The organism is uncultured Pontibacter sp. (assembly GCF_947495565.1).
Lineage (GTDB): Bacteria > Bacteroidota > Bacteroidia > Cytophagales > Hymenobacteraceae > Pontibacter.
The window spans coordinates 57,672-115,342 of sequence record NZ_CANLZM010000009.1 but is presented as its reverse complement, the minus strand read 5'-3'; the positions used below and the strand labels follow the sequence as shown (position 1 = coordinate 115,342).

Here is a 57,671-nt window from a genome sequence, read left to right as displayed (position 1 = left end):
CACACGCGTTATGTAATAGTTGGTTCGGGGCCGGCAGCCGCTTCGCTGCACCAGTCGCTGAGCAACAACGATGAGATCGGGACTAAATTTATGGGCTTTTTTGATGATGAAGCCGATATGAGTAGCCCGTACAGCAGCCAGGTGCGCGGCGGTATAGAAGAACTGAAAGACTACTGCCTGCAGCACAGCATCGACGAAATCTATTATACCAAACCTCTTACCGATGAAGCTCAGATTAACGAGCTGACAGAGTTTGCCAACGATAACTTTATTTACCTGCGCCTTGTGCCTGATTTCAGTGCCATTGTTAAAAAGGATGTAAGTGTATACTTCTACCACAACATTCCGATGCTGAGCGTGCGTAACGAGCCATTGGAGCTTGCCTCTAACCGTGTGATCAAGCGTATATTTGATGTGGCTTTTTCACTTGCAGTAATTCTGCTGATTTTCCCGATCCTGTTCCCAATTATCGCTCTGCTGATTAAGCTGGAATCCAAAGGACCGATTTTCTTCAAGCAGTTGCGCCCAGGCAAAAAGAACAGGCTGTTTGTTTGTTATAAATTCCGCACAATGCGTGTGAACAATAACACTGAGCTTCAGGCAACTAAGAACGACCCGCGTATCACCCGCTTCGGTGCCTTCATGCGCAAGACAAGTTTAGACGAACTGCCACAGTTTTTCAACGTACTGTTAGGAGACATGTCAGTTGTAGGGCCGCGCCCGAACCTGGTGTCGCAGTTGGACCAATACTCAAAAGTAATCTCTAAGTATAAAACGCGTCACTTTGTAACTCCTGGTATTACAGGTTATGCGCAAGTAAGCGGTTTCCGTGGTGAGACTAAAGAAATACACCTGATGGAGAAGCGTGTAGAGTACGATGTGATGTACATGGCCAAATGGAGTTTTATGATGGACATGAAAATTATCTTCCTTACTGTCTGGAACATGATTAAAGGCGAAAAGAATGCTTACTGATACTATACAAGTTAAATCTATTACTGCCGAGCCACCTATAAAAGAGAAGCGCCAGCTTCTCGGCTCCCTTATCTCGGCAGGCTCTTTTGAAGATTTTGTGAACCACGTATTCTGGCTCACCGACCATAAAGACTCCTCCTATGTATGTTTTGCCAATGTGCACATGCTGATGGAGGCAAAGCAGGACAAAGAGTTTCAGGACCTGCTGAACAACGCAGACATCGCCGCGCCAGATGGTGGGCCACTGTCTAAGCTTATGAAGCTACTGTATGGCAAGCACCAGGACCGCGTACCCGGAATGGACTTAATGCCACGGCTGTTAAAAGAGGCGGAGCAAAGAGGGAAATCAGTGTTTTTTTACGGCTCTACAGATCAGGTTTTGGAGGCCGTTGTAGCAAAAACAAATGCTGATGTGCCAAATCTGCGTGTAGCGGGGCACTATTCGCCGCCATTCCGGAAGCTAACTCAGATTGAGGATGCCGCTATCACTGACATGATCAATAACTCAGGTGCAGACTTAGTGTTTGTTGCCCTGGGCTGCCCTAAGCAGGAACGTTGGATGGCTGATCATAAAGGTCAGGTGAAAGCCTGTATGCTCGGAGTAGGACAGGCTTATATGACGTATGCCGGTTTGGAGAAGCGATTGCCTAAATGGGCTCGTGATTTAAGTTTGGAGTGGACGTATCGCTTATGGCAGGAGCCAGGCCGCCTCTGGAAACGCTATTTGGTAACCAACAGTAAGTTTTTATTAGAAGTAGCCAAAATGATGCTTTTAAAGCGCAGCCGCAAAATGCAGCTGACAAAGTAAAGTATAAGTTAAGTTAAAGTATGAGATGGAGGAGGTTTACAGAGCACCGATATCGTCATAAACAGGCTTATAGCCGCTACCGACGGGCAGTTGTACAATTCTACAGCATGATCGGGTGTGCCAGAAAACGATCCCGGTCACTTCACCTCCCATACAAACAAAATTGTTTCTCGCGCTACGCTGGTGTAAAAACAGCCCATCCTGCAGTAGCCAAAGTATAGACTCCCACACCCAGATTTCCTTTGCTTCGGAAAAGTACTTTTTTACTAAAACAAAATATATAGATCTCCGTATTTTCTACCAAACCTGTTGCAAAAGCGGTACAAAATTTCAGTGCCACGATAATCCTGAGTTATACCCTTAACCCTTTACAAAAATAGATGAAAGCAGTTATACTTGCCGGTGGCTACGGTACAAGAATAAGCGAAGAAAGTGGTGTGCGCCCAAAACCCATGGTAGAAGTAGGCGGAAAGCCGATCCTGTGGCACATCATGAAAATATACTCCCACTATAACATTAACGAGTTCGTGATTTGCTGTGGTTACAAAGGCCACATGATCAAAGAATACTTTGCCAATTACTTTCTATACAACTCCGATGTTACCTTCGATATGCGCAAAAACAGCATGGAGGTGCATAAAAACAATACAGAATCTTGGAAGGTAACGCTGGTGGATACCGGCGAGGGCACCATGACAGGTGGCCGTTTAAAGCGCGTGAAAGATTACGTGGGCGACGAGACCTTCTGCCTGACTTATGGCGACGGTGTAAGCGATGTAAATATTGCAGAAGCCGTAGAATATCATAAAGCGCAGGGTACAAAAGCTACCCTTACTGCAGTGCAGCAACCAGGCCGATTCGGAGCCTTTACACTTTCCGGCGAGGCTACCAAAGTGCCTCAGTTTAAAGAGAAGCCTACTGGAGGCGACATGCCTTGGATTAACGGCGGTTTCTTTGTGCTGGAGCCAAGCGTGTTTGATTACATAGAGAATGACAGTACTATTTTTGAACGCGGCCCATTAGAGTCTTTAGCTGAAGAAGGAGAGTTGTCTGCTTACCGCCACCGTGGTTTCTGGCAGCCAATGGATACCCTGCGCGACAAGCATGTGCTGGAAGAGTTATGGCAAGGCGGAAACGCTCCCTGGAATGTATGGCATAAAATGCTTTCCGGGGTTGTGAACTAAGCTCCTCTTTCTCATCAGAACCCAACTCCCTTTACTTACTATATACATATCATCCCAATGAAAATATTAATAACCGGAAATATGGGCTATGTAGGGCCCGGTGTGGTGGAACAACTGCGTGCTGCATACCCAGAGGCAACCTTGGTAGGCTATGACATGGCTTATTTTGCATCTTGCCTAACCAACGCTCCTATACTTCCTGAAAGCCGCCTTGATATGCAACTCTATGGTGATGTGCGCACGATGCCTGCCGAAGTGCTGCAAGGTGTGGACGCCGTAGTGCATCTGGCTGCTATTTCTAACGACCCAATGGGTAAGAAGTATGAAGACGTGACGATGGAGGTAAACTACAAGTCTAGCGTTAGAATAGCTGAGATGGCCAAAGCCGCCGGTGTAAAAAACTACGTTTTCGCCTCTAGCTGCAGCATGTATGGTGCTGCTTCGGAACTGGCTAAAACAGAAGATTCTGAGCTGAACCCGCTTACAGCCTATGCCCGCTCTAAGGTGGCTACAGAAAAAGAGCTGATGCCTTTGGCCGGAGATGGCTTTACCATAACTTGTCTGCGTTTTGCTACCGCCTGCGGCATGAGCGACCGCCTGCGCCTGGACCTTGTACTGAACGACTTTGTGGCAGGAGCAGTGGCTACAGGTAAAATCAACATTTTAAGCGATGGAACTCCTTGGCGCCCGCTTATTCATGTAAGAGACATGGCACGCGCTATAGAATGGGCCGTAACCAGACAAGTATCCAACGGCGGTGAGTACCTGGCGGTAAACACCGGCACCAACGAGTGGAACTACCAGGTATATGAGTTGGCAAATGCTGTGGCAGAGCTGATTCCGGGTGTAGATGTATCTGTTAACAAAGATGCAGCTCCTGATAAGCGCTCTTACCGCGTAAATTTCGACCTTTTCAAACAACTTGCTCCTAACCACCAGCCGCAGTATACTTTAGTGCACGCCATCCAGGAGCTGCACGAAGGTTTAAAGGCTATGGAGTTCAGAGACGGAGACTTCCGCAACTCGTTGTTGATGCGCCTGATGGTGCTTAATAGCCTGCAGGAAACCCAGAAAATTAACGAGCAGCTGCAGTGGCAACGAAACAGCTCGAAGGTAGCCGAAACAGAATTAGAGACAGCTTAAGCAAAACGTATGATCTTTACAGAAACCAAACTCAAGGGAGCTTTCATAATTGATGTAAAGCGCATTGAGGATGAACGCGGCTTTTTCGGGCGCTCTTTTTGCCAGAACGAATTTAAGGAGTACGGTCTGACAAATGATATCAGGCAGACAAATGTATCCTACAATAAAAAGAAAGGTACCTTGCGTGGTATGCACATGCAGCTGGCACCTAACGAGGAAACTAAACTTGTGCGTTGTACCCGTGGTGCCATCTACGATGTGATCATCGACATGCGCCCGGACTCTGAAACCTATAAGCAGTGGATTGGTGTGGAACTTACAGCGGATAATTACCGCATGTTGTTCGTGCCGGAAGGCTTTGCGCATGGTTTCATTACGCTGGAGGATAATACAGACGTAACTTACCAGGTAACGGAATTTTATACGCCAGGGGCTGAAAAGGGCATCCGTTGGAACGACCCCGCTTTCAACATACAATGGCCTATTGAGCCGGAAGTAATATCAGAAAAAGATCAGGCTCACCCGGATTTCACGGCTGAGCAGGAAACAAACAAAGGAAAGCTGCTGGTGTAAGGCCGGCAGCTTTTGCTTATTCAACTTAAAATTTATACTTGTATATGATAATTGTAGATACAGCCTTGGCCAAGCGCCATGCTGAAGGCAACCCTGTTCGCGTGGCCATGGTAGGAGCCGGATTTATGGGCCGCGGCATTGCCTTGCAAATCTGTAAATATACCCAGGGGATGGAGCTTGTAGCCATCTCAAACCGCACCCTAGATAAAGCAAAGCTTGCTTATAGCCAGGCAGAGGTAGAGGGCGTGCAGGAGGTTTCGTCTTTGTCCGAGTTGGAAGAGAATATCCGCCAGGGCAAATATAGCGTTACAGAAGATGCGATGCTGCTTTGCCAGGCAGAGGGCATCGACGCTGTAATTGAGGTAACAGGCGCTGTGGAATTCGGTACGCATGTAGCTATCAAAGCCATTCAGAACGGCAAGCACATCATTATGATGAATGCCGAGGTGGATGGTACCATCGGGCCGATACTGAAAGTATACGCTGACAAAGCAGGTGTGGTATTCACCAATGCCGATGGCGACCAGCCGGGCGTAACCATGAACCTGTACCGCTTTGTGAAAGGCTTAGGCGTAAAACCGGTGCTGTGCGGCAACATCAAAGGTTTGCACGACCCATATCGCAACCCAACCACGCAGGAAGGTTTTGCTAAGAAATGGGGGCAGCAGCCGTCTATGGTTACTTCTTTTGCAGATGGAAGCAAAATTTCGTTTGAGCAGGCTATTATTGCCAACGGAACCGGTATGCGCGTGGCAAAGCGCGGCATGCATGGCCCAACCGTTTTAAGCGGCACTTCGCTCAAAGATTGTGTGCATGATCTGTATCCGCTCGAGGATCTGACAGATGGACCGGGAATTGTGGATTATGTGGTAGGCGCTGAGCCAGGGCCGGGCGTTTTTGTACTTGGTACCCATGATAACCCAATTCAGCAGCACTACCTTAACCTGTATAAGCTAGGCGAAGGGCCTCTATATCTGTTCTATACGCCTTACCACTTGTGCCATTTTGAGGTGCCAAACACAGTGGCTCGCGCGGTGCTGTTTAACGATGCTGCCCTTACACCAATGGGTGCACCGCAGGTAGCAGTGGTATCAGCCGCTAAAATTGACCTGAAGGCAGGTGAGGTAATAGACGGCATCGGACACTACATGACGTATGGCCTCTGCGAAAACGCAGACACCACGGCTGCTGAAAGGCTGCTGCCTATAGGCGTGGCGGAAGGCTGCGTGCTGAAGCGTGATATCCCGAAAGATCAGGTAATAACATATGATGATGTGGTGATGCCGGAAGGCCGTTTGGTAGACCAGCTGCTTCAGGAGCAGGCTGCCTACTTTGCAGCTACAGATGAAGAAAGCCGTAACAAAGCCCTCAAGCAACTATACAAGGCTGAAGCTTCAGTATAAAAGATAAATCTCAAGCTAAACCATTTTACCGCGCATCGCAAACCCTAGGTAGCGGTGCGCGGTTTTTTATATCATGAGCACAACCGACATAGTAGGCATTATACCAGCCGCCGGGTTAGGCTCCAGGCTAGACCCCATACCTTGCAGCAAAGAACTTTTCCCGATTGGGTTTGAGACCCACCCGGTGCACGGTAAACCACAGCCCAAGGTTATATCGCAATATTTGCTGGAGCATATGCGCAGAGCCGGGGCGCAGCAAGTATACTTTATACTTCGTAAAGGGAAATGGGATATACCGAACTACTATGGCGACGGTAGCCAGTTAAAGCTGCAGCTGGCTTACCTCATGATGCAAAAACCATACGGTAGCCCTTACTCTGCAGACCAAGCTTATACTTTTGTGAGGCAGCAGCGGGTTCTGTTTGGCTTCCCGGATATACTTTTTGAGCCTGATAACACATTCGAACGCCTGCTGCAGCGGCAGGAGCAGACCAAGGCCGATGTGGTGCTAGGTTGCTTTCAGGTGCCTTACCCAAATAAGTGGGATATGGTGGAGCTGGACCAGAACGGCGAGGTGAAAACCATACTTCCAAAACCAAAGGAATCGGACCTAACATACGGTTGGGCAGTAGCCTGCTGGGGGCCGCGCTTCACCGAGTTCATGCATACTTACCTGCAGCAGGTGGAGGAGCAAATACATACTTCCGGCCAGGAACTGAGTGTGGGGGAGGTGGTGCAAGCGGCCATTAGAGAGGGTTTGCTTGTACAGAGTGTTTGCTTCGAAAACGGCACCTGCCTTGATGTGGGCACGCCTGAAGACCTTCAGAAAGCTGTTCGTTCCTTATCCTGATTATTTCTACTATATGCGCGTACTTCAGATTCATAATTTTTATAAACAGGCCGGCGGCGAAGATACTGTGTTTGAGCAGGAAGCGCAGCTGCTGCAGGCAAATGGGCATACTGTAGAGCAGCTTACCTTTACGAACAACAATGTTAAAAGTATAAAAGACAAGCTGCAGGCGGCGCTTGGTGTAATATACAATATCCAGAGTGCAGATATCATCCGTAACCGGATTCTGACATTTAAGCCGGATGTGGTGCATGTGCATAACTTCTTTCCGCTGGTGTCGCCGGCTGTTTTTGAGGTATGCCATAAGTATAAAGTGCCCGTGGTGATGACGCTGCATAACTACCGACTGATCTGCCCAAGTGCTGTTTTATACTATGACGGGAAGGTGCAGCTGGAGAATTTACAGCAGGTTTTTCCTGTTAAAGCTATTTTAAAAGGCGTTTACCGTGGCTCTAAAATAGAAACAGCATCTGTGGTGCTTGCAACCGGCGTGCATAAGCTGCTGGGTACCTGGCGTAATAAGGTAAATAAATTTATTGCGCTTACACCAGGTGCGGCAGATCTCTTTCTGCAATCTTCTCTCAATCTAAAACCGGAGCAGCTAAGTATAAAACCAAACTTTACTGCAGACCCAGGAGTGGGGGCTGCCGTCCGGGAAAACTACTTTTTGTACCTAGGCAGGCTGACAGAGGAGAAAGGCATCAGAACCCTGCTGAAAGCACACGCAGCAAAACCTTTTCCGCTCCGGATAATTGGTACTGGGCCGCTGCAGGAGCTGGTGCAGGAGTACGCAGCTAACAACCCTTCAGTAGAATACTTAGGTTACCGCCAACGCGAAGAGGCTATGGAGCAGCTTAAAAAGGCGCGGGCACTTATTTTTCCGTCGGAGTGGATGGAGACGTTCGGGATGACAGCTGTAGAAGCCTTCGCGACAGGTACGTCGGTAATAGCTGCAAAAATAGGCGGTGGCGCGCACATTGTGCAGCATCAGCAAAACGGCCTGCATTACACCCCCGGAAATGCGCAGGAACTTTTAAAACAAGTAGACATGCTGCAAAAGCTGCCTGATCTGGCTCTCTCCTTAGGGTTACATGCGCGCAAATGCTATGAGCAGTTCTATACGCCAGAGGCAAACTGCAAAATGCTGCTACAGGTTTATGAACAGGCAATTGGAGCAAAACAAAAGCCTGCCTCTGCAACCATGGCAGCCGAGGCAGGCTTGTAAGCTTAGCGAGCGCTAGATATTTCTTTAGGCGACTTTAACCTTTTTCGATTTATCAGCTTTCATCTGTTCTAGTATATACAGCACTTTATCGGTTTCCACCTGCAGGTGCTCCCGCTGCCCCTGGTCGGCGTTGCGTACGTGTTTGTTGCCTTTACAGATGATATACTCATAATCCAGGTCAATTTTAGTGGCGATATCGTAAAAAGGCTCAATAACAAACCCTTCATTAAAGATCTCGATCATCTTGGTGCCTGGCTTACAGAAAAACATACTGATTAAACCCGCACCGGTGGCCCCAAGTACAACTTTGGCCTTAGAGAACAGTTTGATCTTCTCTTTTATACTTAACTCGCTTGATACAACAGTTTTGAAACCATAAGGCTGAAGTTCTTCTAGTAGTTCTTTTTCATTCAGTACATTTCTGATTTTAGAGTCGGAACGGCTGATATACAAGTATGGACTTTCAGGTGTAATCAAGTCTGATTCTTCCTCTGCATAAGGCATAAACGATTCCTGCACATAGTCACAGAGCCATTTCGGTATTAAAGTATGATTGCCTCGCGGTGCCGTGGATGCAATAATGCAGTCAGCCGCAATATGCGGGTGCTTGTCGCCTTCAATAATCTTATCCACTGGTATGCCTAGCAGCTCCAGCGTCTCAGTCTGAAAGCTATACCTTGTACTAGGCACATAAAACCAGTCTACTTTATCATAAAGGCCGCTTTCGCGAAGCAGGTGCAGGCGCGGCAGCACATCCAGAAACCAATGGCCGATGTTGTTTATACCTGCGCCGCCGGTAAGCATCGAGAATACAGTGCCCTTAAACCTAACCGGTGTGCTAAAGTATCGTTGCTCAAATATATTATTCAGATTTGGCTCAGAAACCTTGCCTCCTGAAAGGCTCAAAGAAACGTTCTCAACCAATTTATTGTACTGGGATACCACAGCCACGCTACTCTCGTTATCGGTGAAAATGCGCCCGTTAGGTACTTCTACCACCATATAATCCGTTTGGACCTTCTTCTTAGGTTTCCAGTATTCTGAACAAGCTTCAAACAGATCATCTGAAATATTCAGTTCGGTAGTCAGGTTAGGGTATATCGGATGTACTCTTATCTCACGGGAGTTATTGGCGCTTAGCTGCTCCAGGTTAATTCGGCAAACATCGCCCGGACGGTACTGCGTATTGTGAGGGATGATCCTTCCTAAAATCTTCTTCAGTCTTTTTGTCCCCTTGTTATAGTAAGCTTTCATGGGCGTGGGTGTATATAGGTATTACGGGTTTTAAATTTTAGCACTGGTTATTCTTCTTTTAAATTAACCAGTAGTTTTTCATCTTTATTTTGAGGCGTTGCCTGTAACTGTGCCACTGTAGAGTGCCTGGTTAGTAGTTGTGCGGCCACTTTTACCGCTACTGCGTTCCAGTGCGCGTCATCCACAGGGTATAGTTTAACCTGTTTCTGCTCATACAGCTCATTGAAAGCAGGTTGCAGGTCTACATACTCTACGCCTTTCTCATCGAGGCGGCGCAATAGGCGCGGCAAAAAAGTTGCTTCTTTTTGAGAGGGCAACAGTTTGTGATAAATATTTTCTTTATTGGGTATCGGCAGGAATACAAAATGTATGCCCCGCTCCTGTAAGGCATTACGGTAGCCAACAAGCACTTCAGCAATATAATCCAGCTCCTCTTCAGAGAAGTCGCGGTTAGCGATTTCACCTTCCATAAAAAACTCGTTATTGTAGCTGATATACTCTTTTCTACCTGCTGCGCGGTCCATTTCGGCCAGTGTACGGCGGTACAGCCCCAGCTTGGATATACGGTCGGCGGTAACGGCAACAGAGGTTAAAAAAGAGGAGGAGTTGATGAGGTTACCGGTAAAATTTCTGATTTTGGAGTTGAGGCCGTTATCGCCAACCGGAGGCAGCTCCGGTACGCGGCGCTCTATGCTCGACACAATGACTAGCTTAGGCGGATTCTCCTGAAAGCGATCTGTGGCCAGAAAGCGGTTCATGGTAGCCGGTGCAAATGAATACACATCGCGGCCCAGTTGCTGCTCCAGCACCTCGGCCAATGTTTCATCCTGCGATAATTTGGCACCAGTAATGTTGGAGTCCCCGATCAGCAGCACATCGTTTTTTGTGTCGCGGTTGCGGTAGCCGTAGGTGTCTGTGTACCATTCTACCTGCCGTTTCTGAGCATAGGGTGTGCGTGGCGCCAGTTCACCTTCTTCTTCCATCTGCATGTGCACATTCGGGTAAAACGGGCCGGACATTACCCGCATCGTGCTAACCGAGATTGTCTCCCAGATTCTGAAGGTGAAGAAATTCATGGGAAGAACGAATACCTCTATGAGCGGCCAAAGTATAAACGGAAGCGCAAGTAAGGTAAGCTTACCAAGCAGCCGCTTTACACCTTTATGTTTTATATCTTTTGTCATATTTTCTTAAAACTGAAAATAGATAAACTCCTGATGACCGAATTGCCCAAAAAGAAGCACCGCGATAATGGCAGCGTAATAAATGCCCCAGCGCACCCAGACAGGGCGCTGCAGGATAAGCTGCGAAACACTTCCGTTACGTTGTATAAGATGTACGATTTCCATGAGCGCAATGGCTAAAACAGAAACTGTAAAAACTTTAAACCCTTGATCCATAAATACATCATGGCTCCAGTCTAAGGCAAATACTTGCGCGGGGCTGGTAAGCACGGAGGCACTCTGGCTTACAATGAAAAAAGCATCGGTTATACTGTTCGCTCTAAAGAATATCCAAGAAAAGCAAACTAGGAAAAACACGGTAAGTACCTGCACCCACTTATACAACTGCGGGTTGCGGTTAAGGCCGATTCGCTGCACCAGGGCATTTCGTTTTTGTTTGGTCATCATACCGAATATTTGGTAAATGCCGTGCAGCGCTCCCCAAACTACAAAAGTCCAGCTGGCTCCGTGCCAAAGGCCACTTACCAGGAACACTACAAACAGATTGTAATACCAGCGCCACTTCACGACGCGGTTACCGCCCAAAGGTATGTACAAATAATCGCGGAACCAGGTGGAGAGCGAGATATGCCAACGGCTCCAGAACTCAGGTATAGATTTGGCAAAGTATGGACTGCGGAAGTTCTCCATCAACCTGAAACCCATTACTTGAGCGGCTCCGATGGCAATGTCGGAGTAACCGGAGAAGTCGCAGTAAATCTGGAAGGCGAAGAAAACCGTGGCAATGATATGTGAGATGCCGTCGAACTCTGTGGGGTTGTTGTAAACCTGGTTCACCATAAGCGCCAGGTTATCAGCAATAACAATTTTCTTGAAAAAGCCCCAAGCCATGCGGCGCAAACCAGCCACCACACGGTTGTAGTTAAACTCATGGCCTTGGTGTAGCTGCCCCAGCAGGTTGCCGGCACGCTCGATGGGGCCTGCCACCAGCTGCGGAAAAAAGGAAACGAAAAGCGCAAATACACCCAGATGGCGCTCTGGTTTGATACGCCCGTTGTACACATCTATACTATAACTCATCGTCTGGAAAGTATAGAAGGAAATACCCATCGGCAGCAGCAGCTCAAAGGCGGGCATGGCGTAAGGCACATCCAGGGCAAGGGCTAACTCTCGTGCGCTGTCGTTAAAGAAATTGTAGTATTTAAACAGAAGCAACACGCCCAGGTTAGCTAAAAGGCTCAGGTAAAGCCATGGGCGTCGCTTGTCTTTGTCTTCGTCGGGGTAGCGGCCCATCATGCGGCCACAGGTGTAGTCAATCGCAGTAGAAGCAATTAAAATGAGCGTGTAAGCTGGCTTCCAGGACATGTAGAAGTAGTAGCTGGCAAGCAGCAGTATCAGCCATCGGCGGTTAAAAGGCGTCAGGAAGTATAGGGTAACTACTACCGGAAAGAAGATGAAAAATTCAGTAGAGTTAAAAAGCATACATTGTCCGTTTTATAAGGGTGGTTATGTCAGGCAGCATCAGATGCATTATGCTTCATGGGGTGTAAGTGGGGTCGCTTTACTTTAGGAACGATGGAACAGCTCCTTTTTAGATATTATATAGAAGTTGAACTAAAAGGTTGTGCCTTTTAGCATATATTTTTTCAAATACTTAGATATCCGCATGTTTAGTAACATCAGCAGCTATCAACGAGTAGTGGTACGAAATATTAAAATCTGTGTTCAGACAAAGATTAAGTATAAAATGCACTTTGTTTAGTTATTTACCGCAAACAAGTGGCAACCATGGTATAGGAATACCGTTATATAGGGAGTTTATCAGAAAGCCTTAACACTACTTGCTATATGCCCTTATACTTTTACGCAAAACAGTTGCTAATTGCATTACTGTCATTTGTTTGTATATCAGTGGTTTGTATTGATGCGTCAGCAGCTTCGCCTTCCCCAATCCCTTCTTCCGCTGCCCTTGCCGCACCGCAGCCAAATGCAATGCCTTCCTTAGTAGGAGCCATCACCATTAAATGGAATAAAATTGACGGCGCTACAGGATACGTGGTTGAAAAATCTATATCTGGTAGTGCAGGTCCTTTTGCTGTTGTAAAGAAGCTTGGTGCCGGAGAAGTTGTTTACCGCGATACTGATTTATACTACAACGAAACAGCTCACTACAGAATTAAAACCACAGGCAGTGCCGGTGATTCACCTTACAGTAAAATAGTTAGCGCCACCACGCATCAAGAAATCTACAAATATAAAATCATGCCTTTAGGCGACTCCAATACGGAGGGCGGTAGCAGTGCTATCCCAGTTGAGCAGAGAGCCGGTTACCGCGATAAACTGGAAGAGTTGCTGAACGCATCCGAAACCAAAGGCAGGTATGATTTTGTAGGCAGCGAAAGCACCGGAAGCGCCCTCATGACCGACACAGACCATGCAGGATTTGGAGGGGCGAGAGATGAGGACATCGCTGCACTGCTTGAAAAAGGGACATACCAAGATGGCACCGGTAAGAATCGTGGCCCGGGAGGAGGTGCTTATTTAGATAAGTATAACCCCGATATCATACTGCTTCATATTGGCACCAACCAGGTAGATGGCAGCCAAAACGCCATGAATGACGTGAAAAGAATTCTGGACCTGGTGGACGAACATGAAGCACGAAGAGGCAGAGAAGTTACTGTAGTTGTAGCTAAGATAATAAAGCGTGTTTGCAACGCGAGTTCATGCCCTACGCCAACAGAGGCAGAGAACACCATAAAGTATAACAACATGCTGGAAGACTATGTGAAACAGCGTGCCGCCGCAGGTGACAGACTGTTACTGGTTGACATGCAGGATGGGGCTGGGTTGATCTACAAATACAGTTCTGAGGGCGGCGACATGGCCGACAACCTGCATCCCACGCAGAAAGGCTATGATAAAATGGCGCCAGTTTGGTTTAAAGTGCTGGATGAGCTACTGAACAGAGAGTTAACTCCTTCAGATGTTACAGCACCTGACGCTCCTGTAGTTTTAGCTCCTGCTGAAGGGGCATCTATGAAGAACACCAAGCCAACAATTTCGGGTACAGCAGAGGCAGATAGCAACGTTGAGATTTTCATAAACGGTGCCAGCATCGGAAAAATCAAAGCTGGGAATGATGGCAAGTGGAGCCTTACGCTGACAACTGCACTGGCAGATGGCAGAAAGCAGCTAACTGCCACAGCCACCGATGCCGCCGGCAATACCAGCCAGCGTAGCAGCACCAGAACATTTACGGTTGATAATGCAGCGCCGGAGACTACCATTGCCTCTAAACCCGAAAAGCTCTCAAACAGCAGCTTAGCTAAGTTTAGCTTTAGCAGCAACGAGAGTGGCGTAACATACCAGGTAAGTATAGACGAAGGTAATTTTGCCAATGCGGCCAATCCATTCACTACAAATAATCTATCGGATGGGGAGCATACCTTAAGCGTAAGAGCTGTGGATGCGGCCGGTAACACAGATGCTACGCCTGCCAGTTATACTTGGGCCATTGATACTAAGGCACCCGACGGGCCTGTTGTGTCGGCTCCAGCTACTAACCAGGTTTTAAATACAAACAAACCTGCTATCAGCGGCACAGCGGAGGCTGGAAGCACAGTGAATATTTTTGTTAACGGAAACAGCCTTGCTACCACTACTGCTGATAAAGACGGCAAATGGAGTATAAGCCCAAGCAATGCGCTGGCAGAAGGAGTGCAGCAGCTATCAGCAAAAGCGACTGATGCTGCCGGCAATACCAGCAAGGCAAGTAACATTGTAAGCATCACTATTGATACCAAAGCGCCTGAAACTACTATTGCCTCAGGACCTGCCGAAGCTAGCAACAGCAACGTGGCCAAGTTCAGCTTTTCCTCCAACGAGCAAGAAGTAACCTACGAGGTAAGCCTGGATGGTGCCGCATACACAGAAGCAGGAAGCAGCTACACCGCTACAGGGCTATCAGAAGGAAACCATACATTAGCTGTGCGCGCCACCGATAAAGCAGGCAACACGGATAAAACACCGGCAACTTACAGTTGGCTGATCGATACCAAAGCACCTGAAGCCCCAACGTTTGCAGGCATTACAGAAGACCTGGGCACAGCAGATGATGACCGGATTACCGCTGATAACAAGCTTATACTTTACGGTGCCGCAGAGGCAGGTGCAGAAGTGAGCATATTAGAGCAAGGCAAGCTGCTTGGAAAGGCAGCCGCCAATAAAAAAGGTACTTGGGAGTACAGCCATGAAAGTACTGCCCTGAAGCAAGGCCAGTACACTTTTACAGCCACCGCTACAGATGCCGCCGGTAATGTGAGTGATGCAAGTACAGATTTCTCCGTAACGATTGACTTGACAGCGCCCAAAGCGGAAATCACTACCGAAAGTAATTTGCTGGTTAACCAAGCGTTCAGCATAAGTATAAACTTTACAGAAATCGTTTTTGGGTTAGCCGCTTCTGATTTTGAGGTGGTAAACGCTCAGTTGGAAGACTTTGAACCTGCCGGAGAGGCTGCGTACACGGCCACAGTCACGCCTGCTGCTGATGGTGCAGTGCGCATAAAACTGCCGGCTGGTAAAGTGATAGACCTGGCAGGCAACCCTAATACTGTCTCAAACTCACTGGAAATTACCTATGACGCCTCTGCTCCGAAAGGCTACGCTATAGCATTTGTGCCAGACTTGGTAGATATAGACAACCAGTCGGCTGTTGCGCTGGAGGTGACAGGTGCGGAAGCGGGTACTACTTATTTTTATAGCATAAACAGCAGCAACGGCGGAGACCCGATAACAGGTACAGCAGCAGTAGCGTCCTCGTCGTTTACAATTTCTGACTTAGACCTTACCAGCCTGTCTGATGGCATGCTGACAGCTTCATTATACTTAGTAGATGAAGTAGGAAACCAGGGGCAGGAGGTAACAGATCAGGTTAGAAAGCTTACCAAAGATATTCTATCCGTAAAAAATCCCGCTTCTATTACAGTGCCTTTCAAAACCAGCTTTGAAGACCTTGGCCTCCCGGCTGAAGTAGAAGTGAGCTACACAAACGGAGAGACGGATTTGCTGAACGTAACCTGGAGCCAGGGCGATTTTAACAGGGAGGTTCCGGGCAGTTATACTTTGGCCGGGCAACTGGAGCTGAAGGAGAACACCAGCAACAGCAAAAACAGAATGGCCAGCATAACTGTGCAAGTTGAGCCAAATCAGCCACCTACTGCGCTTAACCTGAGTACAGACAGTTTTGCCCCGGACATAGCGTCAGAGGAGGTGATCGGCACTTTGTCTACCACCGACCCGGATGATGCCACCTTTACCTATGCTTTAGTAAGCGGGCAGGGCGACGAGCATAACAGCCTGTTTGAGATCCGTGGCAGTGAACTGTACCTGCTCTCTAACGAAGGCCTGTCCGGAAAATCTAACTTCAGCATCCGCGTGCGTAGCACAGACCCTTACCAAAACACGATAGAGAAGAGCTTTGCCCTCACAAAATCCTTGTACAAACCTGACGGAAGTATAGAGCTGGTAAATGCCTTCTCGCCAGACGGAGACAATATTAATGACACTTGGCTGGTGCCTGAGCTGCGCTATTACGACAGCGTAGAGGTGCAGGTGTTTGATCGTTCAGGTGTGCTTTTGTTCCAGACTACCAATCCGGAAAAAGGCTGGGATGGAAGAGGCAAAGACGGCCGTGTGCTGGCAGGCTCATTCTTCTACATCATTCAGATAAAAGATATCAACCTGGTGAAGAAAGGTGTTTTAACGGTACTTAAATAGTAGCAGATGAAGAGATTTATACTTGGGGTTTGCCTTGCAATGATAATCGGCGGGGCACAGGCCCAGAGCAGAAAGCAGTTGGCAAACTTCTCTAACTACAAACATTACTTTAACCCTTCTTTTACAGGCCAGGAGGGCACTGTGCTCAGAAGCGTTTACCGCAACCAATGGACCGGCTTTGAGGACGCTCCCAAAACGATTATGGCTTCGGGTGAACTGGATCTGCAGCAACTGGGCAGAAGCAGCAAACCTTTTGCCAACAGCCCTGGCAACCGCGAAAACAAGGAAGAGGTAAGCGCCCGTCACGGCCTGGGGCTAACGGTTTTTCACGATCAGTTTGGGCCAGCCAAAGAGACACAGGCAACCCTTAGCTATGGTGCGGGCATCCGGTTATCCGAAAGCCTTAATTTACGCTGGGGAACAGCCATTTCTTATACTTCGCACCGTTTGGATGGCAATAGTCTGACGATAGACCAAAAGAACGACCCACGGTTTGGCAATGTGCTGGGAGAGGAAAACCGCAGCGGCAGAGCTGATATTAACCTTGGCCTCTCGCTGATGGCGGCTAACTATTATGTTGGTTATGGCATGAAGGATGTGACAGAAGGCAAATTAGCCTCTACCGGAGGCGATTACATAGAGGAGTTTTATAAGCGCCGGCATGTAGCGCAGGCAGGTTACCGTGCAAGTATAACAGATGTGCTGGGGCTTACGCTAAATGGCATTTACCAGTACGACGCCAATTACAAATCTACCCTGGAAGGGCAGCTGAAAGCTGTGTACGACAATACGCTTTGGATTGGCGCTGGCTACCGCAACGACCTGGCTTATACTTTGGCAGCAGGTCTTCGCCTTAATCAGCTATCAATCGGCTACGCATACGAAACACCTACCCAAGATGCCAAAGCCATCGATAAATCTACCAATGAGCTTACGTTAAGCTATCACTTTTCCGGCGCTAAAAGCAATAGAAGTATAAACGGCAGGAAGCCGAGGCAAATCCTGATCTGGTAGTAAGGTGGCGAATTTACAATTGTTAGGAGTGTAATTTATCAAAGCTGTTGCTCGTGTTAAAGCGTGTATTGAAATAGCGTTTTGGATAATGTGAATATTTCCGAAAGTGCTATGGTTTAAATATTTCCAATAAGCATAACCGTAGTATAAGAGCATCGTTATATAGGCTTGTTAGTTTCTATTTGAATAACTGTATTTTCATGCCTCTCCGTATTTCGTTCTGTGTCTTATCCTGTTTCCTTCTTCTGTTTAACTCTGGTTTTGCAAATGCGGCAGTATCACCCCCTCAGGCTGTTACGGCTCAGGCATCCTTTGTAAGAGCAATTGTTGTAAAATGGCAACCTGTAGCAGGCGCTACAAGCTATACCTTAGAAAAATCTGACACAGGCGAAGCAGGAGCCTTCACTACACTTACCACTGTACCCGGTGATCAAAGCTCCTACAAACACACCGATCTTGGCTTTAGCCAGCAGGTATTCTATCGAGTTAAAGCCACTGTTGACGAACAGGAATCAGGTTATAGCGAAGTAGTAAACGCAACTACCAACCCGGATGATATAATCCGGTTAATGCCTCTAGGTGATTCTAACACAGACGGCGGTTCTGGTTCTATAGCCCAAGGACTAAGAATTGGCTACCGGAAAGAGCTTTACAGGTTGCTCACAGAAGATGCCTCTAAGCAAGGGTATAAGATAGATTTTGTTGGCAGCGAGCAGTCAGGCCAGAATCATCAGGATGATTTTTTACAAAATAACGGCTATGAGCTAGACATTGACCACGCAGGTTTTGGAGGCGCGAGAGATGAGGATATTGCTTTACTGCTTAAAAATGGTGAGTTCAATTTCTATAATACAGGAGATTATCGCGGACCTGGAGGAGGCCCGTATCTAAACAAGTACAATCCTGACATTATTCTGCTCCACATAGGCACAAACTGGGTTGATGGCAGCGAGAATGCCATGCACGATGTAATGGGCATACTGGATCAAGTTGATAACTACGAAGCTGTAGCAAAAAAAGAGGTAATAGTAGTTATAGCCAAAATCATCAAGCGTGTTTGTTATGATGATGAAGCAGGTGAAACGCAATGTCCTACACCGCTAGAAGCAGAAAATAGCTTGAAGTATAATGCCATGTTGGAAAGCTATGTAAACCAGCGTATCAGCACAGGTGATAAGTTGCTTTTGGTAGATATGCAAGATGGGGCAGGCATTAATTACAAGTACGGTACAGACGGAGGAGATATGGCCGACAATCTACATCCCAACCAAGCAGGCTATAATAAAATGGCGCCAGTATGGTTTGATGCCTTGATGTCGCCTATTGTTCCGCTTCCTGTTGAGTTAATACGTTTTGAGGCGGCAAAAGATAGCAGAGGGGTGCAGCTGGAGTGGGTAACGGCATCAGAAAAAGACAATAGCCGTTTTGAGGTAGAGCGAATGCAGGAGGGCAGTGCGTTTAAAATTATCGGAGCCGTGGCCGGGGCAGGCAACAGCAATGAGCGCATCACTTATACCTTTAAAGATACCGACTTACCCGAAGGTATTTTGTACTACCGCCTGAAACAGGTTGATCTTGATGGCTCTTTCTCTTATTCCAAAATGGTTGCTATCCATCATACAGTAGCTGCTTTGCCTGCTGTCAGTCTTTACCCTAACCTTACCGATGGCTCAGAAGCGGTGCAGCTGTATGCTACAGGCTTTGCTGATGCTGCCTCCGTTACAATTAGCTTGTATAACACCATGGGTAAACAGTTACTCAAGACAACGTTACAAGTTCAGCCGCAAGGAACAGTAGATGCTGCAATTCAGATGCCTACTAAACTACCCGAAGGGCTGTATATAGTTGAACTTAACGGGAATAGCTACATGCAAAAGTTAAAGCTGCTGGTAAAGTAAGTATAGAATAAGGCAAGTTCTGTATAAGCCAAAACTTACAAATATTATTGGCGTACTATACTCAGGAGATAGTGTAGTGGCAAAGGTGCTTGTGGGGCAACCTCTTAACCCTTAGAGGATTAAAGTTAGACTCTCTGAAGTGAAATTGCACTAGCTTGCTGAGATTAAGTCAGTTGGCGCCAGTAAAGTAGAAATCCATGATATATCCTATACAAAAAAGATTAGGCCGCTCCCGTGGCTGGGCTCCGGTTATACTTTGGTTATCTATAGCTCTGTTGCTGCAGGGAATTACGGCGGCTGCTGCGGTAGCACAAGCCAACTGCCCCGATGGTCTGGTGCACTACTTTGGCTTCGACGAAACCACTTCCGGAACTTATACCGATTACGCATCCGAAACCACCGCAAGTTGTACTAACTGCCCATCGCCAGAGGCTGGCCTATTTGCGGGAGCCCAGGCTTTTAAAGGGCAGAAACCCAGCATATCCATCAACGGAAAAGAGCATTTTCAATGGGGCCCCAACAGTAGTTTCACCATTGAAGTATGGGTGAAGTCGTCCGGCTCCTCTCCTGAAAACCAAGTTATTATTGGCCGGGATGCCAAAGATTCCAATGCCATTTGGTGGCTCGGTATCAATAGCAAAGGCAACCCGCAGTTTGATCTTTTTGACAGCAACCCAGACCGGAGTAAGGCAGGTTTCAGCCTAGTGGGTGAAGACATCAAAATAAATGACAATAAGTGGCACCATTTGGTAGTAGTGCGCGATGGGCGCCTTCGCCTCAATAAGTTGTATGTAGACGGCTACACAGTCGGAAATTTCCAGTACGATTATACTTATACTTTCGAAAGTGGATCGCCAGTAAATATTGGCTTTCTGGACCTGAACAACGGCTATGGCTACAATGGGCTGATAGACGAACTAATGGTGTACAACCGCGACCTTACTGAAACAGAAGTTAGAGAGCGTTTCAACAACGGTGCTGGCAATTACTGCGGGCCTCAGCAGGTAAAGCCGTTTATCATGTCGGATCCTATAACACATGGTGTGGTAGATCAGAAGTATAGTTATGCAGTGAAGGCTGTAGGCAATGCGGCTCCCACTTTTACCTTAGCAGAAGCACCCGCAGGCATGACCATCAATGCCGCTACGGGCGAGATCAGTTGGATACCATCCGCTTCGGGCAGCTTTCAGGTAAGTGTTGCTGCCTCTAACAGCGCAGGCTCAGACCGGCAGGATTTTACAGTATCGGTGAAAGCTGGAGTGGGGGAGAAAACCGGCATGCTGCACCACTGGATGCTGCACGAAATGAGAGGGCCGGTTTATCGGGATTATTATACCCCTTCGCACGCTAATGGCAACGAAAGCACTCAACCGAAAGCTGTAACAGGTGTAGTATCGGGTGGGCAGGAGTTTGACGGCGAAGACGATGGCCTGGATGTGGAGGAAAGTTACAACTTTAACTGGACAGCCAACGAAAATTTCAGTATCGAACTATGGATGCGCAGCGCTGGCAGCACATCTGGCAACCGCGTATTAATCGGCCGCGACGCCAAAGACTCAGAGGCGCACTGGTGGTTGGGCCTGGACGGAGAAGGCCGGGCTATTTTCACTTTATTGGATATAGAATGGGATGGCCTGAAGCCAGATCGCGGGAGCGGGCCAAAAATCAACGACGATCAGTGGCATCAGGTTGTAGCTGTCCGTAACGGCGGCTCTGGCCTTACCGAATTGTATGTAGATGGAGAAATAGTTGACAGCCATACTTTCAACTATAAAAATGGGTTTGCCAGCAACTCGCCTATCAACATTGGCTACCTGAATGACGGAAACGGTTATCATTACCAGGGTATATTAGACGAAGTGAAGCTGTTCGGGCGCGTGTTATCCGCTGAGGAGGTCAAAGAAAGGTATGAAAACGTATTTGAAGCGATTACCGAACTGGTGCGTTTTGAGGGAGAATATATTAGCGGTGCAGTGCAGTTAAGCTGGGAAACAGCCGCTGAAGCCGGTCTGTCTCACTTTGAAGTAGAGCGATCAGCAGATATGGAGCAGTTTGAAAAGTTAGGCGATGTGGAAGCTGCCGGGAACAGCAACTCGCCGTTAACCTATGCTTTTTCGGATGTGAGCCCGCTTTCTGAGGTAGGGTATTACCGGCTGAAGATCGTGAAAGAGGACGGGAAGTATACTTACTCCAACATTGTGATGGTGGAGAACAAAGGCCTTAAAGCCATCTCTTTTAAAGTATACCCGAATCCGGTAAGTACAGGAGAGGTAACTGCAACCGTGAGCGGCCTGCCCGCCACTGAAGAAATCACCTTTAAAATAACTGATTTGAGAGGCCGCGTACTGATGCAGCAGCAAATGCAGGCGGATAGCTTCGGGCAGTTGCAGGTGCAGGTGCCAGTCACCACAGATTACAGAGCTGGTATCTACTTACTCACTGTCATCTCAAGCAAACGTATCGATAGCCGCAAACTGGTAGTAGGTCGCTAAGTTTCTAGAACTTACTGTTGCTAAATAAATAGTAACATTTTTTGGTGCAAAACATAGAACTATAGCACTATTACCACGTATCAGAACAAACCTATTGAGCCGTTTTTTGGTATGGCCACGTATTTCTTCCGGATTGCTAGGGTATACTTTCTGAGCCGCCCTTGGTATCCATCAAACCATGTTTAAAAATTGTATTACTTATGAAAAAACTTTACGAAGCGTGGAGAACTATGTCTCCGCTTTTAAAGTACAGGCATGCCTATACTACATCATGCCGCTTTGCCCTCACACTGTTTTTCCTTTCTATACTTTTTCTGGGCCCGCAGCAAGTATGGGCGCAGCCAACAGGCTTTGTTGAAGAACAGGTTGGCGGTGACTGGGACGCAGCAGTCGGGCTTGTGTTTTCGGACGACGGAGAGCGCATGTATGTGTGGGAGAAAGCCGGTAAAGTATGGATCGTAGAAGATGGCAAGAAAAAAGACGAACCGCTTCTGGACATTAGCGAAGAAGTAGGTAACTGGGGAGATCATGGTTTGCTGGGCTTTACCCTTGACCCTAACTTTAAAAGCAACGGCTATGTTTACCTCTTGTACGTAGTAGACCGTCACCACCTCATGAACTTCGGGAAAGGCAGTTACAGCTCATCCAAGGATGAGTATAACGAGGCCACAATCGGCCGTGTAACCCGTTACAAAGTTCGCCAGGACGGTTATACCACAGATATGTCCAGCAGAAAAGTGCTGTTGGGCGAAACCGCTTCGACGGGTATTCCTATCATGTATGTATCGCATGGTGTAGGTACACTACTGTTTGGTGAGGATGGCTCACTTTTAGTATCAGTAGGGGATGGCGCAACTGCCAATGGCACCGATACCGGCTGGAAACCAGGCGTTGAAACTGATAACTTTGTAGAGCAAGCCCTTCAGGATGGTATCCTCACAGAAGTGAACAATGTTGGCGCCTTGCGCTCACAGCAGATACACTCCCTGAATGGTAAAATCCTGCGCATCGACCCAACTACCGGAAACGGTTTGTCATCCAATCCTTTTTACAATTCGGCTAACCCGCGTGCGGCTGAGTCCAGAGTATGGGCGTTGGGGCTTCGTAATCCTTTCCGTTTCACGATACGTCCGGGTACTGGCAGTGCGAACAATCCAGGCCATTTATACATCGGGGATGTAGGCTGGCAGGATTGGGAAGAAATTAACGTTGCCACCGAGCCAGGCCTGAACTTTGGCTGGCCCTTGTTTGAAGGGCTTGAGAAACAGCGATTCTATGGCAACACAGGCTGGCCAACACCAGATATACCTAACCCATTATTTGGTGAAGGCAACTGCGACAGGAAAACATTCTTTTTCAATGAGCTAATCTATCAGCCAAGAGCCACAGAACAGCCATACTTTGGTAATTTCTGCCTATGGGGTACTCCAATTCCAGATGATGTGCAGACTTTTGTACATGCCAGACCGGCCATTGATTGGGCAAACGCTGCTGTTACGGATGATACGCCACCGGTAGCTGCTACCCGTACAGGAACTTTTAACGGAGAGGAAGCAGCCGTTATAGGCGTAGGTGAAGCTGGTTCGCCAGTATCCGGAGAGCCTTTTTACGGCAGCTCTTCTACGGGAGGCATCTGGTACACCGGCGACAACATGCCCGCTGAATATCAAAACACCTATTTCTTTGGTGATTATGGCGCCGGTTGGATTAAAGTGCTGGAGTTTGACAGCAACAACAAACCTACCGCTATCAAGAGTTTTATAGATGAGGGTGCCACAGTAACAGCTTTTGCGCAACACCCATCCACAGGTGAGCTATACTATATTAACTATGGCGCACAGATCAAAAAGCTTACTTACTACGCCGGTAACAGGCCTCCAAAAGCAGTTGCAGAAGCCGATAAGCAGTTTGGCCCAAGCCCGTTAACAGTCGAGTTTAACGGCAGCAAATCAACAGATCCGGAAGGAAAAGAACTGAGCTATTCCTGGGATTTTGGAGATGGCTCTGCTAAAGCAACAGTGGCAAACCCAACGCATACTTTTACAGTGGCAGGCGTTAGAACTTTTACAGTGAAGCTTACTGTAACCGATTCAGAAGGACTTACCTCCACTGCAAGTATAGACATCACGCTAAACAACACGCCGCCGGTGGTAAATATAGTAAGCCCGGTAGAGGGGATGCAGTACCCGATGAACCAGCAAACTACTTACGATCTTCGTGCGGATGTGAAAGACAATGAAGATGCGGATGAGCAGCTGACATACGAATGGATTGTTGCCCTGCATCATAACACGCACTCGCACCCTGAGCCAGCGGATAATAAGCATGAAACCTCAGCCACAGTTGCTGCGGTAGGCTGCGACGGAGACAGCTATTTCTATAGATTCTCCCTAAAAGTAACTGACTCGGGAGGGCTTTCTGCTACTGATTACGTGGATGTTTATCCGGATTGCAGCGGTGGTGTTGTTGCAGCTGTGTCTGTCGCTTCGCCAGCAAACAACGCGACTTTTGAAGTAGGCGCTCCTGTTGAATTAGCCGTTAGCTTCGCTGATGCCACACGTGATTGGGCGTCGGTAGAGTATTACAATGGCGCTAATATGATAGCATCCGTTACCACCAGGCCTTTTAGTTATACTTGGCAAGGGGCAACAGCTGGTACTTACAACATAAAGGCCAAAGCCATAGACAGCGAAGGGCATACGGCAGAATCTGAAGCAGTTAATGTAGTGATTGGTGATGGGGGAGGTGCCGGCGGGCCTACCGCTGATTTATCTGACTGCATACCGGGCATGGTGCACTATTTCGATTTAGACGCAGCAGAGGAAGGCAACTTTGTAGATGCGGCTACCGGACGCAACGCAGTTTGCCAGACCTGTCCTGAAACTGTGGAAGCTGGCCTTTTTGGTGGAGCGCAACGCTTTAATGGCACAAGCTCTCGTGTAGACTTCGCAGAAGGAGAGAACTTTAACTGGACTGCCACAGACAACTTCAGTATAGGCTTATGGCTTAAAACAACTGCTAGTAATGCTGGTAATATGGTACTGGTAGGCAGAGATGCCGCTGCTACAGATGCCGGTGTGCACTGGTGGATTGGCTTAAACAACAGCGGCCAGGCCATGTTCTCTTTAAAAGATGCCGAACATGCTGGCGCGGAGATTTTTGACAACGGCCCATCGCTTAACGACGGTGAATGGCATTACATAATGGCTGTTCGGGATGGAAGCAATAACATGAACAGACTGTATGTAGACGGTGCGCTTATCCAAGAGAAGCAAGCGCAGTACAGCAACGACTTTGTAGACAATGCGTCTGTTAATATCGGTTACCTGGATAGAGCACCATACTTCCATTACCTCGGCGACCTTGATGAGGTTAAAGTATATAGCAGAGCAGTAACAGGAGAGGAAATACAGGAGAGATTTAACGGTGGCAGCGGTACATTGTGTGGCCAATCGCCGCTAGGCTTAACAGACAACAAGAGTTTTGCCGGCACTTTCGATGTCTTCCCTAACCCGGCAACCGGGCAGCTGATTAACGTTGCTGTTTCTGGTCTAACGCCAGGCGAGGAGACTACTATATCGCTGATAGATATTACCGGGAAGACCGTGTTAACTCGTACGGTAACTGCAGGTACAGATGGCGCTTTAAGAACAGCTATTTCCGCAGAAGGTAGGCTTTCCAACGGGCTGTATAACATCTTGCTGTTATCGTCTGAAAGAAAACTGAGCAGAAAAGTAATACTGGCAAAGTAACTAGTTACCTAAAACCATATTTAATAGAAAAGGGCCTGCAATGTTGCAGGCCCTTTTCTATATTGGGCTAAAAGTTGTAGTTGGTTATTCCTTTACAATTTTGATGCTATCAGTCTTACCTGCTTTATCAGTATACTTCAAGATGTATAAGCCAGTCTTAAGGTCAGCCAGGTTGATAGACAACTGGTTGTTTACCAGCTCCAGTTTAGACTCTTTGTATACTATACGGCCAGTCTGGTCTAGTACAGTTACCTCTGCAAGCTCAACATTATTGTCGCCGAAGGCCAGCGTAACCACATCACGGAATGGATTTGGATAAGCAGTAGTCTGCGCGAAGAAAGGATCAGAGTCAGCTACTTCAGAAACTTTCATGGCTGAGATGCTCTCAAATGCGTCTCCGAAAGGAGAAAGTCTGTTTCCGGCGATTGGCATTTCCTTAGCTCCGCTTGGCAACTGCCAGCCTACTGCTACGTTGTCGCCACCGGCTCCTTCAAGGTGCAGCGCCTCAATGTAGTAGCGCTTGCCAGCTTCCAGTGTTATCTTCACCGACTGCTGCGAAGAGTACTTGTTCCACTCACGCGGGTTGGTCCAGCCGTTCACAAAAGCTACTTTTTTCTTGGCGGCTGGGTCCTCAGAAGTGCTTACCGAAAGCTCAGCGTGATTGTCGCCTGCGATCCAGAAAATGTACTGGCCGCTTTCCGGTGCAGTAATGTAGCCGTGGATACGCTGGGCATAGTTATCGCCCACGTTAGACGGAGCCTCAAACAGAGTAAGTTCCTTGGTGCTTGTCGGCTTCTGAGAAACCGGGATGGCATTTACATTCTCACTTTTTACGCCTTTCCAGTGCTCCAGGATAATTTTACCTGTTGCTGCTATTGGAGCTGAAACTGGTGTAGTTGTGCTTGGTGCAGTAAATCTGTCTCCGGCGATTGGTAATTCTTTTGCGCCATTCGGCAGCTGCCAGCCTACAGATAAGTTGTCTCCACCTGCTTCTTCTTTGCTCAAAGCCTCAATGTAGTAGCGCTTGCCTGCCTCCAGTGTCACCTTTGCCGACTGCTGCGAAGAGTACTTGTTCCACTCACGCGGCTTGGTCCAGCCGTTTACGTAAGCTAGTTTCTTCTTAGCGGCAGGAGCATCAGATGTGCTAACCCATAGTTCTGCATTGTTATCGCCTGCGATCCAGAAAGTGTACTGGCCGCTTTCCGGTGCAGTAATGTAGCCGCTGATGCGCTGGCCGTAATTGTCGCCCACGTTAGAAGGCGCCTCGAACAAAGTAAGCTCTTTGGTGTTTGTCGGCTTCTGAGAAACCGGGATGTCGCTGATGCTGTGTCCGTCTACATTTGCCCATACTTCAAGAGTAAGAGAACCGTTGCTGCTATTGCCTGTGTTTGCTACCGGTAACTGTGCATCAGCAAATGATGGCTTGTCGGCGGTTTGTTCTGCTACTGTAATAGCAACTGCAGAAGATGTTTTTGATCCACCTGCGTTGTCATGTGCCTTCGCAGTTAGAGAGTAAGTTCCTACAGAAGCATTGTTCCAAGTATAAGCGAAAGGAGCGCTTGCGTCTTCTCCAAGTTTAACTGTACCCTGGAAGAACTCAACCTTAGTTATAGAACCGTCGTTGTCTGTGGCGTTGGCTTCGATAACAACTGAAGCTCCTTGTGCAATAGCTGTGTTGGCTGTAGGCGATGTAATGGCTACAGCTGGTGCCTGGTTAGCAGGAGTAGAGCCGGCAGAGCCGTTAGGGCCTAACACGATACCGTTCTTGCTCAGTTTGCTTTGCCAGTTAGAGAATTCTGATTTCTCAGTCTGCTTCGATATCGGATTCGGAAGGAATGAGTTGCTGGCAAATGATGCGAAATCAGCAACTGATATGTCGTTACGGTTATTTACATAACCCCAAGCTACAATACCTACTACGTTGTTATCTACAGAGTTAGAGAAAGTCGTGTTCTTCTTGTAATAGTCGTTGCTCCACAGGCCTGAAGTATACATGCCATACTTTGCACCGTTTTCGAAGGTAGCAGCGTTTACCGCTCTGTTGTGGTGGTAGCGAATGTTGTTACCGCCTGCAATACCCATAGAGTAGTTGCCTAAACCAATCAGTTGGTTGTCGTGTGCCTCAATGTAAGCCGGGCAAGTGTTGATGTCTCCATCTCCGTCAGTGATGATACCGCCACCTGAATAGTTCTTGCTTTCGGCTGGCATAGGGAAAGCTCCCTCAATGTAGTTGTTATGGATGCGGATCGGAGAAGACTTTGTACCTCTAGAGTTGTGTATGTTGATGTTGTCTTCCACTGCAGAGTTGTTCGGAGCGTTAATAACCTGGTTCCAGGCTACTTCTGCGTGGCTGATGTTGTTTCTGAAGTTGAACTGAACAAACTGCGCGAAAGTAGTTCCTCCGTAAACACGGCCATCAATATTTTTGGCGATGTTATAGCGAATCTTGATTGTTTCTGAAGAAGAACCATTTCCCTCATAGCTCTGGCCGATATAGATACCTGCTGTGTTTTCCATGTAGCAGTTTTCTACAACCACATTCTTGAAAACATCTATGCCTAGAAAGCGACGTGCTTTTTTGTAGTCTTTGTAAGGGGTTGGTGTAATTCCGTAACCGTTTGTGTGTCTAACAGTAAGGTTGATTTTGTTTCCTAAGCTACGGATCAATGGACCGGCACCACGAATGTTTGAGTTTTCGATAATTACCGGCTCACTTGTTTTGATCTCTACAGCAGCAACTTCAGAGTCTTTAGATTCCCAGTTTCCCTTGTAAGTTCCGCCCTTAGTAATCACTAAAGGGCCGCTGTAGGTTTGTGCAGTTACTGTTGAAGGAAGAAGCACGAACAAAATATAGACGAATAGTTGAGCGGCTATTGCTCGACCTGTCTTCTTGCTCAGGTTAGAGATTCTTGTGTTCATTTCCTTTGGCTAAAAGTTGAAATTAGATTTTTTAATGTTTTGTTTTCTTTAAAAATCTCTCGGCTTCCTTTGGTCAATGTGCCAACAATGAGATTTTTTCAGTTTTTGAGAGTTTCCTCTCTAGTTGTTTGTGTGGCTAAAATCTTAATATATAATCTGTTGCAAATATAAAGGGGAAAATTTTACAAATCATACATGTTGCTTAAAAAAACTATAAAAATAACATGTGTCACAAAATAGTTATATGCAAAATATGCTTCAAAATTTGCAAAAACAGCTTTTAAGTATGCTGTAGGTTGGTTTAATAAAGGTTACGTATTTTGAGGATTGCTTGAAATAATCATATAGACATTTTTTGAAAAAATTGCTCTATATAGTGTAAAAACAACGATTTTAACCGTTTTGATAAGCCAATAACTTATTTTGAGCCATTGAAAAGCTTATATAAACATTAGTAGATGGTTATATTTTAATATATTGATGTTTTAAAAATGTGTAGATTGTATTTTTCTGTTGTGGAATAATTCCACACTTTTAAAATGAAAAAACTAAATGTGCCTATATAGGCAATAGGAGGGGGTAACAATTCCACACATTGTGGATTTGGCTTGTGTTATAAGCCCTGAAGAAGGCCGATATTGATGTTGCTCTCGCGTAGTTTGTTGCGCCAAATCTGGTATTCACCTTTTTCCAGCGTTTTCGTGATCGAGTCGGGTAGGATATGGTTGGCGTATTCATCAGCCGCTGCAAATGTGCTGTCGAATATCTCGTTGCGCCAGTCACGGTTTTTGCCCAGCACAGCCAATGTGTTATGGTGAATGCTGTTCTGATAGGTGTTGCCTGTTTTGTAGTAGTCTTTAGCCCAGATACCGCTAGTCCAGAAATGGTATGGCTTGCCCGAGCTGAACTCAGCTGCCACCACTGCCCGGTTGTGGTGGATTTCTATGTGGTTACCACCTGCAATACCAAGGCAATAGTTGCCAAGCCCTACAAGTTGGTTTTCATACACTTTTACATAGGCTGTGGCTTCCAGTGAGTCTGTGCCAGGGGAGTCGGTAAGAATGCCGCCCCCGGAGTACTCAGGCTGGTGGAGCGGGTAAGGGAAAGCTCCTTGTATATAGTTGTTATGAATCTGGATGGGAGATTGTGGCGTGCCTCTGGAGTTGTAGATGTTGATGTTATCCTCCACTGCAGAGGCCCCCGGTTCATTGATGACCTCATTCCAGGCTATTTCAGCATGAGGCACCTCGCCCCGGAAGTTGAACTGAACGAACTGAGCCACCTCTTTACCCTGGTATACTTTGCCGTTAATGTTTCGGGCTTTGTTAAACCGGATCTTTATACTTTGGCCCGGGCTGCTGTCTCCCGTATACTTTACACCCAGGTAAATGCCAGCAGTTTGCTCCATATAACAGTTCTCCACTACCACATTACGGAACACATCTACGGCTAAGAAACGTCGTGGCTTGGCGTAGTTGCTGTAAGAAGTAGGCGGAAGGCCATACCCAGCAGTGTTGCGAACAGTGACATCTGCATGGTGCCCCTGGCTGAGAATCAGGAAACCGGCACCGCGTATTTGAGAATTCTCTATGACCACAGGCTCCTGCGTTCGGATTTCCACAGCAGCTACATCAGAGTCCTTGGATTCCCAGTTGCCGCTGTAGGTGCCGCCTTCGGTAATTATCATAGGGCCATCAAAGTCAGTGGAAGCAGCTTTGGGAGAGAAGTGCAGCACCCGGTACAAGCTAAGCGTAGCCAGTACCAGCAATACGGCAGCAGCAACAGCAAAAAGCCACCCTCTGCCTATTAACAGCCTATGGCTGCTGTGGCGGAGAGTGGCTTTTATACTTATATAATGCGGCATTTATTTCAGCATATACCCAAAAATGCGGCGGGCGTAGCCATTTGCCAAATAGTATGGAATATACGGTGGAGGACAGTTCTTTAAAGTAAAGCGTGTGAAATCGCGTAAGTTGCCGCCGCCTTTTATGTCGAACAGGTGCTTGTAAAAGTTGTTGATCGATTTGCTTTGGCGGTTTTTACGCTCACCGCTCTCCTCGGGGTAAGTATAAAGTTTGGCGTCGTAGTTCACGTACAGCTCAAACCCGTTGCGCAGGGCAGTGTGGGTAAAGTCGTAATCGGCTACGTAGTGCGGAAAACGATCCTGGTCCAGTAGGCCGATTTTTTCGAACACGGCGCGGGGTATTAGCAAACCACGGCCAGGCAACTGCGATACCTTATGCAGGCCTACCTGCTGCTCTTTAGGCAGCTCCTGTAACAGGTGCCTTACTTTGTTCAGCTTAAAATCAACAATCTCGCCTCCGAAAGCGGGCTCACGGGTACCGGCATCCATCTCCAGCGCACCAATTACAGCGTTTGGCTTCTGTGCCATCGACTTATAGGTGTTTTCGACGTAATCCTCGGCTACTTCCAGGTCGTTATTGAGTGTCATGATATAATCGGCACCGAGCTGCAGGGCGTGCTTGATGCCCATATTCACACTGGCTGTCCAGAAAAGGTTTCCGTCTCCGAAGAGAACCTCTACTTCCGGAAATTCTTCGCGTAGCATGTCGGCAGTGCCGTCAGTGGAGCCATCGTCCACTACAATTATTTTATAGTTCTGGTTGGTGCCGCGCTTCAGTGAGAGCAGGCACTCTTTGGTGAAATTCTTCCTGTTGAATACAGGGATAACTATGTATAACATCTTGTTGTAAGGGCTAATTCTAATGTTGAACAGTTAGTTCGGCAGGCTTGGCCTGGGTATACTTACTGTAAAAGTCGTTAATGTGTTGTGTCTTAACCGTCCATGTTTGGGATTTTGAGAATTTATAACCGTTAGTGCCCATCTGGCGGCGCAGCAGGGGCTGGTCATGTAATTTCTCTACGGCAGCGGCAATGGCTTTCACAGTTTCGTTGGCTGTGCTTACCGGTACTTTTATACCTGCGTCGTCTGGCACTAGGTTGCGAGCGCCGTGCAGGTCTAGCGTAATAATCGGAAGCCCGTAGGCCATCGCCTCCAAAAACTGAGCTGCACTGGAGTCGCGTAGGCTGCAAAACAGGAACAGGTCATTGTTGGTATAAGCGCGTTTCACCTCGTCCCACGGCACCTGGCCTTTCCAGTTCACTTTGCCGTGCAGTTTAAATTCTTCTATCCAGCCTGGTACAAAATCATGCATGGGGCCATCTCCAAGTATAGTGAGCTCAAACTTTACATCTGGGCGTACTTTGCTGAGAGCCTCCAGCACCAGTGGCAGTCCTTTTCGAGCAAACAGCCTACCTACCCAAAGAATCTTCAGCGTGTGGTCTGGTAGCCGCTCCGGGTAAGCCTCGGGGTAAAAATCCTCGGGCAGACTGGTGTCCAGAAACATTTTTGGGTTGAGGGCGCCAATGCGCTGGGCCATGTCATACGTGTCTTGGTTGGTGGTGAGCACCAGCGAGGCATGTTGCATGGCTTTGCGGGCATTGGGGTTCAGGGACAGCAATAGTTCGCTGATAACCTTGCGCATGGTTTCCATCTTCCACCAGCGGTAGAAGTATTTATTTAGTGCCCGCGGAGCTTCCTGCCCACCGCCAGTCGGCCCGAAAATGAGCGGCTTGTTTAGCTTCCAAAGTGCTGTGCCCATCTGCAGGCTTCCGATGGTTACGTGGTGCACCAGGTCGAAATCAATCTCTTTATTAAGTTCTTTGGCCTTCTGGTAGGCGCGGTGCTGCCAATACATGTAGTGCGGGTAAAACCCCAGGTGATAGTCAAACAGTTTGTCGACTAAGGCCGGCAGCTCCACAAAAACGATGTGCAGGTTCGGTAGAGCTAATCTTTTAACTTCTTTTTCGATGCTTTCCCTTCCTTCTACCGTGGTCAGGCACCATACGTCGTGGCCAAGCCGGGCAGTGTTAAGTGCCCAGTTCCAGCCGTTGCCTAATTCTGTGCCGCGGTTAGGTTCACAGGCGTATGCAGATAAAAGTAGTTTCATAAGCTAGTTAAAGACTAAAGCTGAATAGGGCTTTGAGTTTTGCGCTTGCTTTATCGCGCATCATTTTATTAAAGTTGCGGCGGTCCGATTCTTTGTCACGAATTACGAACTTAGGGTGCCGTAGCGGAAACGCTATTTCCTCCTCCTGCACCTTTGCCTTTTTATCGTGCAGGTTAAAGGTATGGGTGGCATCCTCGCCGAAGCCAATGTTCCGGACCAGGTTTACTTCCGGCACAATGCAAAGCCCGGAGTTGCTGTATACGGTAAACTCCCACTGGTAGTCCCACACATCGCCTTTCTGAATGTTAATAAAGGTTTCCTCCAGCTTGCTTAGCCTATACTTCTCCTCCAGTTTATTTAAGAAGATGCCGTTGAGGTAGCCTTTGTTCTTTAGCTCCGGGTAGTTGCCAAGGTGAAAGTCGTAGAGCTGCCAGGCGCGGCGCCAGGTGGCCCAGCCCCAGCTATTTACTTTGTCAGAAAAATAATAGGAGTAGTCAGAGTCACGGCGCCAGCCATCGAGGTAGTTGTTGCCGCTGATGTGCATGACGCGGGTATCGTTTTTATACTTCTCCAGCATCTCCTGGCAGAACCAGAAAAAGCTTTTGGACGGAATGCAGTCATCCTCCAGTATAATGCCATACTCCTCGTTTTCAAAAAGCCAGGAAATAGAGCGGGAGGGAGCAACGCCGCAGCCCAGATTCTGTTCCTGAAAAAGAGTTTTTACTTCGCACTCCCAATCCACCTGCTCCACAATGCGGCGGGTCTCGGCGCAGCGGTCGGTATCGGTAGTTACATGCGGGCGTGGCCCGTCGGCGGCTACGTACAGCTTTTTAGGCCTAACCTGCCGGATGCGGTCAAATACTTTCTGGGTGGTATGGGCGCGGTTAAATATAATTAGCAACACCGGAGTGTCTAACTGTTCTTGCGGTATAGAGGTACTCATACAAGTGATAAGGGTTTTGGTATATACTTGTACTCCTATTCTTAGTAGGAGGTTGCTGCCGGCTGGCTAGTAATTTTCTGTAGCCGGAGTTTCTTGATTTTTTCTCTGCGGCGCTGGCCAAAATCGCTCAAAAAGCTGTACTGTTGCGTGTCTTGCTCCAGGTAGGCGATGGCTAAGCCCAGAAAGGCGTAGAAAAAGTATGGCAGGATATAGGAGATGCCGTAAACCAAGCCGCTGCAGATAAAGGCAAAAATCACGATCTGCTTTTCGTTCAGGCGCTTTCCTGTAAAGCCTTTCTTGATAGCAAAAAAGTACATCAGCAAAAACAGCGTCATGCCCACCATGCCAATGTAAAACAGCACATCCACATAAAAACTATGGAAGTGGTGCCCGTTGCCGTCTTCAAACACAGGCGCGTCCAGGTCGTCGCGGTAAAACTGAATTGGCAGCTCAAAACCTTCCAGGCGCATGCCCATCAAAAAGTTATCCTGTATAAAAGGCAGGTAAGACAGAAACTGGTTGTAGCGCCACCCGCCGGTGCCTTGCTCGCTGGCGTTCTCAATATCAGAGAAGTTTTCCTGGATTTTCAGAATGATTTCAGGGTGCACCGAGAACAGGAAGGCGCTGCTTACAATGCCCAGCACAACAAGAACAAAGGCTATCGGCAACAGCTTTCCAAAGTTTACTGACTTATCGGCCTTAAACTTAACTAGGTAAACATAAACCGCCATAACACCTATCATACATACCCATACCGTTCTGTGCTGAAAGAAGATGATGGCCAGCACCACCACAAAGCTCATGATCAGGTTGTACATGCCTCCTTCAAACAAATACTTGCTGGCAAAGTACAGGAACGGAATAACCAGCATATACATGGTGGTGGCGTTTACACCTCTCTCATGGTTTGTGAAAGAAGATATGCTGAGCGCCTCTGGGTGGATAAGTACTACGTTGAGCACAAAGCCGATGAGTATAAAGTTGATGATGTGGTTTAGGCGCAGGTAATCGTTGTTCTTGTAGAAAGTATAAATGAAGAACACAAAGTAGAACAGCAGCAGCCGCAGGAATACGTGCGGGTAAACAAAGAAGCTGTTATACTTATAGTATGACTCCATCGACATGCCAAACACATATAGCGTAACAAGCACAAAAACGAAGCGCATAAACGGCGACATACTCTGAAAGCGGTAGGCGCTGTATAAAAATGCTATTCCAGCGTTCAGCTTAACCATTATGCTAAGTATGGAGCCCAGTGTAGCCTCGTTGTTGCCAGACAGCAGCTCCAAATACATAGGATCAAGGAACATGATCAACATGAGCGGGAAGGCAAAAATAACGCTGTAGTTTAACTTCATGGTGCTGATGATGCTAATATCAATTATTAAGAAGAGAGGTGGCTGCCTTTTCTTGTACTGAAACCGGCCGCTGGGTGTTACCCATATTAAGTATGGAAGTATACAGTTGCAGGTGCTGCGCCGTCACGACTTCTTCAGAAAAGTTAGCCTTCGCAAACGAGTAAGCCTTAGACGCTACCTGCTGCGCATAAGCATCATCTGTTAGAAGGCGTCCTACGGCTGCGGCCATTTCTTCGTCAGAGTATATGTCGCATAGTACGCCGGCGTTGCCTTGGTCAAGGAGGTAGGGTACAAAGCCGCTGCGCTGGCCGCCTACCACTGGCGTACCCGCAATCATGGACTCTAGCACAGCCATTCCAAACGACTCCTCCTCTGATGGGTGCAGGAGGGCCTTGGCTGCGGCTACACGTTGTGTTAGCTCCTGGTGCGAGAGTGGCCCCAGAAACTGCACACCGTCTTCCAGGTTATGCTGCCGTGCATATTGCTGAGCTGCTCCTCCGGGCTCCATATCGGCCCCAATCAGGTGATACTCCAGTGCCGGGAATTGCTTTTTGAGCTTGGCAAACGCATGAAGCGCTCTCGGAACACCCTTACGTTTAGTGAAGCCCATCACAACAGAAATAATATAATTGCCTTTTACAATGCCGCTAGGTGTAAGCTCGTCCAGGTATGGCGTGTAAAAGTTATTGATTACAGTTGCCTTTCGTTTATTGCGGGCTGATAGCTGAGAGTAAGTATAAGTTGAGTTAGCTACCAACCATTTGGCTCTAAAGATTACGATAGTGTTCATGATGAAACGCACCAGCCTGAACATATCCGGCTGCTTCAGTAGAATTTTCCAGGCGATATCATGGATGCTTACCACAGTTGGGATACCGCTGTCCAGTGCGGCCCAGGCATACTCATACGTCCAGAAGGCATAGATGATGTCGGAGGGATGCTGCAGCATCAGGGCTTTCAGCTGTTCTCTCTCAAAATTGAACATCCTTCTGCCAGGCTGTGGCTTTGTGCAGCCTATGCACACGGTAACCTGTTTGCTGTACAATACGGTTGGTTCTGAAATGTCGCCGGAGTTGGTGTAAGCAATAACGTGGTGGCCGCGCTTGATAAGCGCATTAATAAAGTGCGATATTAACGGAAATGTATTTGTGCCAGGTATAGCCGTGTCCCCAAAATCACATTCCAAGAGCTTGATGTCTACCGGCCCGGATACTCCTATAACCATAACTGTATTTCAATTTATTCCTTCAGTACTGTTGATTACGGTTTTTCTGTACTTTGATATGATCTTGCCGTAATAACTTGTCGAATTTTCATTTACTCCAAACTTTAATAGCAGCTTGTTGATTTGCATCTTGAGCGTGTTGTGCGGGAAGAACAGGGTCAGGATGATAAACAGAACTGCCCCTGTAGCTATCTGGCAGGCCAGCACAAGCACATGTGGCAGTTCGAGGCTGCGCAACACACTGCTCAAGGCATAAATTATAGCAGCTATTAGCACACCGTTTACCAATCCGGGCACATAAACCTGCAGCTGCTCCAGATACGGAAGCTTAAGTATGCGGTTCAGCACTGCCTGGTAAAAGAGGATGCGAACCACCTCACCTGCCAATATCGCGAAGGCAAAACCGATGAGACCATACTGCCTCAGCATAAAAAAGAACGCGGCAATTACACCTATAAATACCAGCGTAAGCACGATCTTTATGTTTAGCACGGCTTTGGCATCGCACACAATCCCAGCGAACATGGTGATAAAGCTTAAAGGGATAGCCAGGCACAGCACCTGCAGCACAGGTATGGACTCACCCCACTTATCGCCTAGCAGAAGGTATACTACTTCGGGCGCTGCCACCATAAGGCCAAGGCAGGTGGGTATGATAATAGCCGCTAAAAGCGTGGTGCTGGAAATATAAGCGCTTGCCAGTTTGCTGGTTTCTGCCTGCAATTTGCTGAATGACGGAAATATGACGCGGCTGATGGTGCGGGTAAGCATGTACATCGGGAGGTTAACCAGGCGGTGCGCCCGGTCATAGATACCCAGTTTATAAGGCCCCAAAGTTTTTCCTATAAGTATGGTTGCCATATCCTGGCTCAAAAACTCCAGAAAACTGATGACAGACATTTTGCTGCCATAGTTAAACAGCGGTTTATAAGACTCCCATTTGAACAGCGGAACCACGTTATGCCTTATAATGACGTATGCCCCCAACGCCACAAGACCTGCCTGGGTAAGTGTGGCAAACACAAGACTCCAGACGCCAAAGCCAAGATAAGCGCAAACCACGCCAACACCCAAGTATGAAATCACATACGAGAGCGTTTCAACTATACTCAGCTCCTTAAAGCGCATGTTGCGTTCTGCTAAACTAAAAGCAGTAGACGATAAGCCGCCAATCAGCAGAGAAAGGGCCATTACGCGTACGATTGGTGTTACTTGCTCGCTCGCTGTGGTGGCGTTGTCAAAAAACATAGTGGCAAAAGGAGCCAGAAACCAGATGAGCAAAGTAAAGGCTATGCCCAAAAGTGCAGAAGAGGTAAAGGCAGCCCGGATGTTATCTTCTGTTAGCTCCTCTTTCTGAATAATAGCCTGCGACAGGCCCAGGTGAGCAAAGTAACTGCCAAAGCGAAGTATAACGCTGGAAATAGCCACCAAACCAAAAGCTTCCGGGGCCAACAGCCGGGCCATGGCCGAAGTATAGCCAATCTGCATCACTGCGTTGGCTATGGTGGAGGCCGATCCCCACTTTAGGCCGCTGACAGCTTTAGAGGCTAAATTTTTACTCATCTGTGATTCGGTAATATAGTAAGGAGCGGGTGCAGCCGCTAAGCTGCACCCGCTGTGTGGTTAGTAAAAGCTTAGGCGTAGTAGTACTTGGCGTTTTTCTTATAGCCGTACTCGTAGGTCTTATTGTAATTCAGGTCATTCATGATCATGTATAGATTCTTGACCCGCTTCGAGTTATAAAGCTCGTTTATTTCAGTCAGCATATCCTTATGGGTATACTTGTGCTTCACCACGTACAGGTTTACATCCATGTGGCGCATCAACACGAAATACTCTGATACATACCCGATAGGAGGTGTGTCGATAACCACATAATCATACTGCTCTTTTAGCTGATCCACCAGTTCCTGCATGCGTGGTACCTCTAGCAGGTGCAATGCATTGTTCGGAATCGGGCCGCAAGGTATAATGTCCAGGTTTTCCAGCGTGGTTTTTTGTATAACTTCATCCAGCGGTAAACCCTGTGTAAGGTAAGAAGATAGCCCCACCGACTCTGCCACCGGGAAGTATTTGCCGAATGTTGGCTTGCGCATATCAGACTCTATCAGTACCACCCGCTTACCTGACATGGCAATCTCTGAGCTAAGGTTTACAGAACAGAACGTTTTGCCCTCACCTGAAATTGAGGAAGTAAGTCCGATCACCTTAAAGTTAGAGTCAGCCATCAGGTACTGCAGGTTAATGCGGATAGACCTGAAAGACTCGGCAATAGCGGAGCGCTGGTTATTTAGCACAGCCAGTTTATCTGATTTAGAGCCGTGCGCCACCACACCCAGGAAAGGAATATTGGTAATTTTGCCCAGATCATTCTTGCCCTGTATGGTATTATCTACGTTAGACATCAGCACAATAAAACCGGCAGGTATGGCCAAACCAATTAGCAGCGCCAGCACATAAATCATTTTTGGCTTTACGTTTACCGGCGTAGTGCCTACCATAGAGGCTTTGTCTACAATCTTTTTATCTGTGGCGTTGGTTGCTAAAGAGATAGCTGCCTCAGCTCTTTTTTCCATCAGGAAATCATACTTTTTGTCTATAAACTCAGACTGGCTTTGCAGGTCCATCAGCCTACGCTCGTTCTCCGGCAGGGAGGCAAGGTTTGCTTCTATCTTGCCGATGCGGTCATTTACGTTGCTAATGGAAATATTAGCGGACTCTACCAGGTTCTGCAGGTTGGCCTCAATGGCGCTTCGTGTGTTGGCAATCTCGCCTTCAATTTTGCGCAGCATCGGGTTGTCATCCGTGGCAGTTGTTCTGTAGCCGGCCTTTTTCTGGTTCAGCTCCGCAAGCTGCAGGAACAGGTTGTTCAGAATAGGGCTTTGAATACCGCCTACTGTAGGCGAAACAGATTGCGCGATTCCGTTTCCGTTTCTGATCTGGTCCAGGATGTTCTCGTAGTATGTTCTATCCGTATTTAAACGCGCACGCTCAGCCTCAAGCTGCGACAGCTTTTCGTAATTGATGTTGGACTGCACATTGATGTTGGCAATGCGGTTGTTGGACCGGAATGAAGAAAGCGCGTTCTTGCTTTGGCGCAAAGAGTCTGATAAAGTACCCAACTGGCCATCTATAAACTCCAGCGTTTTCATGCCGTCTTGGTTTTTTTCCTTCAGGTCATTGGCCACATACTCAGCCATCAGCGTGTTCAGGAAGGCTACTTGCTTATCAGGTATGCTGCCTTTGCTGCCAAGTACCAGCACGCGTGCCTCACGGTCTATCGGGGCAATGCTAAGCGATGACTGCTGCTGCTTTACAAGGCTTTCCAGGCTGTTGATTACAAAATAGTACTCTTTGCCTGGCTGCGGGTCTTCTACATCGCTGCGCTGCAGCGTCAGGCTCATGTTCTCGTCCTTGTACTGCTCCCCGAAGCGGAGCGTCTTTTTAAAATTAACTACCGGAATGGAGCTCACCGTGGCGTTAGAGCGGAAATCGTAACGAGGTACATTTTCAGCCTCAATCTCCAGTTCATACGTGTTTTCGTCAAGCAAACGCACCTTCATCGGAATATCCACCAGCTGAAGCGAGCTTGTGTCCAGGTCAACCTCATATGGTGCATTCTTATACTGCTCCTCTACCACCAGGTCTGAAATGTTGTTAAGCCAGTGGTCGTTCACCTTATAATAAGCTACGGTAAAGTTCAGCTTCTGGAGTGCCTGCTTAATCATCTCGGCAGATTGCAGCAAGCCAATCTCATCCTCCACTTTTATACCTTTGCTCTGTACATCCAGCACTTCCAGCAGTTCCTGGGCCTTTTTAGAGCCTGTTTGCTGGTCGCCGAGCAGGAGGGTAGACTGGAATTCAAAAATTCTTGGAGAGCTTTTAACATATACGTATCCCGCTGCAAGTGCCAGTATGGCGGAGGCGGCAAATAAGTACCACTTAGACCTAAACTTGAATAACCAGCTCTTTAAGTCTATTTCGTGCTCCTGTTTATTTCTTCTCATCGTTATTTAAACAAATTGTATAATAGCGCCCCAGTTGAGATTACCCCCAGCACAGCATTCCAGACGATGAGGTTATCGCGCTTGAGCTGTGTCTCCAGAGGCTCGACATATATAACGTCGTTGGGCATCAGGTAATAGTATTGAGATTGTACGAGGTTCGGGTCCTTGAGGTCTAATAACACCACTTCCGATTTGCCGTCTCTTTTCTGTCTTATTAATTTAACGTTTCCACGGTCAGCGCTCTGTGTCAGGTCTCCGGCCATGCTGAGGCCTTCCAGCAGGTTTGCCCGCTCATTATAAATGTAAAAGTAACCTGGGTTTCTAACCTCGCCCAGAATGCTAATTTTAAAACTGACCAGCTTCACCACTACGGTAGCGTCTGTAATGTAGCGATCTAGGTTTTTCTGGATCAGTTCCTGCGTTTGGGATGTGGTCAGGCCTTCCACCTTTAGCTTTCCGACTGTAGGCAGGTTGATAAAGCCCTCGTTATCAATGCCGTATCCGCTTAAGTACAAACTGGCTGGCTCGGCAACACCAAAAGCGTTTGCCGGGTTAGTGATGTTGAAAAGGTTGGACATATCCGGATCCACGCTCAGCACCTTAATAGATAGCACATCGTTTGATTGCAGCTGGTAGGCATCATACTTGGTCTGGATATCCGTAGGGACGTTTTCTTTGAAATTTGAGTTTTGGATGTATACGAGTTCCTTTTTCGCCATACAGGAGCTGACACATAGCAGTAGCAGGAGAAAGTAGACTATATTTCTCATATAAAGGGGTTAAGGGTGAACTCACAGTGCTGCGGGTAGATGTGGCAGATGTAAGCAAGTGAAAAATGTGTTTTTTTGTATAAGCTAATGTGTGCCGGAGGTCCGGTCAAGGCATATATACTACTACTCGCATAAAAGGATACTTAAATGCCTTAAAATTTTATGTATTGCTGAGAAAGCTTGCTTTAAGTGCAGGTGATAGTTGGCAGAATGCAAGCTAAGTAGAAGTGAGCAGGAGGCGGGAAGGAGAGGGCGGTAAACACAAAACCCATTTCCGGGGCTGCCTTAGCAGGTCCTGGAAATGGGTTTTGTATAGGGTAAATTTTATTTGCGGGGAGTTACTGAATCCACCTGGTGCGTCTTTGCTTGGTAGAGTCTTTGCGAAGCTGTTTTTGCTGCATTCTTACAATGTCTTTTGGCTGACGGACAAGCTGTTGAGCAAAACCTTCACCATGCTCCAGAATACCTCCCTTCAATCTCCAACCCTGAGGCAGAAACCCTGCTACCTCTGATGCCAACCCCTCAAGATCTGGTGCAATAATAATGTTGTACTCCATGTGTATAATGTGGCTAAAAGTCTAAGTACAATATACATATTCTGTACATAAGATGTGCGGCGGCATTACGAAAAAGTTAGTAATTACGTTACATTCTTCTTAAAATAAAGCAGCAGCTAAAAATAGTTTAATTTATATCTGCTAAACGGCTTTAATTTATGCTTATAATACTATTTTGTAATTATAACTACCCGCAGTTGCAGTTGCACATAGCAGCTTCTGCTGCTGCATTAAATACTTGGCTAAGTTTGCAGCACTGCAAAAAGCTCCTTTAAAATTTATAAAATAGAATGGAGTGAAGCCTTTGGTTAATATCAACCTATCGCTTAAGTATCGGCTGAACCAAGTATAGATCAAGGGCTTAAAAGCGCGCTTTTCATCAGTGCACATATCCTCAGATGCTGTAGGTGCGTAAAACAGCTACCTATGAAAAACGCAGCATTAGGTTTTCTGTTCGCACGCCTACCCATCGGCATGAGCATGCTTGGCCATGGTTTGGTGCGCCTACCCAAACTAACAGAGTTTAGCGAAGGTATGGCAGCCGGCTTTAAAGCAACATGGTTGCCGCAGGCGGTGGTGCAGCAATTCGCATACTTTCTGCCTTACCTGGAGCTCAACATTGGGATCTTGCTTCTGCTCGGGCTGTTCACCAGAGTAGTTTCAGCGGCAGGGGCTCTGCTGATGGTGGCGCTAATCTTTGGCTCCAGTCTACAGGAAAATTGGAATGGTGTGGCTATCCAAATGTTTTATGGCCTGTACTTTTCCTTATTAATTGCCTTCGAGCGCAAGTATAACAGGTACTCAATTGATACGGCCATTCAGCTACGCAGAGACAGAAGAAAGAAAGTTTCTGCCATGCCCTAAGTATGGTTTAGGGGCATCTCCTGTGCATTTCTCCCCATCTTTCCTTAATTTGCCTCAAACAGAAAAAAGATTTTACATGACCTACCAAGAAAGATTAGCAGCCATCCGAAGCCAGATGAAAGGTGAGGGCGTGAGCGCCTATATCATTCCATCGGCTGATCCCCATATAAGCGAATACGTGCCCGACAGGTATAAATGCATTGAGTTTGCCTCCGGCTTTACCGGCTCGGCAGGTACACTGGTGATTACCGAAGAGGCTGCTCACCTATGGACGGATGCCCGCTACTTTGTGCAGGCCAATGAGCAGCTGGAAGGCACTGGTTTTGAGCTGGCAAAGCTGCTGGTGCAGAACGCCCCGGAGTACATAGACTGGCTGGCGGAACACCTGCCCGAAGGAGCCACCGTGGCCTTCGACGGAAAACTGATTTCGGTAAGCCTGGCGCAGTTGCTGGAGTCGCAGCTAACCCCGATTGGGCTGAAGATAAACAGCGACCGGGATTACCTTGAGCCGATTTGGCAGGGGCGTCCGGGATTGCCTGCTGCGCCAGCCTATTTGTTGGGCGAGGAAGTAGTAGGAGAAAGCTTAGAGAGTAAACTGGAGCGCCTGCGCAAAGCCCTTAAAAAGCTCAGAGCCGACTACCATCTTATTTCATCTTTGGATGATATGGCCTGGCTCTTTAACATGCGCGGTTCCGATGTGAAGTGCAACCCGGTGGTGCTGAGTTTCGCCCTCATCAGCCAGGAGAAAGCCATGCTTTTTATGGATGCCACTAAACTGAGCGAAGAGGATCAGGCTAAGTTGAAAAATGCAGGTGTAGAGCTGGAAACGTATGATATGATCGAAAGAGCTGTTTCCGCTATTCCGGGCAACAGCGTTCTGGTTGACCCGCGCCGAAATTGCTATGCCTTGTATAAGCAGCTTCCGAAAGAAGTACGAGTGGTGCAGGATACCAACCCAACCACCTTCTTTAAAGCAGTGAAAAACGAAGTAGAGGTAGCGCACACGCGCCAAACGATGGTTAAAGACGGCGTAGCGCTAACCCGCTTCTTTAAGTGGCTGGAGGAGAACATCGGGAAGACAAAAATCACAGAGCTGACAGTAGTGGATAAAGTGCGCGAGTTCCGAGCACAGCAGGATGGGTTTGTGGGTGAGAGCTTTGATACTATTTCCGGTTACAAAGCACACGGTGCCTTGCCGCATTACCGTGTTACTCCTGAAAGCGATATAGAGCTGCAGCCAGAGGGGCTGTTTCTGGTGGACTCCGGCGGACAGTATACTTCCGGCACCACCGATATTACCCGCGTAGTATCTTTGGGGAGTTTGACAGAGGAGGAAAGTATAGATTATACATTGGTGCTGAAAGGTATGATAGATGGCTCGACGGCCCACTATCCAAAGGGAACCAAAGGTTACCAGATAGACGCTATTTCGCGGAAGCCGCTCTGGGATTATGCCCGCAACTATGGCCACGGCACCGGCCACGGTGTGGGTTTCTTCCTGAACGTGCACGAAGGCCCGCATGTACTTAACCCAACACCTACCGCTGTAAATCTGGAGCTAGGTATGATTTCTTCGGTTGAGCCTGGTTTGTACCGCAACGGAAAACACGGCATCCGCATCGAGAACCTGGTACTGACCGTGCAGGACGAGACCAACGAGTTCGGCGAGTTTTATACTTTCGAGCACCTCACCATGGCTCTGATCGACACCACTCCAGTTAAAAAAGAGCTACTGGAGGCGCACCAGATTAAGTGGCTGAACGAGTACCACCAGCAGGTAGTAGAAAAGCTAGGCCCGCACCTGGCTGAAGATGAATTGGCCTGGCTAAAAGAAAAGGCAAAGGCTATTTAGTTTAAAGTTTAAGTCCTCCTCTAAATAGTAGAGGAGGACTTTTATCGCTGCTAGTGGTAAAGCCCTTAACCACCAGCAGTGATAAAAGAGGAGCTTGCCGCTGCTAATTCAGAAGTATAAACTTCATATTCTGGCTCATCTCCAAAATGGAATTAATCAAAGTATAGATGTAAACGATTACTTATAAAGCTGAGCTAGGGTAAGTGTAGCTAGCACATTTAGATGTTATAGCAAGGGCTAAAGTATAAAGACACAAGCGGAGGCTTGCGCCAGTTCTTAGCCTGCTATCAGGGAATCAATCATACTTAAAAAGTCAGGCAAAAGCTATATTGTAATGGAAGCAAGTATACATACACCTGCTATGGCGGTAAGTGCAGCGGATTAAATGATGCAGGAGTTTATACTTTTTATCGATACCGAAACTACTGGCAAACCTCTGAGCTGGGACGCACCCTACTCTGATGCTAAAAACTGGCCGTACTCTGTGCAAATTGCGTGGGTAATTTATACAAAAGAAGGGCAGGAGCTGAAATCAGAAAACCATTATATTAATGAGCCGGAGCAGGAGGTATCCGAAACTTCTGCCAGCATACATAGCATTACAAAGGAGTTTCTGGAGGCAAACGGCAAAGACCGGAAGCACGTGCTACAGCTGCTGGCGCAGGATTTGGAGCAGTACCAGCCACTGGTTGTAGGGCACTTTATGCAGTTAGATTACCATATGCTGGGTGTGGGATTTCATAGGGCAAACCTCCAGAACCCGCTGCCACAGCTCCCCACCTTTTGCACCATGAACGCCACCGCCAGCTTTTGGCTTAAACCATGGCAAAGTTTTTTACGGTTAGGCGAGCTGTATGAGCGCCTGTTTCAGGAGCCGCTGGAGCAGCAGCATGATGCCGCCGTAGATGCCAGGGCAACTGCAGCCTGTTTTTTTAAGTTGGTGGAGCAGGGAGACATCTCCGATACAACTATTCTGCAGCAGCAACAGCGGCAGAAAACAGCTACACAAGCATCAACTTTTAAGGCTAAGGCCAGCCTGTTTATCATACTTGCCATTTTTATACTTGCAGTTTTACTGATTACCCTGCTATGAAAGATAAACTTGAGTTTCTGAAAAAAGTAAAGCCTTTCAACCTGCTGCCTGAGGAGGTGCTGTTAGGAGTGGCCGACCTGCTGGAGGAGGTAAAATACACCAAAGACACAGCCATTTACCTGCAGGAGGTAAGCAAAATGAAAGGCGTAGACCTGATTGCAGCGGGCGAATACGAAAGCTTTTTCTACGACAGTGAGCAGAACAAGCGCGTGGTGGAGCACCATACCAGCGGTTATTGCTACGGAGGCATTTCCGTTTTGCTGAACCGGAAAAGGTCGTTACGCTCAGTTATCGCTAAAAAAGGAACCACGGTATACTTCCTGCCACGCCGCGATTTCAGGCATCTTTGCAAAGCCTACGAAGATTTTTTCAGCTACTTTACCAACGAGTATGGTCGGCGCATGCTTAATGATGAGTTTGCCCATTTTGTGAAACGGCCAACTGCGTTCGAGGATAATTTTATAGCATCTGACCAGCTGTACTCCCGCAAAATTGAAACGCTTGTGTACCGCGACCTGGTGGTATGTAGCGCCGATACGCCCGTTTATGAAGCAGCCCGGTTAATGGCGGACAAGAAAGTCAGCTGCCTGTTTGTGCGGGATGCGCAAGGCAAAATTATTGGTTACCTTACCGATATCACCATCCGCGACAACGTGGTGGCCAGGCAGGTAAATGTGCACGAGCCGGTGCAGCAGGTAATGGATAACCCGATTGTAAGCATCAGCACCCAGGCTTACGTGTATGAGGCGATTCTGTTGATGTTCCGTACCAAAACCCGATACCTGCTGATAGAGGAGGCTGGGCAATACCTGGGTTTCATCAGCCGCAACAAATTACTCAGCGAGCAGGCGCAGTCGCCTTTCGTGTTCATTCAATCTGTTAAACTGGCGCAGTCGGTGGAGGAGCTGAAGCGGAAATGGGAGAAGGTGCCCGAGATTGTATACCAGCTCCTGGACCGCGGCGTGAAACCTGAAATCGTGAACCAGGTAATCACTACCGTTTCTGATACCATTGCTACAAAAGTAATTGAAGGAGTGATTGAGGAGATGGGTACGCCACCGGCTAAGTTTGTGTTTATGGTGCTGGGCAGTGAGGGGCGTAAAGAGCAGACCCTGAACACTGACCAGGATAACGCCATTATTTACGAGGACAAGGCCAATGAGCAGCGGGAACTGGTGCGGGAGTATTTCCTGAAGTTTGCCGAGCAGGTGTCGGAGCGTCTGGACCTGATCGGGTTCAGTTTCTGCACAGGCGGCTTTATGGCCAAAAACTCCAAATGGACGCACTCGCTCTCGCACTGGAAGCGCAACTACAGCAGTTGGATGAAGGAGCCTGACCCGGAGACGGTGATGAAGTTCTCCACCTTCTTCGACTGCCGCTACATCTATGGCGAGGCCGCTATTATGGAGGAGTTACGCGAGTTTCTGGATCAGGAGCTGCAGGAGCCACTGGGCAGGTTTCTGTACCACATGGCAAAAAATGCGCTGCAGTACGAGCCGCCGCTCACGTTCTTCCGGAATATCAAAACGTTTACCAAAGGGAGCCAGGAAGTTTTCGACATCAAGAAAACCATGACGCCTATAGTGGACCTGGTGCGTGTGCATGCTCTCAAAAACCGAATATTTAAGACAAATACCGGCGAGCGCCTGGCAGCTCTGAAAGCCTCTGGCGAGTTTACCGAAACTGATTTTCATGAGCTTATGCACGCTTATTATTACCTGATGAGCCTTCGGTTGAAGAAGCAGGCGGTGCAGATGATACATGATAAGGCCGACCCGGACAATTTTATAGACATCCGCAGCCTGACAAAAATAGAGCAGGTAACGCTGAAGGAGATCTTTAAGACCATCGCCAATTTCCAGGCAAGTATAAGATTGAAGTTCACAAACTCAATGGCAGGTTAGTTGAGGCAAACCGTACATCCAAAGTATAGCTCTACATAAAATGGAGATGGCAGCGCAACTTTTCTGCCAGAATCTGATACAAGAAGAAGGTTTAACAAGCGTTCGTCTTATGCGTCTCAAAAAGCTTCTTCATTCATACTTTTGTGCCATTGTGCTGGCAGTGCCGGGAGCGGCGGTAGCACAGGCACCACCCGCTGCCACCCAGACCGTGAAGCTGGAGGTGCCGGAAAACCTGCGCCAGGCACCTTTTAACGTGGATCGTTTTGCAAACATCCCGCCTAATTTTAAACTGGAAGTATACGCGCGTTTAAGCGGTGCCCGCTTTATGGCGGTGGCGCCCAACGGTGACCTATTTGTATCGAAGCCTGATAACGGTTTTATCAAAGTACTGAGGCCCGGTACAGGAGGCCAATTGCCACAGGAGTTTGATTTTGCCAGCGGCCTGCAGAAGCCCCACGATATAGTTTTCCATGAAATAGACGGGCAGCAGTACGTTTACATTGCCGAGAAAAACCGCATTATCCGTTACAAATACACCAGCGGCGATAAGCAGGGGCAAGGGATGGAGGTTATAGTAGACAACCTTCCGGACGAGAGCCTGGCTGAACTGAAGGGCAGCTACGGACACGTGCTAAAAAACATCGCGCTCGATAGCAACCACAAGCTTTATGTATCCATCGCCTCTACCTGCAACGCATGTATAGAAGACACGCAAAGCAACCCCAAGCGCGGTGCTGTTTATGTTTACAATGCCGATGGCTCTGGAGGGCGACTGTTTGCTGAAGGGCTTCGGAACGCGGAGGGACTGGATTTTGTGCCGGGCACCAATAACTTGTGGGTAACTGTAAACAACCGGGATAATGTGGCTTACCCTTTCGAGGATGCGACAGGCAACTATGGCAAAGTAGTGCAAAGCTACGTGGACAATAATCCGCCCGAGGAATTTGCCTTTGTGCGCGACGGAGGCAATTACGGCTGGCCTTTCTGCAACCCGGATCAACGCCAAGGTATGGACAACATGCCTTTTATCAAGGATGTGCAGCTAAATGCAGATGGAGCAGTAGATTGCAGCGGCATGGACCGCATCAGCAAAGGTATACAAGCGCACTCGGCACCACTTGGCTTGCTTTTTACCCAAGACACGCAAATTCCGGATCCTTACCGATATGGCGCTTTGATAGCACTGCACGGTTCCTGGAACCGGTCAAAAGCCACTGGCTACAAGGTTATATACTTCCCATGGCAGGGTGCCGCACCCGGCGAGCAAATCGATCTGGTAGGCGGGTTCCTGAACAGCGACTCTACCCAAGCTTACGCCCGACCCGTGGATATTGCCATAGACCAAAGCGGAAATCTTTTTATCTCGGATGATGCCGCCCACGCCATTTATAAACTGTCTTACACCGGGCCGCTCTCCGCTGCTGAGCGGGAGGAACTGGCGCGTGCTGTAGAGGTCTATCCGGTTCCGGTTAAAGGCAAGCTGAAGCTCAAACTGAATGGCCTGAAACATCCCGAGGTACGGTTTATACTTACCAATGCCCAATCTGCTAACGTGCTGGATGTAAGCAAGCGCATAGGCAGCGGTGAGCAACATTTAGCGTTGGAAACAGATCAGCTTGTGGCAGGTGTATACTTTTTGAGTATCATTTCCGGGGAAACGCGCGTGGTGAAGCGTGTGGTCCTGCAGTAAGAACAGCTACTGGCGAAGCGGGCATGCAAAGGCGGATACTCCCTCTTTTTTTATGCCCGCTTTGCTGTTAAATAACCTGTACCTTTGCCTGCAGGGTTTGTTCCTTCTTGCATAGTATTGATGAGCAGTTTTATACTTTTATTCGGGTGCCTGGGGCTGGGTTTGCTGCTGCAGCATGTAAAGCAGTTTCCTAAAAATTCGGCTCAGGTTCTCAACCAGTTTATCATCTACATATCTTTGCCGGCGCTGGCGCTTTATTTTATACCAGAGATAAAGCTGAACAGCACGGTGCTGCTACCGGTAGGGGTGGCTTGGATCTGTTTTGCCGGGGCTGCCTTGTTCTTCTGGAGCCTTGGTAAAGCTTTTGGCTGGTCGCGGAAGCTGATCGGTTGCCTTATCCTGACAGGCGGTTTAGGTAATACTTCCTTTGTCGGGCTGCCGGTAATTGAGGCACTTTACGGGCCGGATAGTCTGGAAACTGTTATCCTTATCGATCAGCCGGGTACTTTTGTGGTGCTTTCTACAGTTGGAATTGCGCTGGCGGCAAGCTTCTCCAGAGGCACGACGAGTGCAGCCATAATTGCCCGTAAAATTTTCTTTTTTCCGCCTTTTATAGCTTTTCTGCTGGCGCTGCTGCTCAACATACTCAACCTGCACTTCTCAGCTGATATTAAAGACGTGTTTCAGCGGCTGGGCAGCACGGTTTCGCCGTTGGCGCTGGTATCGGTGGGGCTGCAACTGCGGCCGGAGTGGCGCAGCAGGCACTGGAGCTTTCTTGCGCTAGGGCTTACGTTTCAGCTGTTGCTGGCCCCGTTGCTTATACTTGGCTTGTACTACGGCGTGTTTGGCGCAAGCGGGGAGCTGCTGCAGATAAGTGTGCTGGAGGCAGCCATGGCCCCCATGATAACAGGAAGTATAGTAGCTGCCTCTTACGGCCTGAAACCACGGTTGGCAAGTATGATGGTCGGCTTCGGTATCCCTATCTCTTTCCTGACCCTCGCTTTTTGGTACTGGGTTCTGCGCGTTGTTATCGGTTAATGCTCTGCGAAAACATCTAAAAACAACAATGAGCCTGTTTAGAGTTTATTAATACTACACTGCCTGCCCTTGCTGCGTGTTTTCACCAGCAAGATTAACAGCATCTGCATTTTGATTGTTGGTGAAAAACACCAACAATGGCGGGTGTAGGCCCTAACCAAAAACTCTAAACAGCTTCAACCTAATAAACCCGTACAACCAACTACTCCTGGTAAGTATCCAGCTTTATTTTTTCGATGAGAAGGTAGTTTTTGAACTGGTGAATAAGCTTATCCATTTCACGCTCTTTCTCCGTCAGGGCCTCCACTTCATCGTCCGAGTCTTGCAGTACAGGGCGCAGGCGGAAAAGGCTGTCTTGCAGTTGCGGTATAGCAGTTTCTGTTTGCAGGCGTAAAGATGGCTCTATTCCGTGCTCCAACGACTCTTCCAGCTCTTTAATGTATTGCTCTAGAAACGCCATCATGTGCCAGGGGTTGTTCGGGCGGTTCCAGGTAAAGCCGGTGTTGCAGCGGCGGCAGCGGTAGGTGTTCAGTTTCCAGCCATGTTCATTGGTGGTTACGGCCTGCTTCTTCAGCATATCAGCCTTCTGGCATTTGGGGCACTGGGCATTGTCCTCGATCAGCTTTTCGAGGCGCGTACGCTTGTCCAGAATGGCAGCACGGTTATCAGCGTGCTGCAGCAGCTGCTTCTCCAGGTTTTGGCATGCCTGCGTCAGCTGTTGCTGGTCCTCGCTCAGTTCCTCATTTTCTGTTAGTTGCTCAGCGCGCTTGCTAAAAAAACGAATCAGTTTAATCAGCTCTCTCTCGTTAGCCTTCAGTGCTTTATTCATACTTACAAAGGTAAGATTATAAGTTAGAAACTTAAAAAGTATGGTTATAACAAGTTTAAGCAATAAACTCTTTAACCTTCTAAATCTTTAACTTTCTAACTCCCAACCTAACTCTTCTCCCTGACCCGCTTGTAAATCCGGATGGCCAGCATGAGCATGGCTGAGAAAAGAAGAAGGCCAAGTATGCCCCACAGCATGCTAAGCGAGCTTTTGAGCACAACCAGGAACACAATGCTGATGAGGAAAAGCGTTGCCACCTCGTTCCAGATCCGAAGCTGCGTAGAGTTATACTTGATGATGCCCTGCTGTTGCTGCTTAAATATGGCGTGGCAAAGGAAATGGTAAATATAAAGCCCTACTACAAAGCTAAGCTTCCAGACCAGCCAACCGGGAACAGCGCCGTACAGGTACAGCATGGTAAGGCCGAAAATAAGCGTCAGGACGGCGGAAGGCCAGGTTATGCCATACCAAAGCCGCTTCTGCATAACACTAAACTGCTTTTGTAGGATAGATTTCTCCGGCTCGGGCTTCTCGGCTGCTTCAGCATAATAAATAAAGAGGCGAACAATATAAAAGAGCCCGGCAAACCAGGTTACCACAAAAATGATATGCAGCGCCTTTACATAGAAGTAGCTCATGGTAGCTTGTAATGTTTCTGCAAAGGTAATCCTAATTGTTGAAAGGAGGGAGCGGAAGTATAGATGCGGTTTGGAGGCAGCCAGGAGGCACTTTTTCGTTTGCCAGCAGGCGTAATTGCATCGGCCTCTTGCTGTTGCTATTTGCCACCTTACCCGCTGCTGGCTGTGTTTCTTTGCTAAAAGATGATTAATTTCACAGGATTAGCTACTTTTTTGCACAGATTACAACCTATGAAGATATCGACACCAACACTACTTTTAGATAAACAAAAAGCAATGCAGAACATCCGCCGCATGGTGGAGAAAGCAAAACGAAACAGGGTACGGCTGCGTCCGCACTTCAAAACGCATCAGTCCGCGCAGGTGGGCGAGTGGTTTCGGGCGCATGGCGTGGAGGCTATTACAGTTTCTTCGGTGCGCATGGCCCGCTACTTTGCCAACCACGGCTGGGATGATATTATGATTGCTTTTCCGGCCAATATTCTGGAGCTGGAAAGTATAAACGAGCTTGCCGCACGCATTAAGCTGCACCTGGTGGCGGTAAACCAGGAAACAGTGGCAGCCCTGGCGAAGCACCTGCAGCACCCAGTACAGCTTTCACTCAAAATAGACACGGGTTATCGGCGCACAGGTATAATGGCCACAAATTATGCTGAGGTAGATGCCCTTGTGCAGCAAATTCGGGAGCAGGATAAGCTGCAGTTTGCCGGTTTTGTAGTGCACGACGGACATACGTATAAGCAGACCGATACAGACGCGATCCAGACGATATTCAATACCTCGGTGTACCAGCTGCGCCTGCTGCGGGAGCGCTACAAGTCTAAGTTTCCGGACCTGCAGCTGTCCATCGGCGATACGCCTTCCTGCAGCATCATCAAAACCATACATGGGGTAGATGAGATCCGGCCCGGTAATTTTGTGTTTTATGACCTGACGCAGCAGCGCATCGGTTCCTGCTCCTTCGACGATATTGCCGTGTGCATGGCTTGCCCGGTAGTGGCCAAACACCCAGACCGGGGCGAGCTTATACTTTACGGCGGCAGCGTGCATTTTTCCAAGGATGTTATACTTCAGGAGGATGCCTCTTCTGTTTACGGACGTGTGGTGGAGCTGACGGAGAACGGTTGGTCAGGGCCGCTGGAAGGCATTGAGGTTGTTTCGCTCTCACAGGAGCATGGGGTGGTAAAAGCCTCGCCTGAGCTATTTGATAAGTATAAAATCGGGGATCTGATGGGAGTATTACCGGTTCATTCCTGCCTCACAGCCAACCTAATGCAAGGATACTTGACTACAGCGGGAGAGCAGTTGGAGCACCTGACGGGTTTACCGCAGCGTGAGCTTGTTTCTTAAGTATAAAGTATAGCAAATTACGTCCGGGTTTATACTTTTGTAGGTAAATATGGCCACCACCACCAAGCTACCTGTTAAGAAAGCAGCTGCTGTAAAAGCGCCTGCCAAACGTGTTGCCAAGCCAAAGCAGCCGCGTAAGAAGCAAACGGGCCAGCCGCCCAAGCGCTTCTGGATTGGCGTGGCTATTTTGCTGGCGCTGGCGCTGCTTGTATTTTATGTGGAGTACTTTGTAGTGAAACCCAAGCCCGTATGGCCGGAGGGACACACAATTTACGGGGTAGATGTGAGCCATTACCAGAAAGAAGTTGCCTGGACCAAGGTGCGGGAAAGTGAAATCACCTTTGCTTTCGTAAAAGCCACAGAAGGTGTAACTCTGAAGGATAAGAAGTTTAAGGAAAATTGGTCTGGAGCGACTGAGGCAGGTATAATAAGAGGCGCATACCATTTTTACCTGCCATACCTTGACCCCATAAAACAGGCGAAAAACTTTACGGCTACCGTGCAGCTTCAGAGTGGCGATTTGCCGCCGGTGCTGGATGTGGAAGTGCGGGGTCGAAAGCCTGTAGCGCAACTCCGAAAAGACTTAAAAGTATGGCTGGACCACGTAGAGAATACTTACGGCACAAAGCCCATCATTTACACGGGCTATCATTTCTACAAAGATTACTTGGAGGGCCACTTCGATAGTTATCCGCTCTGGATCGCACATTACGAGGTGCCAAAGCTTCACATCGAAAGGACCAACACCCGCAAACTCACTTTCTGGCAACACACAGATAACGGCTCTATAGGAGGCATTGAAACCTCCGTTGACTGCAACGTGTTTTATGGCAGCATGCGAGATCTTAAGAGTGTTTGCATTCCGTAATAAAGCTGGTTTATACTTTTGTTTAGATATCAAAAAGCTACTCCAGTATAAACTAAAGGGTGTTAAAAGCAACAGGCACAGCTGTTTAGCTGTGCCTGTTGCTTTATAGGAAGTTAAGTTTTAATATCTTTCGTTATTTCTATCTCTGTTCCGATCCTGTGTCCAAGTGCGGTTACGGTTGTGGCTTGTAATGTAGTACGGATCTTTGCGGGCGTTGAAACTGCGGTTTGGATCATAGTCGTAGTCGCTGTCGCGGTGCTGTATACGGCTGTTGTCAGCGTCGCGTGCGTAGGTGTCGTTCGGGTATTCTGTATGGCGGCTGCCCCTGTAGCCAATTGAGTCAGAAGATTCTCCGTAGCTTCTGCCTGAGCTTCCGCTGTCGTAGCTGCCCATAGAGCCATAGTTGCCGGAGTTGTAGTCGCGGTTTGATGAGCGGTTGTAGCCGCTGCCCATGTAGCTGCCCTGTGAGCCACCATAGTTAGAAGAGGAAGACGATCCACGATAGTCTCTGTCTCTGCCTCTGTTACGGTCTCTGTCAGAGCTGCGGAAGCTGCCGCTGCCTTGGTTATAGTTATCCCTGTCAAAGTCGTAGCGGCCTTGCCCTGAGGACCCCTGGAACCGGCGTGAGGTATCTGATCCGTACAAATCAGGGTGAGAATCATACTTGTAACCTGATCCGTGGCTGTCGTAGTCGCTTTCGTAGCCATAGCTTCTGCGGCGCCCTTGGCCAGAATTGTCTCTCGAACCCATACCACTATCATATTCATGGCCGCGCTCGCGCTGTGAGGAGTATCCGCCCCTGGAGTCGCCGAAGCCCTGCGCACCGCCGTAGCTGCCCATGTTGCCATAGTTGCGGGAGGTGCTGTAGGTGTCACGCATTCCTTGGTTGCTGGTGTTGCGTGAGCCGCCCATTTCGTTGCCTTGGTTGCCCCAGGTGCCGGTGTGGCTCTCGTTTCCGTATCCGCCGCGAGCAGAAGAACCATAGTCATCAAAATGATAGCTGCTGTCCTGCTCCGGGTGCCTGTAGCGCTCGGAACGGTGCGTCTTAAATCCGCGGTTCTCGTCTCTGTCGGCTCGGTTAGAATAATCTGAATTCATAGCTTTCTGGTTTAAATTTTACAAGCAATTTACTCTATACTCTTAACGGAAAGGCGCAGCATGGGTTGAGCCAATTTGGTTCCAGTATTCTTAGGGGAGCAGGTCCGGGAAGTATAAGGCATGTGCCGAAGCCTTTGAGGCAGGTGTTGTTTTTTCTGAGTTTTTAGGCCAATAATCCGCTAATCTTCCTTTCAAAAATGAAAGGTGGCTGAGGTAATTTTAAACAGTCATCAACGCCATACTGAGCACCATTATAAAATCTGTGTTGCGTATAGAAACTTGCCACTTTAACATTCCTTTCTACGTTACCGCTAAGCGTTTAAAATAATCATACTTTATATTGTGCAATTTTTAATGAGGTGAAACATGTGTTATTGCCTTGATAGGTTCTCAAGCTCATTATTTGTTCAAAAGCAGGCAACCAACAGGCCTGTAAGGTAGTACAAGAACTTTACGCTGCTTTGGTGAACGCACAATTAAACAGCTGCTTCCAAGGCAGCGCGCACCTTAGCCAGCTGCAGCACGCTGATGCGGCTGCTTTAGTCTAATTCAGAAAACAAACCATAATGGCTAAAGTAATAGAACTACAAGGAGGAATTCACCGCCAGGCTGCGCACGATTTTTACCGTGAAGCCCTCGGAATTATGGCGGAGAGCAATACAGATTTTATGGTGGGAGGTGGCTTTGCCCTGCGCCTGTACACCGATATTATGCGCGATACAAAAGACCTGGATGTATTCTGCAAAGGAAGTGACACACCAGCCATCCTGAAAGCTTTCAAGGAAAACGGCTACGACACCGAACTTACAGACATACGCTGGCTGGCGAAGGCTATAAGAGGGGAGCACTTTATGGATATCATCTTTAACAACCCCGGAAACCACTGCGCCGTGGACGATAGCTGGTTTGAGCGCTCCACCCAAAGCGAACTGCTTGGAGTTAAGGTGAAAGTGATACCTGCAGAAACCCTTATCTGGTCGAAGCTGTATGTGCAGAACAGGGAGCGTTACGATGGGGCTGATATCAACCACATCATACTTCGCTACGGCGATAGGTTAGACTGGAAATGGCTGTGGCAGCACATGGAAACACACTGGCAGCTGCTGCTGGCGCAATTGCTTTCTTTTCAGTTTGTGTATCCATCAGAGCGCGATATTATTCCGAAGTGGCTGTTTGATGAGCTGTTTATGCGTGCACAGGCCGAGCTGGAGATGCCAGCGCCTATAGAAAAGATTTGTCGCGGCCCTCTCATAGACCAAACGCAGTACAAAATAGACATCACCGATTGGGACTTTAAAGTAGTTACCATCAGATCAGTATAAAAACACATGGCTACAAAAAAGGAGAAAAAAACCAGAATTGCGGCAGTAGGGGATATACATGTGCGGGAGACGGACCGCGGGAAGTACGAAGAATATTTTACGAAAGTATCAGAAGAGGCGGATGTGCTGCTGCTTTGCGGAGACCTGACAGATACAGGACGCACTGCAGAGGCAGAGGTGCTGGCAGAGGAGCTGAAGTCCTGCAGTATTCCGGTTGTGGCTGTGCTCGGTAACCACGATTATGAGCGCGATAACCAGAAAGCCATACGCAAAGTGCTGATAAAGCAGAACGTGCACATGCTGGATGGCGACAGTGTGGTGATTGGGAATGTGGGCTTTGCCGGCGTAAAAGGCTTTGGCGGCGGCTTTGATAACAGCATGCTAGGCATGTTTGGCGAGCCGATGATTAAGCAGTTTGTGCAGGAGGCCGTGGACGAAGCTCTGAAACTAGACGGTGCCCTCTCTCGAATAGACAGCGATACCGTGGACGTAAAAAAGATTGCGGTGCTGCATTACGCTCCTATAAAAGCTACGATAATTGGGGAGCCCGAACAGATTTTCCCGTTCCTTGGATCATCGCGCCTGGCCGAACCGATTAACAGACGCGAGGTTGTAGCCGCTTTTCACGGGCATGCGCACATCGGTACGCTGGAGGGCGAAACATCGAAAGGCGTAAAAGTATTCAATGTATCCAAGCCCATACTTCAGAAAGAAGGCTACGATCCGCCATTCTTTATTTTTGAAGTATAAATCAGAAGTTAAATTTGAGATTTATACTTTGCACAAAGTATAAACAGGATGTATAAAACCAGAAAGGGAGCCGCAAGTATAAACTGCGGCTCCCTTTCTGGTTTTATGTGATTTTCTACGGCTTCTAGCTGGCTTGCTTGGCACTATGGCTGTAAACATAGTTCACAAAGTCATCAACAGTATAAACCGGCACCTCGTCAGGTATTGTAAGCTGGTAGGTTTTCTCCACTTTCAGGATTATGTCCACCACATCGATAATATCAAGCCCCAGACTGGTGAGGTCGCGGACTTTCAGTAGCCTGTTTGGGTTGATTTTGGTAATGGAAGTGATAATGTTAACCACTTCGTTTTGAATTGCCTGTGTATTTGGGATCACATTAGTCATGGCATGTAAGAGTTAATGGAGAAATATTGCCTGCTGCCTTTCCTTAGCAGCGAGTGTGGTTAAAGGATTGTGAAAGCCAGAAGCCTCCACAATCCTACCACTAAACAGTCAAATATGAATAGAAAGTAATTACTTAGTGTGCAAACTCATGCGCCATCTTCTGGTCTTCCAGCGCTTTGGTTTCGTGCTCCAGTTCTTCCAACGACTTATCTTCCAGCTCGATTACGGTTTTCTTATCGAGGCCAAATTTGGCAAGTATACGGTCGAAGCCGTAGTAGATAATCGGCACCACAATCAAGGTAAGGAACATTGAAGAGCTCAAGCCGCCGATCAAAGCCCAGGCCAGACCGTTTTTAGTAGCGGCCACCGAGCCACCTGCCAGCGCAATCGGCAACATACCAATCACCATGGCCAGCGTTGTCATCAGGATCGGGCGGAAACGGATACGAACAGCTTCAACCAGGGCGTCTTTTACATACACGCCTTCATCTTTCAGCTTGTTTGTAAAGTCCACCACCATAATCGCGTTCTTCGCTACCAGACCAATCATCATGATAATACCAAGTATAGAGAAGATACTCAACGACTGAGCCGCCAGTGCCAGGGCAAGCAAGGCACCGATGATAGCGAGCGGGATAGAGAACAGTACCACCAGCGGATACACGTATGAGTCGTAGAGCGCCACCATGATCAGGTACACGAAG

General features: G+C 48.0%; 42 protein-coding genes (2 of these 42 cut by a window edge). 23 read left to right on the top strand and 19 right to left on the bottom strand.

Annotation, left to right across the window (positions count from 1 at the left end; all coding sequences use genetic code 11):
• From Q1B04_RS12670 to Q1B04_RS12635, 8 genes are all read left to right on the top strand, one after another.
• Nucleotides 1-975 carry the 3' portion of an undecaprenyl-phosphate glucose phosphotransferase gene (locus Q1B04_RS12670; RefSeq protein WP_299759245.1) on the top strand. It extends 420 nt beyond the left edge of the window, so the window shows 975 of its 1,395 coding nt (coding positions 421-1,395); its start codon lies beyond the left edge, outside the window; it ends in the stop codon at nt 973-975.
• A complete protein-coding gene (locus tag Q1B04_RS12665) occupies nt 965-1,783 on the top strand; it encodes a WecB/TagA/CpsF family glycosyltransferase (protein WP_299759243.1) in 819 nt (272 codons plus the stop codon). The genes Q1B04_RS12670 and Q1B04_RS12665 overlap by 11 nt, the downstream gene beginning before the upstream one ends.
• Nucleotides 1,784-2,163: 380 nt before the next feature.
• Nucleotides 2,164-2,967, top strand: a complete 804-nt coding sequence (rfbF, locus tag Q1B04_RS12660; RefSeq protein WP_299759241.1) for a glucose-1-phosphate cytidylyltransferase — start codon at nt 2,164-2,166, stop codon at nt 2,965-2,967.
• A 57-nt stretch (nt 2,968-3,024) separates the two neighbouring features.
• Nucleotides 3,025-4,110 carry an SDR family oxidoreductase gene (locus Q1B04_RS12655; protein ID WP_299759239.1) on the top strand — a complete coding sequence of 362 codons (1,086 nt, stop codon included), beginning with the start codon at nt 3,025-3,027 and terminating at the stop codon, nt 4,108-4,110.
• Nucleotides 4,111-4,119: 9 nt separating this feature from the next.
• Entirely contained in the window at nt 4,120-4,683 is a 564-nt protein-coding gene (gene rfbC, locus Q1B04_RS12650) for a dTDP-4-dehydrorhamnose 3,5-epimerase (protein ID WP_299759237.1), read from the top strand.
• Nucleotides 4,684-4,727: 44 nt separating this feature from the next.
• Nucleotides 4,728-6,086, top strand: a complete 1,359-nt coding sequence (locus Q1B04_RS12645; protein ID WP_299759235.1) for a Gfo/Idh/MocA family oxidoreductase — start codon at nt 4,728-4,730, stop codon at nt 6,084-6,086.
• 73 nt (nt 6,087-6,159) lie between these two features.
• Entirely contained in the window at nt 6,160-6,936 is a 777-nt protein-coding gene (locus Q1B04_RS12640; protein WP_299759233.1) for a sugar phosphate nucleotidyltransferase, read from the top strand.
• Nucleotides 6,857-8,161 (top strand): glycosyltransferase, encoded by a 1,305-nt coding sequence (locus tag Q1B04_RS12635; RefSeq protein ID WP_299759231.1) that lies wholly within the window; start codon nt 6,857-6,859, stop codon nt 8,159-8,161. The genes Q1B04_RS12640 and Q1B04_RS12635 overlap by 80 nt, the downstream gene beginning before the upstream one ends.
• 24 nt (nt 8,162-8,185) lie before the next feature.
• Here the strand turns inward: Q1B04_RS12635 and Q1B04_RS12630 are convergent, their stop codons facing one another.
• From Q1B04_RS12630 to Q1B04_RS12620, 3 genes are read right to left on the bottom strand one after another with little or no spacing between them, the layout of a single operon-like run.
• Nucleotides 8,186-9,415 (bottom strand): glycosyltransferase 61 family protein, encoded by a 1,230-nt coding sequence (locus tag Q1B04_RS12630; RefSeq protein WP_299759229.1) that lies wholly within the window; start codon nt 9,413-9,415, stop codon nt 8,186-8,188.
• Nucleotides 9,416-9,462: 47 nt separating this feature from the next.
• Nucleotides 9,463-10,599 carry a hypothetical protein gene (locus Q1B04_RS12625; RefSeq protein ID WP_299759227.1) on the bottom strand — a complete coding sequence of 379 codons (1,137 nt, stop codon included), beginning with the start codon at nt 10,597-10,599 and terminating at the stop codon, nt 9,463-9,465.
• A gap of 6 nt (nt 10,600-10,605) precedes the next feature.
• Complete coding sequence (locus Q1B04_RS12620) at nt 10,606-12,081, bottom strand: MBOAT family O-acyltransferase (RefSeq protein WP_299759225.1); 1,476 nt, start codon at nt 12,079-12,081, stop codon at nt 10,606-10,608.
• 510 nt (nt 12,082-12,591) lie between these two features.
• Between Q1B04_RS12620 and Q1B04_RS12615 the strand changes: the two genes are divergently transcribed.
• From Q1B04_RS12615 to Q1B04_RS12595, 5 genes are all read left to right on the top strand, one after another.
• Nucleotides 12,592-16,380: an Ig-like domain-containing protein gene (locus Q1B04_RS12615; protein ID WP_299759223.1), complete on the top strand. Its 3,789-nt coding sequence runs from the start codon at nt 12,592-12,594 to the stop codon at nt 16,378-16,380.
• Between the two features lie 6 nt (nt 16,381-16,386).
• Entirely contained in the window at nt 16,387-17,394 is a 1,008-nt protein-coding gene (locus Q1B04_RS12610) for a PorP/SprF family type IX secretion system membrane protein (protein ID WP_299759221.1), read from the top strand.
• A gap of 200 nt (nt 17,395-17,594) precedes the next feature.
• On the top strand, nt 17,595-19,292 hold the full coding sequence (locus Q1B04_RS12605) for an SGNH/GDSL hydrolase family protein (protein WP_299759219.1): 1,698 nt from the start codon (nt 17,595-17,597) through the stop codon (nt 19,290-19,292).
• Nucleotides 19,293-19,489: 197 nt separating this feature from the next.
• Nucleotides 19,490-21,784 (top strand): LamG-like jellyroll fold domain-containing protein, encoded by a 2,295-nt coding sequence (locus Q1B04_RS12600; protein WP_299759217.1) that lies wholly within the window; start codon nt 19,490-19,492, stop codon nt 21,782-21,784.
• Nucleotides 21,785-21,984: 200 nt separating this feature from the next.
• Complete coding sequence (locus Q1B04_RS12595; protein ID WP_299759215.1) at nt 21,985-25,536, top strand: PQQ-dependent sugar dehydrogenase; 3,552 nt, start codon at nt 21,985-21,987, stop codon at nt 25,534-25,536.
• Nucleotides 25,537-25,620: 84 nt separating this feature from the next.
• Here Q1B04_RS12595 and Q1B04_RS12590 read toward each other — a convergent pair whose 3' ends face one another.
• From Q1B04_RS12590 to Q1B04_RS12540, 11 genes are all read right to left on the bottom strand, one after another.
• On the bottom strand, nt 25,621-28,455 hold the full coding sequence (locus Q1B04_RS12590) for a PA14 domain-containing protein (RefSeq protein WP_299759213.1): 2,835 nt from the start codon (nt 28,453-28,455) through the stop codon (nt 25,621-25,623).
• A gap of 613 nt (nt 28,456-29,068) precedes the next feature.
• The gene (locus Q1B04_RS12585; RefSeq protein WP_299759211.1) at nt 29,069-30,319 is read right to left on the bottom strand and encodes a glycosyl hydrolase; all 1,251 of its coding nucleotides are present in this window, start codon (nt 30,317-30,319) and stop codon (nt 29,069-29,071) included.
• Entirely contained in the window at nt 30,320-31,159 is an 840-nt protein-coding gene (locus Q1B04_RS12580; protein ID WP_299759209.1) for a glycosyltransferase family 2 protein, read from the bottom strand.
• Between the two features lie 19 nt (nt 31,160-31,178).
• The gene (locus Q1B04_RS12575; RefSeq protein ID WP_299759207.1) at nt 31,179-32,426 is read right to left on the bottom strand and encodes a glycosyltransferase family 4 protein; all 1,248 of its coding nucleotides are present in this window, start codon (nt 32,424-32,426) and stop codon (nt 31,179-31,181) included.
• Between the two features lie 7 nt (nt 32,427-32,433).
• A complete protein-coding gene (locus tag Q1B04_RS12570) occupies nt 32,434-33,369 on the bottom strand; it encodes a nucleotide-diphospho-sugar transferase (RefSeq protein WP_299759205.1) in 936 nt (311 codons plus the stop codon).
• Nucleotides 33,370-33,410: 41 nt separating this feature from the next.
• Nucleotides 33,411-34,727, bottom strand: coding sequence for an O-antigen ligase family protein (locus tag Q1B04_RS12565; RefSeq protein WP_299759203.1), 1,317 nt, complete (start codon nt 34,725-34,727; stop codon nt 33,411-33,413).
• A 19-nt stretch (nt 34,728-34,746) separates the two neighbouring features.
• Nucleotides 34,747-35,952 carry a glycosyltransferase family 4 protein gene (locus Q1B04_RS12560; RefSeq protein WP_299759201.1) on the bottom strand — a complete coding sequence of 402 codons (1,206 nt, stop codon included), beginning with the start codon at nt 35,950-35,952 and terminating at the stop codon, nt 34,747-34,749.
• Nucleotides 35,953-35,961: 9 nt separating this feature from the next.
• Nucleotides 35,962-37,515, bottom strand: a complete 1,554-nt coding sequence (locus tag Q1B04_RS12555; RefSeq protein ID WP_299759198.1) for a lipopolysaccharide biosynthesis protein — start codon at nt 37,513-37,515, stop codon at nt 35,962-35,964.
• 71 nt (nt 37,516-37,586) lie between these two features.
• The gene (locus tag Q1B04_RS12550) at nt 37,587-39,959 is read right to left on the bottom strand and encodes a polysaccharide biosynthesis tyrosine autokinase (protein ID WP_299759196.1); all 2,373 of its coding nucleotides are present in this window, start codon (nt 39,957-39,959) and stop codon (nt 37,587-37,589) included.
• Between the two features lie 2 nt (nt 39,960-39,961).
• Nucleotides 39,962-40,678: a polysaccharide biosynthesis/export family protein gene (locus tag Q1B04_RS12545; protein WP_299759194.1), complete on the bottom strand. Its 717-nt coding sequence runs from the start codon at nt 40,676-40,678 to the stop codon at nt 39,962-39,964.
• A 389-nt stretch (nt 40,679-41,067) separates the two neighbouring features.
• Nucleotides 41,068-41,286: a hypothetical protein gene (locus Q1B04_RS12540; RefSeq protein WP_299759192.1), complete on the bottom strand. Its 219-nt coding sequence runs from the start codon at nt 41,284-41,286 to the stop codon at nt 41,068-41,070.
• Between the two features lie 426 nt (nt 41,287-41,712).
• Here Q1B04_RS12540 and Q1B04_RS12535 point away from each other — a divergent pair, with 426 nt between their 5' ends.
• From Q1B04_RS12535 to Q1B04_RS12510, 6 genes are all read left to right on the top strand, one after another.
• A complete protein-coding gene (locus Q1B04_RS12535; protein ID WP_299759189.1) occupies nt 41,713-42,150 on the top strand; it encodes a DoxX family membrane protein in 438 nt (145 codons plus the stop codon).
• 76 nt (nt 42,151-42,226) lie between these two features.
• Nucleotides 42,227-44,002, top strand: a complete 1,776-nt coding sequence (locus Q1B04_RS12530; RefSeq protein ID WP_299759187.1) for an aminopeptidase P family protein — start codon at nt 42,227-42,229, stop codon at nt 44,000-44,002.
• 385 nt (nt 44,003-44,387) lie between these two features.
• Nucleotides 44,388-45,095 (top strand): 3'-5' exonuclease, encoded by a 708-nt coding sequence (locus Q1B04_RS12525; RefSeq protein ID WP_299759185.1) that lies wholly within the window; start codon nt 44,388-44,390, stop codon nt 45,093-45,095.
• Entirely contained in the window at nt 45,092-46,999 is a 1,908-nt protein-coding gene (locus tag Q1B04_RS12520; protein ID WP_299759183.1) for a DUF294 nucleotidyltransferase-like domain-containing protein, read from the top strand. Before Q1B04_RS12525 ends, Q1B04_RS12520 begins: the two co-directional genes overlap by 4 nt.
• A 46-nt stretch (nt 47,000-47,045) precedes the next feature.
• The gene (locus Q1B04_RS12515; RefSeq protein WP_299759181.1) at nt 47,046-48,689 is read left to right on the top strand and encodes a hypothetical protein; all 1,644 of its coding nucleotides are present in this window, start codon (nt 47,046-47,048) and stop codon (nt 48,687-48,689) included.
• A gap of 120 nt (nt 48,690-48,809) precedes the next feature.
• On the top strand, nt 48,810-49,727 hold the full coding sequence (locus Q1B04_RS12510) for an AEC family transporter (protein ID WP_299759179.1): 918 nt from the start codon (nt 48,810-48,812) through the stop codon (nt 49,725-49,727).
• Nucleotides 49,728-49,929: 202 nt separating this feature from the next.
• On the opposite strand, the gene Q1B04_RS12505 is transcribed toward Q1B04_RS12510, so the two are convergent.
• Together Q1B04_RS12505 and Q1B04_RS12500 are read right to left on the bottom strand one after the other, a co-directional pair.
• Nucleotides 49,930-50,556 (bottom strand): hypothetical protein, encoded by a 627-nt coding sequence (locus tag Q1B04_RS12505; RefSeq protein WP_299759177.1) that lies wholly within the window; start codon nt 50,554-50,556, stop codon nt 49,930-49,932.
• Between the two features lie 107 nt (nt 50,557-50,663).
• The gene (locus Q1B04_RS12500; RefSeq protein ID WP_299759175.1) at nt 50,664-51,194 is read right to left on the bottom strand and encodes a CopD family protein; all 531 of its coding nucleotides are present in this window, start codon (nt 51,192-51,194) and stop codon (nt 50,664-50,666) included.
• A gap of 231 nt (nt 51,195-51,425) precedes the next feature.
• Between Q1B04_RS12500 and Q1B04_RS12495 the strand changes: the two genes are divergently transcribed.
• Together Q1B04_RS12495 and Q1B04_RS12490 are read left to right on the top strand one after the other, a co-directional pair.
• Nucleotides 51,426-52,544, top strand: a complete 1,119-nt coding sequence (locus Q1B04_RS12495; RefSeq protein WP_299759173.1) for an alanine racemase — start codon at nt 51,426-51,428, stop codon at nt 52,542-52,544.
• A gap of 49 nt (nt 52,545-52,593) precedes the next feature.
• The gene (locus Q1B04_RS12490; RefSeq protein WP_299759171.1) at nt 52,594-53,412 is read left to right on the top strand and encodes a GH25 family lysozyme; all 819 of its coding nucleotides are present in this window, start codon (nt 52,594-52,596) and stop codon (nt 53,410-53,412) included.
• A gap of 120 nt (nt 53,413-53,532) precedes the next feature.
• Here the strand turns inward: Q1B04_RS12490 and Q1B04_RS12485 are convergent, their stop codons facing one another.
• A complete protein-coding gene (locus tag Q1B04_RS12485) occupies nt 53,533-54,510 on the bottom strand; it encodes a hypothetical protein (protein WP_299759169.1) in 978 nt (325 codons plus the stop codon).
• 566 nt (nt 54,511-55,076) lie between these two features.
• Here Q1B04_RS12485 and Q1B04_RS12480 point away from each other — a divergent pair.
• Together Q1B04_RS12480 and Q1B04_RS12475 are read left to right on the top strand one after the other, a co-directional pair.
• Nucleotides 55,077-55,832, top strand: a complete 756-nt coding sequence (locus tag Q1B04_RS12480) for a nucleotidyltransferase (protein WP_299759167.1) — start codon at nt 55,077-55,079, stop codon at nt 55,830-55,832.
• Nucleotides 55,833-55,838: 6 nt separating this feature from the next.
• On the top strand, nt 55,839-56,582 hold the full coding sequence (locus tag Q1B04_RS12475) for a metallophosphoesterase (RefSeq protein WP_299759165.1): 744 nt from the start codon (nt 55,839-55,841) through the stop codon (nt 56,580-56,582).
• Nucleotides 56,583-56,706: 124 nt separating this feature from the next.
• On the opposite strand, the gene Q1B04_RS12470 is transcribed toward Q1B04_RS12475, so the two are convergent.
• Both Q1B04_RS12470 and Q1B04_RS12465 read right to left on the bottom strand, forming a co-directional pair.
• Nucleotides 56,707-56,967, bottom strand: a complete 261-nt coding sequence (locus tag Q1B04_RS12470; RefSeq protein ID WP_299759163.1) for an acyl carrier protein — start codon at nt 56,965-56,967, stop codon at nt 56,707-56,709.
• 133 nt (nt 56,968-57,100) lie between these two features.
• Nucleotides 57,101-57,671 carry the 3' end of an efflux RND transporter permease subunit gene (locus Q1B04_RS12465; protein ID WP_299759161.1) on the bottom strand. It continues 2,609 nt past the right edge of the window, so only the last 571 of its 3,180 coding nucleotides appear in the window; the start codon falls outside the window, past its right edge — the gene reads right to left on this strand; the stop codon is at nt 57,101-57,103.

Excerpts from the sequence above, each read along its gene's own strand:
- Q1B04_RS12665 (WP_299759243.1), top strand. The coding sequence starts at position 965 with ATGCTTACTGATACTATACAAGTTAAATCTATTACTGCCGAGCCACCT.
- rfbF (WP_299759241.1), top strand. The coding sequence starts at position 2,164 with ATGAAAGCAGTTATACTTGCCGGTGGCTACGGTACAAGAATAAGCGAA.
- Q1B04_RS12655 (WP_299759239.1), top strand. The coding sequence starts at position 3,025 with ATGAAAATATTAATAACCGGAAATATGGGCTATGTAGGGCCCGGTGTG.
- rfbC (WP_299759237.1), top strand. The coding sequence starts at position 4,120 with ATGATCTTTACAGAAACCAAACTCAAGGGAGCTTTCATAATTGATGTA.
- Q1B04_RS12645 (WP_299759235.1), top strand. The coding sequence starts at position 4,728 with ATGATAATTGTAGATACAGCCTTGGCCAAGCGCCATGCTGAAGGCAAC.
- Q1B04_RS12640 (WP_299759233.1), top strand. The coding sequence starts at position 6,160 with ATGAGCACAACCGACATAGTAGGCATTATACCAGCCGCCGGGTTAGGC.
- Q1B04_RS12630 (WP_299759229.1), bottom strand. The coding sequence starts at position 9,415 with ATGAAAGCTTACTATAACAAGGGGACAAAAAGACTGAAGAAGATTTTA.
- Q1B04_RS12625 (WP_299759227.1), bottom strand. The coding sequence starts at position 10,599 with ATGACAAAAGATATAAAACATAAAGGTGTAAAGCGGCTGCTTGGTAAG.
- Q1B04_RS12620 (WP_299759225.1), bottom strand. The coding sequence starts at position 12,081 with ATGCTTTTTAACTCTACTGAATTTTTCATCTTCTTTCCGGTAGTAGTT.
- Q1B04_RS12615 (WP_299759223.1), top strand. The coding sequence starts at position 12,592 with ATGCCTTCCTTAGTAGGAGCCATCACCATTAAATGGAATAAAATTGAC.
- Q1B04_RS12610 (WP_299759221.1), top strand. The coding sequence starts at position 16,387 with ATGAAGAGATTTATACTTGGGGTTTGCCTTGCAATGATAATCGGCGGG.
- Q1B04_RS12605 (WP_299759219.1), top strand. The coding sequence starts at position 17,595 with ATGCCTCTCCGTATTTCGTTCTGTGTCTTATCCTGTTTCCTTCTTCTG.
- Q1B04_RS12600 (WP_299759217.1), top strand. The coding sequence starts at position 19,490 with ATGATATATCCTATACAAAAAAGATTAGGCCGCTCCCGTGGCTGGGCT.
- Q1B04_RS12595 (WP_299759215.1), top strand. The coding sequence starts at position 21,985 with ATGAAAAAACTTTACGAAGCGTGGAGAACTATGTCTCCGCTTTTAAAG.
- Q1B04_RS12590 (WP_299759213.1), bottom strand. The coding sequence starts at position 28,455 with ATGAACACAAGAATCTCTAACCTGAGCAAGAAGACAGGTCGAGCAATA.
- Q1B04_RS12585 (WP_299759211.1), bottom strand. The coding sequence starts at position 30,319 with ATGCCGCATTATATAAGTATAAAAGCCACTCTCCGCCACAGCAGCCAT.
- Q1B04_RS12580 (WP_299759209.1), bottom strand. The coding sequence starts at position 31,159 with ATGTTATACATAGTTATCCCTGTATTCAACAGGAAGAATTTCACCAAA.
- Q1B04_RS12575 (WP_299759207.1), bottom strand. The coding sequence starts at position 32,426 with ATGAAACTACTTTTATCTGCATACGCCTGTGAACCTAACCGCGGCACA.
- Q1B04_RS12570 (WP_299759205.1), bottom strand. The coding sequence starts at position 33,369 with ATGAGTACCTCTATACCGCAAGAACAGTTAGACACTCCGGTGTTGCTA.
- Q1B04_RS12565 (WP_299759203.1), bottom strand. The coding sequence starts at position 34,727 with ATGAAGTTAAACTACAGCGTTATTTTTGCCTTCCCGCTCATGTTGATC.
- Q1B04_RS12560 (WP_299759201.1), bottom strand. The coding sequence starts at position 35,952 with ATGGTTATAGGAGTATCCGGGCCGGTAGACATCAAGCTCTTGGAATGT.
- Q1B04_RS12555 (WP_299759198.1), bottom strand. The coding sequence starts at position 37,515 with ATGAGTAAAAATTTAGCCTCTAAAGCTGTCAGCGGCCTAAAGTGGGGA.
- Q1B04_RS12550 (WP_299759196.1), bottom strand. The coding sequence starts at position 39,959 with ATGAGAAGAAATAAACAGGAGCACGAAATAGACTTAAAGAGCTGGTTA.
- Q1B04_RS12545 (WP_299759194.1), bottom strand. The coding sequence starts at position 40,678 with ATGGCGAAAAAGGAACTCGTATACATCCAAAACTCAAATTTCAAAGAA.
- Q1B04_RS12540 (WP_299759192.1), bottom strand. The coding sequence starts at position 41,286 with ATGGAGTACAACATTATTATTGCACCAGATCTTGAGGGGTTGGCATCA.
- Q1B04_RS12535 (WP_299759189.1), top strand. The coding sequence starts at position 41,713 with ATGAAAAACGCAGCATTAGGTTTTCTGTTCGCACGCCTACCCATCGGC.
- Q1B04_RS12530 (WP_299759187.1), top strand. The coding sequence starts at position 42,227 with ATGACCTACCAAGAAAGATTAGCAGCCATCCGAAGCCAGATGAAAGGT.
- Q1B04_RS12525 (WP_299759185.1), top strand. The coding sequence starts at position 44,388 with ATGATGCAGGAGTTTATACTTTTTATCGATACCGAAACTACTGGCAAA.
- Q1B04_RS12520 (WP_299759183.1), top strand. The coding sequence starts at position 45,092 with ATGAAAGATAAACTTGAGTTTCTGAAAAAAGTAAAGCCTTTCAACCTG.
- Q1B04_RS12515 (WP_299759181.1), top strand. The coding sequence starts at position 47,046 with ATGGCAGCGCAACTTTTCTGCCAGAATCTGATACAAGAAGAAGGTTTA.
- Q1B04_RS12510 (WP_299759179.1), top strand. The coding sequence starts at position 48,810 with ATGAGCAGTTTTATACTTTTATTCGGGTGCCTGGGGCTGGGTTTGCTG.
- Q1B04_RS12505 (WP_299759177.1), bottom strand. The coding sequence starts at position 50,556 with ATGAATAAAGCACTGAAGGCTAACGAGAGAGAGCTGATTAAACTGATT.
- Q1B04_RS12500 (WP_299759175.1), bottom strand. The coding sequence starts at position 51,194 with ATGAGCTACTTCTATGTAAAGGCGCTGCATATCATTTTTGTGGTAACC.
- Q1B04_RS12495 (WP_299759173.1), top strand. The coding sequence starts at position 51,426 with ATGAAGATATCGACACCAACACTACTTTTAGATAAACAAAAAGCAATG.
- Q1B04_RS12490 (WP_299759171.1), top strand. The coding sequence starts at position 52,594 with ATGGCCACCACCACCAAGCTACCTGTTAAGAAAGCAGCTGCTGTAAAA.
- Q1B04_RS12485 (WP_299759169.1), bottom strand. The coding sequence starts at position 54,510 with ATGAATTCAGATTATTCTAACCGAGCCGACAGAGACGAGAACCGCGGA.
- Q1B04_RS12480 (WP_299759167.1), top strand. The coding sequence starts at position 55,077 with ATGGCTAAAGTAATAGAACTACAAGGAGGAATTCACCGCCAGGCTGCG.
- Q1B04_RS12475 (WP_299759165.1), top strand. The coding sequence starts at position 55,839 with ATGGCTACAAAAAAGGAGAAAAAAACCAGAATTGCGGCAGTAGGGGAT.
- Q1B04_RS12470 (WP_299759163.1), bottom strand. The coding sequence starts at position 56,967 with ATGACTAATGTGATCCCAAATACACAGGCAATTCAAAACGAAGTGGTT.